47 protein-coding genes are annotated in these 57,671 nt (G+C 72.9%); 23 read left to right on the top strand and 24 right to left on the bottom strand.

Features of this window, described 5'->3' with window-relative positions:
• The first annotated feature begins 610 nt into the window (after positions 1-610).
• The 4 genes from ACWGJO_RS05305 to ACWGJO_RS05290 are packed head-to-tail and all read left to right on the top strand — an operon-like array spanning position 611 to position 6,632.
• Positions 611-1,594: an ABC transporter permease gene (locus tag ACWGJO_RS05305; RefSeq protein ID WP_452182238.1), complete on the top strand. Its 984-nt coding sequence runs from the start codon at positions 611-613 to the stop codon at positions 1,592-1,594.
• Between the two features lie 13 nt (positions 1,595-1,607).
• Positions 1,608-2,648: an ABC transporter permease gene (locus ACWGJO_RS05300; RefSeq protein ID WP_452182237.1), complete on the top strand. Its 1,041-nt coding sequence runs from the start codon at positions 1,608-1,610 to the stop codon at positions 2,646-2,648.
• A complete protein-coding gene (locus tag ACWGJO_RS05295) occupies positions 2,645-4,876 on the top strand; it encodes a dipeptide ABC transporter ATP-binding protein (protein ID WP_452182236.1) in 2,232 nt (743 codons plus the stop codon). Before ACWGJO_RS05300 ends, ACWGJO_RS05295 begins: the two co-directional genes overlap by 4 nt.
• Positions 4,877-4,934: 58 nt before the next feature.
• The gene (locus tag ACWGJO_RS05290; RefSeq protein WP_452182235.1) at positions 4,935-6,632 is read left to right on the top strand and encodes an ABC transporter family substrate-binding protein; all 1,698 of its coding nucleotides are present in this window, start codon (positions 4,935-4,937) and stop codon (positions 6,630-6,632) included.
• Between the two features lie 17 nt (positions 6,633-6,649).
• Here the strand turns inward: ACWGJO_RS05290 and ACWGJO_RS05285 are convergent, their stop codons facing one another.
• Complete coding sequence (locus ACWGJO_RS05285) at positions 6,650-7,774, bottom strand: hypothetical protein (protein WP_452182234.1); 1,125 nt, start codon at positions 7,772-7,774, stop codon at positions 6,650-6,652.
• 169 nt (positions 7,775-7,943) lie between these two features.
• On the opposite strand from ACWGJO_RS05285, the gene ACWGJO_RS05280 reads away from it, so the two are divergent.
• Positions 7,944-8,156 (top strand): hypothetical protein, encoded by a 213-nt coding sequence (locus ACWGJO_RS05280; RefSeq protein ID WP_452182233.1) that lies wholly within the window; start codon positions 7,944-7,946, stop codon positions 8,154-8,156.
• Between the two features lie 30 nt (positions 8,157-8,186).
• Here ACWGJO_RS05280 and ACWGJO_RS05275 read toward each other — a convergent pair whose 3' ends face one another.
• A complete protein-coding gene (locus ACWGJO_RS05275; RefSeq protein WP_452182232.1) occupies positions 8,187-8,702 on the bottom strand; it encodes a hypothetical protein in 516 nt (171 codons plus the stop codon).
• The gene (locus tag ACWGJO_RS05270) at positions 8,699-8,971 is read right to left on the bottom strand and encodes a hypothetical protein (protein ID WP_452182231.1); all 273 of its coding nucleotides are present in this window, start codon (positions 8,969-8,971) and stop codon (positions 8,699-8,701) included. Before ACWGJO_RS05270 ends, ACWGJO_RS05275 begins: the two co-directional genes overlap by 4 nt.
• A gap of 828 nt (positions 8,972-9,799) precedes the next feature.
• Here ACWGJO_RS05270 and ACWGJO_RS05265 point away from each other — a divergent pair.
• Both ACWGJO_RS05265 and ACWGJO_RS05260 read left to right on the top strand, forming a co-directional pair.
• Positions 9,800-10,989 (top strand): IS3 family transposase gene (locus ACWGJO_RS05265; RefSeq protein WP_452182229.1). Its coding sequence is split into 2 segments (ribosomal slippage): positions 9,800-10,064 and positions 10,064-10,989, totalling 1,191 coding nucleotides; the frame shifts between segments, so codons are not numbered across the junction.
• Between the two features lie 210 nt (positions 10,990-11,199).
• The gene (locus ACWGJO_RS05260; protein ID WP_452182228.1) at positions 11,200-12,357 is read left to right on the top strand and encodes a hypothetical protein; all 1,158 of its coding nucleotides are present in this window, start codon (positions 11,200-11,202) and stop codon (positions 12,355-12,357) included.
• A 344-nt stretch (positions 12,358-12,701) separates the two neighbouring features.
• Here ACWGJO_RS05260 and ACWGJO_RS05255 read toward each other — a convergent pair whose 3' ends face one another.
• A complete protein-coding gene (locus ACWGJO_RS05255; RefSeq protein WP_452182227.1) occupies positions 12,702-13,199 on the bottom strand; it encodes a winged helix-turn-helix transcriptional regulator in 498 nt (165 codons plus the stop codon).
• A gap of 107 nt (positions 13,200-13,306) precedes the next feature.
• Here ACWGJO_RS05255 and ACWGJO_RS05250 point away from each other — a divergent pair, with 107 nt between their 5' ends.
• From ACWGJO_RS05250 to ACWGJO_RS05240, 3 genes are all read left to right on the top strand, one after another.
• Positions 13,307-13,804, top strand: a complete 498-nt coding sequence (locus tag ACWGJO_RS05250) for a hypothetical protein (protein ID WP_452182226.1) — start codon at positions 13,307-13,309, stop codon at positions 13,802-13,804.
• 293 nt (positions 13,805-14,097) lie between these two features.
• Positions 14,098-14,346, top strand: a complete 249-nt coding sequence (locus ACWGJO_RS05245) for a hypothetical protein (RefSeq protein ID WP_452182225.1) — start codon at positions 14,098-14,100, stop codon at positions 14,344-14,346.
• Between the two features lie 170 nt (positions 14,347-14,516).
• A complete protein-coding gene (locus tag ACWGJO_RS05240) occupies positions 14,517-15,668 on the top strand; it encodes a hypothetical protein (RefSeq protein ID WP_452182224.1) in 1,152 nt (383 codons plus the stop codon).
• Here ACWGJO_RS05240 and ACWGJO_RS05235 read toward each other — a convergent pair.
• Together ACWGJO_RS05235 and ACWGJO_RS05230 are read right to left on the bottom strand one after the other, a co-directional pair.
• The gene (locus ACWGJO_RS05235) at positions 15,658-16,455 is read right to left on the bottom strand and encodes a GNAT family N-acetyltransferase (RefSeq protein WP_452182223.1); all 798 of its coding nucleotides are present in this window, start codon (positions 16,453-16,455) and stop codon (positions 15,658-15,660) included. The genes ACWGJO_RS05240 and ACWGJO_RS05235 overlap by 11 nt on opposite strands.
• 96 nt (positions 16,456-16,551) lie before the next feature.
• Entirely contained in the window at positions 16,552-17,397 is an 846-nt protein-coding gene (locus tag ACWGJO_RS05230) for a class I SAM-dependent methyltransferase (protein ID WP_452182222.1), read from the bottom strand.
• 241 nt (positions 17,398-17,638) lie between these two features.
• Here ACWGJO_RS05230 and ACWGJO_RS05225 point away from each other — a divergent pair, with 241 nt between their 5' ends.
• Complete coding sequence (locus ACWGJO_RS05225) at positions 17,639-19,102, top strand: N,N-dimethylformamidase beta subunit family domain-containing protein (RefSeq protein ID WP_452182221.1); 1,464 nt, start codon at positions 17,639-17,641, stop codon at positions 19,100-19,102.
• On the opposite strand, the gene ACWGJO_RS05220 is transcribed toward ACWGJO_RS05225, so the two are convergent.
• Together ACWGJO_RS05220 and ACWGJO_RS05215 are read right to left on the bottom strand one after the other, a co-directional pair.
• A complete protein-coding gene (locus tag ACWGJO_RS05220; protein ID WP_452182220.1) occupies positions 19,053-19,811 on the bottom strand; it encodes an HAD family hydrolase in 759 nt (252 codons plus the stop codon). The two genes, ACWGJO_RS05225 and ACWGJO_RS05220, sit on opposite strands and share 50 nt — an antisense overlap.
• A gap of 10 nt (positions 19,812-19,821) precedes the next feature.
• The gene (locus tag ACWGJO_RS05215) at positions 19,822-20,997 is read right to left on the bottom strand and encodes a serine/threonine protein kinase (protein WP_452182219.1); all 1,176 of its coding nucleotides are present in this window, start codon (positions 20,995-20,997) and stop codon (positions 19,822-19,824) included.
• A 222-nt stretch (positions 20,998-21,219) separates the two neighbouring features.
• Here ACWGJO_RS05215 and ACWGJO_RS05210 point away from each other — a divergent pair, with 222 nt between their 5' ends.
• From ACWGJO_RS05210 to ACWGJO_RS05195, 4 genes are all read left to right on the top strand, one after another.
• Positions 21,220-22,482 (top strand): extracellular solute-binding protein, encoded by a 1,263-nt coding sequence (locus ACWGJO_RS05210; protein ID WP_452182218.1) that lies wholly within the window; start codon positions 21,220-21,222, stop codon positions 22,480-22,482.
• The gene (locus ACWGJO_RS05205) at positions 22,472-23,383 is read left to right on the top strand and encodes a carbohydrate ABC transporter permease (RefSeq protein ID WP_359904643.1); all 912 of its coding nucleotides are present in this window, start codon (positions 22,472-22,474) and stop codon (positions 23,381-23,383) included. Before ACWGJO_RS05210 ends, ACWGJO_RS05205 begins: the two co-directional genes overlap by 11 nt.
• On the top strand, positions 23,380-24,204 hold the full coding sequence (locus ACWGJO_RS05200; protein WP_452182217.1) for a carbohydrate ABC transporter permease: 825 nt from the start codon (positions 23,380-23,382) through the stop codon (positions 24,202-24,204). The genes ACWGJO_RS05205 and ACWGJO_RS05200 overlap by 4 nt, the downstream gene beginning before the upstream one ends.
• A gap of 62 nt (positions 24,205-24,266) precedes the next feature.
• Positions 24,267-25,364: a radical SAM protein gene (locus ACWGJO_RS05195; protein ID WP_452182216.1), complete on the top strand. Its 1,098-nt coding sequence runs from the start codon at positions 24,267-24,269 to the stop codon at positions 25,362-25,364.
• 15 nt (positions 25,365-25,379) lie between these two features.
• Here the strand turns inward: ACWGJO_RS05195 and ACWGJO_RS05190 are convergent, their stop codons facing one another.
• From ACWGJO_RS05190 to ACWGJO_RS05180, 3 genes are read right to left on the bottom strand one after another with little or no spacing between them, the layout of a single operon-like run.
• Positions 25,380-26,384 carry a GHMP family kinase ATP-binding protein gene (locus ACWGJO_RS05190; protein WP_452182215.1) on the bottom strand — a complete coding sequence of 335 codons (1,005 nt, stop codon included), beginning with the start codon at positions 26,382-26,384 and terminating at the stop codon, positions 25,380-25,382.
• 14 nt (positions 26,385-26,398) lie between these two features.
• The gene (locus ACWGJO_RS05185; protein ID WP_452182214.1) at positions 26,399-26,893 is read right to left on the bottom strand and encodes an NUDIX domain-containing protein; all 495 of its coding nucleotides are present in this window, start codon (positions 26,891-26,893) and stop codon (positions 26,399-26,401) included.
• A gap of 59 nt (positions 26,894-26,952) precedes the next feature.
• A complete protein-coding gene (locus ACWGJO_RS05180; RefSeq protein ID WP_452182213.1) occupies positions 26,953-28,035 on the bottom strand; it encodes an NAD-dependent epimerase/dehydratase family protein in 1,083 nt (360 codons plus the stop codon).
• A gap of 246 nt (positions 28,036-28,281) precedes the next feature.
• On the opposite strand from ACWGJO_RS05180, the gene ACWGJO_RS05175 reads away from it, so the two are divergent.
• Positions 28,282-29,961: a hypothetical protein gene (locus ACWGJO_RS05175; RefSeq protein WP_452182212.1), complete on the top strand. Its 1,680-nt coding sequence runs from the start codon at positions 28,282-28,284 to the stop codon at positions 29,959-29,961.
• A gap of 46 nt (positions 29,962-30,007) precedes the next feature.
• On the opposite strand, the gene ACWGJO_RS05170 is transcribed toward ACWGJO_RS05175, so the two are convergent.
• Both ACWGJO_RS05170 and ACWGJO_RS05165 read right to left on the bottom strand, forming a co-directional pair.
• Entirely contained in the window at positions 30,008-32,044 is a 2,037-nt protein-coding gene (locus ACWGJO_RS05170; protein ID WP_452182210.1) for a sensor histidine kinase, read from the bottom strand.
• Positions 32,034-32,777 carry a response regulator transcription factor gene (locus ACWGJO_RS05165; protein WP_452182209.1) on the bottom strand — a complete coding sequence of 248 codons (744 nt, stop codon included), beginning with the start codon at positions 32,775-32,777 and terminating at the stop codon, positions 32,034-32,036. Before ACWGJO_RS05165 ends, ACWGJO_RS05170 begins: the two co-directional genes overlap by 11 nt.
• A 162-nt stretch (positions 32,778-32,939) precedes the next feature.
• On the opposite strand from ACWGJO_RS05165, the gene ACWGJO_RS05160 reads away from it, so the two are divergent.
• The 3 genes from ACWGJO_RS05160 (at position 32,940) to ACWGJO_RS05150 (ending at position 35,748) form a co-directional block, all read left to right on the top strand.
• A complete protein-coding gene (locus ACWGJO_RS05160) occupies positions 32,940-33,914 on the top strand; it encodes a M28 family peptidase (RefSeq protein WP_452182208.1) in 975 nt (324 codons plus the stop codon).
• A gap of 27 nt (positions 33,915-33,941) precedes the next feature.
• The gene (locus tag ACWGJO_RS05155; RefSeq protein ID WP_452182207.1) at positions 33,942-35,354 is read left to right on the top strand and encodes a M1 family metallopeptidase; all 1,413 of its coding nucleotides are present in this window, start codon (positions 33,942-33,944) and stop codon (positions 35,352-35,354) included.
• Between the two features lie 94 nt (positions 35,355-35,448).
• A complete protein-coding gene (locus tag ACWGJO_RS05150; protein WP_452182206.1) occupies positions 35,449-35,748 on the top strand; it encodes a hypothetical protein in 300 nt (99 codons plus the stop codon).
• A gap of 41 nt (positions 35,749-35,789) precedes the next feature.
• Here the strand turns inward: ACWGJO_RS05150 and ACWGJO_RS05145 are convergent, their stop codons facing one another.
• The 6 genes from ACWGJO_RS05145 to ACWGJO_RS05120 form a co-directional block, all read right to left on the bottom strand.
• Positions 35,790-36,407 (bottom strand): hypothetical protein, encoded by a 618-nt coding sequence (locus ACWGJO_RS05145; protein WP_452182205.1) that lies wholly within the window; start codon positions 36,405-36,407, stop codon positions 35,790-35,792.
• Positions 36,408-37,161: 754 nt separating this feature from the next.
• Entirely contained in the window at positions 37,162-37,545 is a 384-nt protein-coding gene (locus tag ACWGJO_RS05140) for a CU044_2847 family protein (protein ID WP_452182204.1), read from the bottom strand.
• Positions 37,546-37,885: 340 nt separating this feature from the next.
• Positions 37,886-39,253, bottom strand: a complete 1,368-nt coding sequence (locus tag ACWGJO_RS05135) for a hypothetical protein (RefSeq protein ID WP_452182203.1) — start codon at positions 39,251-39,253, stop codon at positions 37,886-37,888.
• Between the two features lie 666 nt (positions 39,254-39,919).
• Positions 39,920-40,741, bottom strand: coding sequence for an SDR family NAD(P)-dependent oxidoreductase (locus ACWGJO_RS05130; protein WP_452182202.1), 822 nt, complete (start codon positions 40,739-40,741; stop codon positions 39,920-39,922).
• A 526-nt stretch (positions 40,742-41,267) separates the two neighbouring features.
• Entirely contained in the window at positions 41,268-41,828 is a 561-nt protein-coding gene (locus ACWGJO_RS05125; protein ID WP_452182201.1) for a hypothetical protein, read from the bottom strand.
• 364 nt (positions 41,829-42,192) lie between these two features.
• Complete coding sequence (locus tag ACWGJO_RS05120; RefSeq protein WP_452182200.1) at positions 42,193-43,281, bottom strand: hypothetical protein; 1,089 nt, start codon at positions 43,279-43,281, stop codon at positions 42,193-42,195.
• Positions 43,282-43,686: 405 nt separating this feature from the next.
• Between ACWGJO_RS05120 and ACWGJO_RS05115 the strand changes: the two genes are divergently transcribed.
• Positions 43,687-45,096, top strand: coding sequence for an alpha/beta fold hydrolase (locus ACWGJO_RS05115; protein ID WP_452182199.1), 1,410 nt, complete (start codon positions 43,687-43,689; stop codon positions 45,094-45,096).
• A gap of 26 nt (positions 45,097-45,122) precedes the next feature.
• On the opposite strand, the gene ACWGJO_RS05110 is transcribed toward ACWGJO_RS05115, so the two are convergent.
• Together ACWGJO_RS05110 and ACWGJO_RS05105 are read right to left on the bottom strand one after the other, a co-directional pair.
• Positions 45,123-46,481 carry a PP2C family protein-serine/threonine phosphatase gene (locus ACWGJO_RS05110; RefSeq protein WP_452182198.1) on the bottom strand — a complete coding sequence of 453 codons (1,359 nt, stop codon included), beginning with the start codon at positions 46,479-46,481 and terminating at the stop codon, positions 45,123-45,125.
• Between the two features lie 427 nt (positions 46,482-46,908).
• Positions 46,909-48,561: a phospholipase D-like domain-containing protein gene (locus ACWGJO_RS05105; RefSeq protein WP_452182197.1), complete on the bottom strand. Its 1,653-nt coding sequence runs from the start codon at positions 48,559-48,561 to the stop codon at positions 46,909-46,911.
• Positions 48,562-48,999: 438 nt separating this feature from the next.
• Here ACWGJO_RS05105 and ACWGJO_RS05100 point away from each other — a divergent pair, with 438 nt between their 5' ends.
• Positions 49,000-49,494, top strand: coding sequence for a universal stress protein (locus ACWGJO_RS05100; protein WP_452182196.1), 495 nt, complete (start codon positions 49,000-49,002; stop codon positions 49,492-49,494).
• A gap of 157 nt (positions 49,495-49,651) precedes the next feature.
• Here the strand turns inward: ACWGJO_RS05100 and ACWGJO_RS05095 are convergent, their stop codons facing one another.
• The 3 genes from ACWGJO_RS05095 to ACWGJO_RS05085 form a co-directional block, all read right to left on the bottom strand.
• Positions 49,652-50,989 (bottom strand): MFS transporter, encoded by a 1,338-nt coding sequence (locus ACWGJO_RS05095; RefSeq protein ID WP_452182195.1) that lies wholly within the window; start codon positions 50,987-50,989, stop codon positions 49,652-49,654.
• Between the two features lie 135 nt (positions 50,990-51,124).
• Positions 51,125-51,481, bottom strand: a complete 357-nt coding sequence (locus ACWGJO_RS05090) for an ArsR/SmtB family transcription factor (RefSeq protein ID WP_380540857.1) — start codon at positions 51,479-51,481, stop codon at positions 51,125-51,127.
• Positions 51,482-51,621: 140 nt separating this feature from the next.
• The gene (locus tag ACWGJO_RS05085; protein ID WP_452182286.1) at positions 51,622-54,393 is read right to left on the bottom strand and encodes a SpaA isopeptide-forming pilin-related protein; all 2,772 of its coding nucleotides are present in this window, start codon (positions 54,391-54,393) and stop codon (positions 51,622-51,624) included.
• 345 nt (positions 54,394-54,738) lie between these two features.
• Here ACWGJO_RS05085 and hcp point away from each other — a divergent pair, with 345 nt between their 5' ends.
• Entirely contained in the window at positions 54,739-56,409 is a 1,671-nt protein-coding gene (gene hcp / locus ACWGJO_RS05080) for a hydroxylamine reductase (protein ID WP_452182194.1), read from the top strand.
• Entirely contained in the window at positions 56,406-57,455 is a 1,050-nt protein-coding gene (locus ACWGJO_RS05075; protein WP_452182193.1) for an FAD-binding oxidoreductase, read from the top strand. Before hcp ends, ACWGJO_RS05075 begins: the two co-directional genes overlap by 4 nt.
• Positions 57,456-57,671: the final 216 nt, after the last annotated feature.

The raw sequence follows: 57,671 nt of genomic DNA, 5'->3' as shown, positions 1-57,671 counted from the left end.
GACCTGCCCGACCACCTGGCCGTCGGCGAGCACCACGCCCGGCCAGAGTGTGCCGGCCCGGTGGCCGGCCAGCAGCTTCTCGATCCGCTCCGCCTGACCTCGCGGGGTGAGGGACTCGGCCGGCCGGGCCGGCTCCCATCGCCGGAAGGCCTCGGCGTCCCGCGTCCGGTGCGCGGCGATCGGGGCGGCGTCGCTGGGCTCGATCAGGCGGATCCTGGTGCTGCTGGGCATGGGTCGGTCCTCGTCGCGGTGCGTCGGGTGAGGCGGCCGGCCCAGGCAACGGCCGTGGTGCGGCCGTTGGCCTCGGGGCCCGGCCACGGCGTCCCGTCCTCGCTCAGAACCCGTTCAGCACCCCGGCAGCCGCTGCGGCCTCTCCCACCTGCGAATTCAACGAATTGTGACGCGAACACCTCCGTGTGCTGCGGGGGCGTTTCGTCTTCGTGTCCACATGCCCTGATCCCTGGTGCCACCTGTCGCTCGCACACAGACTGGCTTCTGCACGGTCGTGCAGCCACCCCTTGGATCGAGGAAGTTCCATCCGCATGCCCAGTTCCCCCAGACCCGGCGCTCCCCAGCCGCACCCGCCGCATCCGGTCGGGAGGTGCCGTCCGTGCTCCGCTACGTGACACGCAGGGCGGCGGGCTGGTTCCTGGTGATCGCCGTGGCCACCAACGCCACGTATTTCCTGGCCAGTTGGTTCCTCGACCCGCGCTCGAACTTCAAGGAGCTGCGCCCGGTCCGCACCGAGGAGCAGATCTCCCGGGCCCTGGCCCCCTACAACCTCGACCCGCACGAGCCGCTGCTGCACCGCTGGTGGGACTGGCTGACCGGGGTGGTCCTGCGCTTCGACTGGGGCCGCTCCCCCGTCGGGGTCCGGGTGAACGGGGAGATCGGCTACCGCTCCCTGGTCAGCGCCGAACTGGTGACCGGTGCGACGGTCCTGTCCGTCGTCGTCGGTGTCGCGCTCGCGGTCCACACCGCCTCGCGCCAGTACGGCTGGCGGGACCGGGCCGCCCAGGCCCTGTCCATGGCGCTCTTCAACGTCCCGGTGTCCATCGCCGCCCTCGCCCTGGTGCTGCTGGCCATCCGGCTGAACGAGCAGGCGGGTTGGCACTTCCTGTACGTCGCGGGGGAGAACTCGCCCGACGTGGAAGGGTTCTGGGCGACGATCGGCGACCGGCTGCTGCACCTGATCCTGCCGACGCTGACCCTCACCCTGACGGGGTACGTGGGCTACCACCTCACCCAGCGCTCCCTGCTGCTGGACGTCATCGGCTCCGACTTCGTGCGCACCGCCCGGGCCACCGGGCTCACCCGCGCCCAGGCGATACGCCGGCACGCCCTGCGCACCGCTCTGATCCCCACCGCCCAGTCCGTGGCCTTCGGCATCCCGGCCGTCTTCACCGGCGCGGTCCTCACGGAGACGATCTTCGGCTGGAACGGCATGGGCCAGTACTTCATCCAGACCATCAGCAAGAACGACGTGCACGGCACCGAAGCGACCGCCGCCTTCGCCGCCGCCCTGACCGCGGTCGGCGCGATCCTCGCGGACATCGCCACCGTTCTTCTCGACCCGAGAGTGCGGGTGAGCTGAGATGAGTACCCCTGTGACCCCTGTGGGTCCCGACGCGACCGCCGAAGGCGTCCCGGCCACCGCACCCGGGCCGGCCGCCGGTCCGCTGCTCACCGAGCACGACGAGCGGGACGTGCACGACCGCCGGGACGGACACGACGGGCGAGGCGTGCACGACCGGCACGACCGGCACGACCGGCACGACGGTCGCTACCTGGGCCGGCGCCGCCTCTACCTGCGGCGCTTCCTGCGCAACCGGACCGCCGTCGCCGGCGTGGTGATCTTCCTGCTGCTCGTGCTGTTCAGCGCGCTCGGCGACCTGTTCACCCCGTACGGCTACGCGGACACCGACTTCTCGGCCCTGACCCAGTCCCCCGGCGCCGAGCACTGGTTCGGCACCAACCAGGGCGGCAACGACGTCTACGCCGCCGCCGTGCACGGCCTCCAGCGCTCGCTGGTGATCGCGGTGACCGTCTCCCTGCTGACCGTCGCCATCGCCGCGGTCGTGGGCGCGGGCGCCGCCTACTTCGGGGGCCGGGTGGAGAAGGCCACCCTCGCCCTCATCCACTTCCTGCTGATCGTGCCCTCCTTCCTGATCCTCGCCCTGGTCTCGCACCGGCTCGCCGGCGACTGGCGGGTCCTCGTCCTCGTCCTGACGGTGTTCGGCTGGATGTCCACCGCCCGGGTGGTCTGGTCGGTGTCGACGTCCCTGCGCGAACGCGACTACGTGCGCGCCGCGGAGTACATGGGCGTACGCCCCCTGCGCATCGTGGTGCGCCACATCATCCCCAATCTGGGCTCCCTGCTCATCGTCAACCTCACCCTGGGCGTGGTCTCCACCGTGCTCAGCGAGACCGCCCTGTCCTTCCTCGGCTTCGGCGTCCAGACCCCCGACGTGTCGCTGGGCACGATGCTCGCCGACGGCGCGGGCACCATCACCAGCGCCCCCTGGCTCTTCGCCTTCCCCGCCGGGCTGACCGTACTGCTCACCGTCTCGATGACCTTCGTCGGCGACGGTCTGCGCGACGCCCTCGACCCCACGTCCACCACCGGCGCGGCCGGAGGCCGACGATGACCCTCGCACCCACCCACCGCACCGGGCCCACGGCCGGGCCCACCGGCCTCACCAACCCCATTGGCCTCACCGGCCCCGCCGGGCCCGCACCCGTCCTGTCCGTCCGCGACCTGCGCGTCTCCTTCCCCTCCGAGGCCGGACCGGTGGAGGCCGTGCGCGGCGTCGACTTCGACCTCCTGCCCGGGCGCACCCTGGGCATCGTCGGCGAATCCGGCTCCGGCAAGTCCGCCACCGCCCTCGCCGTCATGGGCCTGCTGCCACCCACCGCGCGGCTCGGCGGCCGGATCCTGCTGGGCGGCCGCGACCTGGCGGCCATGGACGACAAGGAGCTCTCCCGGGTACGCGGCAAGGACATCGGCATGGTCTTCCAGGACCCGATGTCCGCGCTCACGCCCATCTTCAGCGTCGGCCGGCTGCTCTCCGAGGCCTTGCGCGTGCACCGGGAGCTGTCCAGGAAGGACGCCTGGGAGCAGGCGGTGGAACTGCTCGACCTGGTCGGCATCCCCGACCCGCGCGAACGCGCCAAGGCGTTCCCGCACGAGTTCTCCGGCGGCATGCGCCAACGCGTCGTCATCGCCCTGGCCATCGCCAACAAGCCCTCGGTGCTCGTCGCCGACGAGCCCACCACGGCGCTCGACGTCACCGTCCAGGCCCAGATCCTCGACGTGCTGCGCCTGGCCCAGCGCGAGACCGGGGCCGGTCTCGTCCTGATCACCCACGACCTGGGCGTGGTGGCCGGCCACGCCGACGACGTCGCCGTCATGTACGCCGGACGGATCGTCGAGCACGCGAGCGTCGACGAGCTCTTCCGCCGTCCGACGATGCCCTACACCGCCCGACTGCTGGCCAGCGTCCCGACCGTGGACGACGGTGTCCAACGGCCCCTGGTCCCGGTCGGCGGAGAGCCGCCGTCCCTGGTCGGCCTGCCCGGCGGCTGCCCCTTCGCGCCGCGCTGCGCGGTGGCCCTGGACGTGTGCCGGACCACCGAACCGGACCTGACCGCAACGGTCCTGACCGCCACGGCCCTGGCCACGCCGGACCTGACCACGCCGGGCTCGACCGCACCGGGCTCGACCGCACCGGGCTCGACCGCACCGCGCTCGACCACGCCGGCCGGGCAGCCCGGGCGCGCCGCCTGCCACCGCGCGCAGGAGATCGCCGACGGAAGCCTCGACCCGGTCGGGGAGGCCGCCCCCGTGCCACCGGCCGCGTCCGCGGAGCGGACCGCCGGCGACGTGGTCCTGCGCGTCGAGGACCTGGTCAAAACCTTCCCCGTCACCAAGGGAGCCCTGCTCAAGCGCCGGGTGGGGACCCTGCACGCGGTCAACCACGTCAGCTTCGAACTGCGCGCGGGCGAAACCCTGGGCCTGGTCGGGGAGTCCGGCAGCGGCAAGACCACCACGCTGCGCGAGGTGCTGCGGCTGCGCGCCCCCGAGAGCGGGCGCATCGAGGTGGCCGGCACCGACGTCGCCACGCTGCGGTCGGCCGCCCAGGTGCGCGAGCTGCGGCGCGAGGTCCAGATCGTCCTCCAGGACCCGACGGACGCCCTGGACCCCCGGCTGACCGTCTTCGACCTGCTGGCCGAACCGCTCCAGGCCGCCGGCGCCGACCGGACGGCCATCCGCTCCCGGGTCCCCCGGCTCCTCGACCTGGTGGGCCTGGACCGCGCCATGGGCGACCGCTTCCCCGCCGCCCTGTCCGGCGGCCAGCGCCAGCGCGTCGGCATCGCCCGCGCCCTGGCCCGCGAGCCGAGACTGCTGGTCCTGGACGAGCCGCTGTCCGCCCTGGACGTCTCCGTGCAGGCCGAGATCATCAACCTGCTCGCCCGGCTGAAGCGCGAACTGGGCCTGGCCTACCTGGTGGTGGCGCACGACCTGGCCGTGGTGCGCTACTTCTCCGACCGCATCGCGGTGATGTACCTCGGACACATCGTCGAATCCGGCGCCACCGAGGAGATCTTCGCCCGGCCCCGGCACCCGTACACGAAGGCCCTGCTGTCGGCGATCCCGGTCCCCGACCCGGAACGCGAGCGCCACCGCGAGCGCATCGTCCTCGCGGGCGAGCAGCCCAGCGCCGCCCGGCTGCCGCAGGGCTGCGTGTTCGTCGACCGCTGCCCGCTCCACCGGGAGGCCGACGAGAGCGTACGGACGCGCTGCCGCACCGAGCGGCCGGCGACCGTCGGCACCCCGGACTGCTCCGACCACCAGTACGCCTGCCACGCGGTCTGACACCCGCGCCTTCCCTTTTCGCCGATTCCCTTCTCACCGATTCCCACAAGGACATCCCATGCGTCGCAAGCTCGCCCTGCCCCTCGCGCTCGCCGCGGCCGTCTCGGTCGCCGCCACCGCGTGCTCCTCCTCGTCCTCCTCCGGCGGCTCCCCCGGCAGTTCCCCCGGGCAGGGCGCCAAGAACACCGCCCAGGTCGCGTCCTCGGTCACCGACTACAACCCCCAGCCGTACGAGAACATCAAGGACGGCGGCACCTACACCACCGCGGGGACCTTCGACGAACAGGGCAACCCCTTCAACGTCAACGGCACCCTGAACGCGCTGCGGATCTGGTCCTGGTACAACGCCGACGCCATCACCTACTCGCCCACCGGCGAGGTCCAGTACAACCCGGACTACTACAGCGACGTGAAGGTCACCGTCGAGGGCGGCGACCAGAAGGTCGTCATCACCCTCAACCCCAAGGCCGTGTTCAACGACGGCACCCCGATCGACTGGCGGGCCATCGAGGCCACCTGGAAGGCCAACAACGGCTCGGACAAGGACTACGCGGCCTCCTCCACCGACGGCTACGACCGCATCACCTCCGTCACCCGGGGCGCGGACGACAAGCAGGCGGTCATCGCCTTCAAGGGCGTCAACGCCTCCTGGTCCGCGCTGTTCACCACCTTCCTGCACCCCCAGGCCGCCACCGTCGACAACTTCAACAAGGCGTACGTCAAGACGGCCCACCCCGAATGGGGCACCGGACCGTACACCGTGGGCACCTGGGACGACCACTCCGGCAACATCACCTTCGTGCGCAACCCCACCTGGTGGGGCCGGACGGGCAAGCTCGACAAGCGCGTCTACGTCAACCTGGAGAGCGCCGCCTCGATCAACGCCTTCAAGAACGGCGAGATCGACTACGCCCCCGTCGGGACCGCCGAGAACCTCAAGCAGGTGAAGACGGTCAAGGACGCCGGGATCCGCAGCGGCGGCAGTCCCTTCGAGTACGCGCTGTACCTCAACACCAAGTCCCCGCTCCTCGGCGACGTCCAGGTCCGCAAGGCGGTGCAGGAGAGCATCGACCGCACGCAGATAGCGAAGATCCGGTTCCAGGGCCTCGACTACACCGAGCCGCTGCCCGGCTCGGCGGTGCTCTACAGCTTCCAGCAGGGCTACCAGGACAACGTCACCGCCGTGCTGAAGTACGACCCGGAGGAGGCGCGGAAGACCCTGGACGCGGCCGGCTGGCAGCCCGGGGCCGACGGCATCCGCGCCAAGGACGGCAAGCAGCTCGAACTCGGCTACACCCTGCTCGGCGACGGCCCCATCGAGAAGGCCACCGCCGGAGCGTTCACCGCGATGCTCAAGGCCGTCGGCGTGAAGGTGGACGTCAACAAGGTCTCCGAGAACGACTTCTCCAAGGTGCTCAGCGACCGCCGCTTCGACCTGTTCATCTCCGGCAACCGCTCGACGGACCCCTTCGGCGCGCGGTACCTGTGCGACTTCTACTGCTCGGACCGTGACTCCAACATCACCGGCTCCGGCACCCCCGAGCTGGACAAGGAGATCCGCGCCACCGGAGAGATCGCCGACCTCGGCCAGCAGATCGCCGCCGTCAACAAGGTCGAGCAGAAGGCCCTCCAGCAGTACGCCCTCCTGCCGCTCTACAGCGGCCCCTCCACCTACGGCATCCGCAAGGGCCTCGCCAACGTCGGTGCCACCATCTTCCACAGCCCGCTGCCCGAGACCATCGGCTGGCAGAAGTAGCACCGCCGGAACAGACGTCAGAGGGCTGGTGGCCAGGGGCCGGCGATCAGTCGTGCGGCCTCGGCGACGATCCTCGCGGCGATGGCCTCCTTCGACTCGGCGACGGCGGGGCTCCAGTCCTCGTACTGGACGCCCTCGCTGACGATCGGCCACAGCGTGTCGGGGTGGCCGAGCGGTGACCACACCTCGTGGCCCAGGAGGTCGGCGCCGATGGCCGGGTGCATGCCGCCCTTCACGATCAGGGTGAGCCACCAGCGGGCGAGCTCCCAGCGGATCTCGCGTTCCTCCGTGGGGGCGTCCGCCAGCAGATCGAGCTCGTCCATCACCTGGTCGAAGAGCTGGGCCGCCTCCGGCTCCTCGGAACGCCCGAGCCCGGCGAGCAACCGCAGCGAGGGTGTGTCGATATCCAGAACGAGCGCCACCAGGCCGGCCCGGATCAGCTGATCCGCGCCGACGCGGCGTCCCAGGACGCGTTCGAGAGCAAGCATCCGCAGGTCGGTGAGCGCCTCCCGCGAGGTGCGGGCACAGGGGTCGTACGGCGTCGTGCCGAGGGCCGGACGCGGGGTGCCGTTGTTCTCCGCGAGGACGTGGGACCAGAAAGGGACAGTGGCTCGGGCGGAGTCCAACTGCCCGGGCAGGCCGGCGAACTCGTGGCGGAGGTAGTCGGTGAGGTCGGCCCCGTAGAGGATGATGTCGGTCTGGTGGACCGACAGGACCGGGTGTCCGACCTGTCCGGGAATCCCCGGCAGGTAGCGGTGGCCGAAGACCGGGACGAGCTGGGGGACATCGGCCAGGAAGGACCGCGCGGTCCTCACGGCGGCCTCGGCCTCCTGCGGCCGCTCGCCCCACGCCGGGTGCCAGAAGCCGTTGTGACGGACGTCGAAGAGCGTGCCCTCGACCGGCCGGTCGAGGCGCTCCCGCAGCACGGCCGGATCGCCGTCGCGCCAGTCGGGCCAACCAGTCCCCAGCGGAAGCCCCGCCCCCAGGAAGACCCGGTGGTCGGCAGCGAACCGAAAGCCGAACCGTGCCTCCACGGCGTCCAGCTCCCGCTCGCTCATGCCTGCGGAGATGTCGGCACCGTGCAGGCGGTGGAGGGTCTGCGCGGCTGCGGCCGAGAGAGGACGGGGCGGCTGAAGAGTCACCGACTCAGCCTAACCGACCCGGCCCCTGGCCTGGCCTGTCAGTGCTGTGACCGGGAAGGTGCTACGGCGGGCCAGGCCCAGCGATGCTGAGCCAGTGCCAGGACAACGGAAGAGAAGGCACCGGCAAGAGGACGAGAGCCGGCGGGATGCTGCTCGCCTCGCTCCTGACATGGGCCGCTGGGAGACGGTCTACGAGACTCAGGACGAGTCGGAATGGCGCGCTCACATCCACCACCTCCGGGCGACGGACAAGTGCATCGACTGGACGTCGGCCCGCCTGGACACCTTCTGCGGACGACTGATGCAGCCGACCACCTACCGGCTGAGCGTGTTCATCACGAATCCGGCGTCCGACCATGTCGAGACTGCCCCTGACAGTTGATCTTGTAGCGGACCTTTCGCCCGGTGAGAGCTACGGGCGGATGACGATAGTGCTGACGGTGCCATTGCCCCAGACGGTGGTGTTCATCATCATCCGGCCGTCGAGGGACGCCACCGTGAACTCCGGCACGAAGCGCGCGGTGAAGAGCGTCGCGAACCCGCTCCTCAGCAGGTCCACCTCACTCCCCACCAGATCCCAGCCATCGAGCAACCGGACCCGAAGCCACACTGTGCAGGGCTCGTCATCCGGATCCTCTCCCAGCCTCTCGCGATCGACGGCGAGCAGATACTCGCGGTTCGCGTCGAAGAGCCCGAACTCCGTCGCCATCCGGTACCAGCTCGCGTTGACCTTGTCGGCCATGTCCGAGGCTCCCACATCGGCGATCTCGTCCTGGTGGGAGCCGAAACGCCCGTGCTCGGGCCCGGCACTCGCGGGCGAGTAGTACGGCGGCAGCGATGGCAACCGGACTTCCCCCTGGATCCGTTCGATGAAACGGAAACCGGCGGGCGCGAGTAGGTTGCCTATTTCGGCATCAGTCAGAGTCACAGCGGCACAGTAATCGCAGGCCGCGCTGCCTTGGCCAGAATTTCCGGCCGATCCGAGATGCGGGTCGGCTCCGACGTTGAGGGGTTGTCCTCGGGCTTCGGCACCGTCAAGAGTTCCACTGGTTCCTCGCCCACCGACGCATCGCCCGCATCCAGGTGCCCGGCGACCAGCACGCCGACACCGTACGCCACACTCTCGACACCGTTCTCGCCATGGTGGCCGCCGCATGCCCCGGGCGGCAGAACCCCGTGCGGAATCACGCTGTCCATCGCACGGCCCTGAAGCACATCTCCTCCCACCGTCGCCCCGGACCGTCCGGCCAACGGTCACGCTCCGTCCTGGCGGCTCGGCGGGCACCTGGCGCCACCGGCCGCGAGGCCCCGGGCGGACGCTGCCGCCGGGACGTCCACCGGCTCAGCGGTTGCCTGTTCGACCCACAAGGGCAGTTCGTCCTGCTGTGCCGCCGGTCGAACGTCCACTGCCGGGGTCTCGTGCACCGCGGATTTCGATCGCATACGCACTGACACGCCACCCGTTCCCGCAGCCGCCGTCCGATCCCCCAAAAGTCCGGCCGAAACTGCGTTCTCCTCGGCCAGCCGATCCCAGATTCTCCGATCATTCGCTGAAGGAACCCCAAGAATGAGATCCTCCTGTTCCACTGGCCGCAGTGATCGCATCCGCCATCTCCCACACGACAGTCCGCTTTATGTCTCTCTGCACTGGCGAGGAGTGGAGCCCACTGGAGGAGCACCACCCCTCTCGCGGCGCGCGTGTCCCCGGTGTAGCACATCAGGGCTCTTGCAAGGTCTGATTTCTGCGGCGTTCGCGCTGGTCAGCTGGGGATGCCGAGGAGGTCGAGAGGCTTGGTGAAGGGCTCGTAGGACAGGTCGCGGACTGCTGCGGCGATGTTGGTGGCGCCGTCGGCGCGGAGGTGGTTGAGCGCGGTGTTGCGCCGTCCGGCCCTGACAGGGCCCGTTTGTCGTGCGACGGTGGATACAGGACCGCGACCCCGCGCATGTGCATTGAGCTGCTCTGGCTTTCATGGAGTCCCTGATGTCTGGGTTTGTTACGATCCAGGCGTAAGGAGAACCACGAGAGTGCCAGCACCCCGCAAGTACCCCGATGAACTTCGTGAGCGCGCCGTGCGCGAGGTCCGCTCGACGGGCCGGCCCGTCGCCCACGTGGCCCGTGACCTGGGCATCCACAAGGAAGCCCTGCGGTCCTGGGTGCGTCAGGCCGAGGCCGACGCCGGAGAACGCGACGATCGGCTCACGACCGCAGAGCAGGAAGAGCTGAAAGAACTCCGCAAGGAGAATGCCGAGTTGAGGCGGGCCAACGAGATCCTCAAGGCCGCCAGCGTGTTTTTTGCCCAGGAGATCGACCGTCCCCGGACGAGGCCGAGCAGGTGATCGACCACCTGCGCGACGGCTTCGGGGTCGATCCCGTATGCCGGGTACTGGAGCTGTCGCCCTCGACGTACTTCGCGCGCAAGCAGCGGCCGAAGTCGGCCCGCCGGCTCCGCGACGAGGAACTGATTCCGCTGGTCACAGCCGTGTGGGAGGACTCCGGCCGCACCTACGGGGCCCGCCGCGTCACCCGCGCACTCGCCCGCGCCGGCCACCAGGTCGCGCGGTGCACCGTCGAGCGCCTGATGCGCGAGCGCGGCATCGAAGGCGTCATCCGCGGACAGCGGCGCCGCACCACCGCGCCGGAGCCCGCAGCGCCACGTCCGCCGGACCTGGTCAACCGCCGGTTCACCGCCGAGCGGCCCAACCAGCTGTGGCTGGCCGACCTGACCTGCATCCGCACCTGGTCGGGCCGGGTCTACGTGGCGTTCGTCCTGGACGCGTACTCCCACCGGATCGTGGGCTGGCAGGCCGCCACCCACATGCGCACCGACCTGCCGCCGGACGCGCTGGAGACGGCACTGTGGCGACAGAAGATCAAGAAGGATGCCGGCCTCATTCACCACAGCGACCGCGGGTCGCAATACGTATCCATTCGCTACACGGAGCGATTGGTCGAGGTCGGCGCCTCGTCATCCGTCGGCTCGGTCGCGGACTCGTACGACAACGCGATGGCCGAGGCCCTGAACGGCACGTTCAAGGCCGAACTGATCGAGCATCAGGGGCCGTGGCGGGACTTCGACGAGGTCGAGCGGGCCGTCTTCCAGTGGATCGCGTGGTACAACAGCGAGCGCCTCCACTCGGCCCTCGACTGTATGCCGCCCGACGAGTACGAGCAGGCGTACTGGACGAGCCCGGAGCAACACCCGCAAGTCGCTTGATCACACGAACGCGGACTCCACGAAAGCCGGGGCAGCTCAAAGTCAAATGACTGTGCGGGCGTCAGGGCAAGGTTGGCTCCGCTCCTGCTCCCGGGCCTTCTCCGGCCCGGCGCGACCTGCCAGATCGGCTATCAGTTCCGGCCAGGGCATGGACCCCGGCGCCGACGGGGAACTGAGCTTCGGGACGAGGTCGGACGGGAAGGGCGGGGCGTGAAACGCATGAGGGTCGGCCGGAGCAAGGCACTGTTCCGGGAAGCGAACCACTGCTTCAAGCGGGCGGACCTCCGCCTGGAGGGCATCCGGGGGCTGCTGGCCCAACCGGAGCGCAAGCGGGCCCGGTTGCTCCCGCTCGCCCGGAAGCAGTGGCTGCTCGCGGTCGAGGACGATCCGGACATCGCGCTCGCCGCGCTCGCCGACGCGGTGACGGACGGCCTGGACCTCGCCACCGACGAGTTCGTGGACCAGGCGCTGGCCCGCTGGATCGACACGTACTGGCCTCGCCTGCCGAAGGAGACCTACGAACGGCTCCAGGAGACCCTGGCCACGACCGGCCGGCCACTGGTCGAACGGATGACCTCGGTTTACCGCACCAAACCACCAGGCCCGTTCGACGAGCTGAACGTCGAACCCGTGATTGGGATGCTGCTGGACTACCACCCCGTGCACCCGCCGATGGACCTGCTGCTGACCGTGGGACCGCTGCGCAGCGAGGCGGACTGGTGGTGCGACGCGGGGTACCAGGCCCTGGGCAGGAAGGATCTGGACCTCGCCGAGCGGCACTTCGCCCGGGCCAACGAACTCGGCAGCCCGCACGTGCGAGAGCGCGTCGCCTACCTCGCGCTCCTGCGCACCCACGGCACCGCCGACCGGGAGTCGGTGCGCTCGGCCCTTATCACGGCCCGCGAGTTGTACTCCTCACCCGACCCCGAACGGCGGCTCTACCTGGGCTGCCGGGCCGTCTTCGCAGGCGTCGAGACGGATCTCGGCGAACTGGCCGGGCTGCACGTCGACCGGAGGGACCTGCGCGACCTCTGGTTGGCCCAGCACCACCTGCGCACGGGCGCGCTCAGCAAGGCCCGTGGGCGGCTGCGCTCGTGCGTGAAGCGCGCCCGCCAGGCCTCCGCTAAGGAGGCGCACCGGCGGCGCCCCCGCGACCGCTCCCCCTACGAGGTGTGGGACGTCGCCGAAGCCCAACTCGCCCGCCTCGCAGGCCGCGAGCACGCCGCGTGGGCGTCCTCGCGAAAGCACGACGAACCGGACGCGAGCTTCCTGCCCGTCCTCGACCGCTGGGACCCGGGCTGGCTATTCAAGCCGCCCCCGGCGCGGCGGAAGGCGCCCGAGGACGCGGACACGGATCAGGTCCGGTAGGCGATCCTGCTCGGCCAGGCGCCAGCAGTTCTTCCGCTCGACGCCGGACAGCAGGGCGAGCACGAAGGCGCGGGCGGTCGCCCGCGGCTCCACTCGGCGGAACCGGCCTGCGATCCGGGCCATCGCCTGGTCGAACATCGCCCGCCAACGGGCTACGTCTATGCTGTGACCCGCGGCCACCGCATGATCGTCATGAGTCCACACAACCCTTGATGATCACGCGGTGGCCGTTCCCGTTCCCACCCGGCCCCGGCGCGAGATCACGAAGTCACACTGGAGTATTAGTGGTTATTGTGAACGAGTACGGCCCCGGGTGCGCCCGGCGGCACCGGCGGCGCGGCCGGTCAGGACGGCAGGAAGCGGGCGCCCGGGCCCGGGCTGCGGTGGACGGAGTCCGGGGTCAGACCGGTGTGGCCGGCGGCGCACGCCAGGACGAGGGTGACCGGTTCGTCGCAGGCGTGGCCGTCGGCGGTGCCGTGGCGGACGACGACCGACGGGCCCTCCTCGTCGGCGAGGTACTTGTCGCCCCACTCCAGCAGGGCGATCACGGTGGGCCGCAGGTCGGCGCCCTTCTCGGTGAGGCGGTACTCGAAGCGCTGCCGGTCGCCGGGTTCCCGGTACGCCACGCGGTGCAGCACGCCCGCGGCGACGAGGCCGTCGAGTCGGGTGGAGAGCAGGTTGCCGGCGATGCCGAGCCGGGCCCGGAACTCCCCGAAGCGGCTGACGCCGTCCAGGGCCTCCCGCACGATCAGCAGCGACCAGCGCTCGCCGACCACCGCGAGGGCGCGTCCGACCGAACAGTTCGCCGGGTCGATCCGTCGCTGGTTCCACTGCTCCGTCATGGCTCGATCCTAGACCGCCCGGAGCACCTGGGTTGACAATCTCTACTCAGCCCCGACTAGGCTCCGGGCCACCTGAGTTGAGAAATTAAATCCAGGAGGCGACGGCCATGCCGATGCTCGACGTCCACATCCCCGACGGCGCACTGCGGCCGGAGGCGGAAGCGGCCCTGCTCAACCGCATCACCGAGATCCTGATCCGCCACGAGGGCTTCGACCCCGCCGACCCGGCCGCCCGCTCGGTCTCCTGGCTCTTCCTGCACCGGCCGGCCGCCGTCTACGTCGGCGGCGAGATCGCGGACGCGCCGCGCTACAAGGTCGTCCCGTCCGTACCCGAGGGCCAGCTCGACGCCCGGAAGCGCGCCGGCGTCATCGCCGACGTCACCGAGGCGATCCTGGACGCCGAGGACGGCGCCTGGCCGCGCGACCCCGGCCGGATCTGGGTCTTCCCCACCGAGATCCCCGAGGGCCACTGGGGCGGCTTCGGCAGGATCAGGCCACTCGCGACGATCCTCGCCCGGCTCACCGGCCACGACCGCGACCGGGCCCGCGGCCTCGCCGCGCAGCGCATCACCGAGAGCCGCGCCGAGCACGCCCGGCTGCCGTAGGAGACCGGCCGCAGCCGACCGCGAGCCCCCGGGCCGTCGGCGGCGCACCGTTGCCCCCGGGCTCCGGAACGTCGCTCCCGCCGGGTTCACCGGTCTCGCGCGTGATGCGCCCGGCATGGTTCGTGTGATCACTATTGGTCTACTCCAATCTGTCCTGAATACGTCGTCACAGCAGGCCCCGGGCTGCCGTTCACTGTTCCTCCCGAGCAGCCGGGTTCGCTGCCGCACGACCGGTCGACATGGGAGGCGGGATGCGAAGGGCCGTACGCTGTCTGGTCGTTGGGGTTACCGCCGTGATCGGAGCCGGCGCGGTGGTGGCCGTGCACGTCGACGGGCGGACACCGCTCGTACCCGCCTTGTACCTGGACGGGCTCCTCGCGGTCGGCTGGCTGTCGCTCCTCGCCCTGGTCGTACCGCGGCGACGGCCCGCGGGCCCGTCGGTGGACGACGGCGACGGGCCGCCGCAGCAGGCCGACCTCCCCCACCGAACGGACGCCGAGCCTCGCGCGACCTCGCACTGGAGGGGTCGCCACGGGCCCTGACCCCGGCCCGACCCCGGCCCGACCCCGGCCCCGCTCCCGACCCCGGCCCCCGCTCCCGGCCCCGCGGAAACCGGCCGAGGTCGCGTCGCGGTCTTTCCGCCGTGGGCGGCTCCTGCCACCATGACGCGAGGACCCCGGAGCGAGGGAGAGCTGTGGTACCGACGGTGCGCGTGAGTTCGGCGGTCATGACCCACCCGGTACGCCTGGTTCAGGCCCGCGAGCTGGCCGAGCGGCTCGGGCTGGACGGCCTGGCGCTCGATCCGGAGCCGGACGGCCCGCCGTCGGCGCTCCGGACGGCCCTGGTCGCCTGGGCGGCGGCGGACTCCGGGGGGAGCCATCACCTCGTCGTCCAGGACGACGTCTCCGCCCCGGAGAACATGGTGGCGCTCGTCGGCCGCGCGGCCACCCGGTTCCCCGACGAGGCCCTGGTGTTCTACACCAACTGGCACGCGCGCAACGGCGGCGCCGCCCGGCTCGCCGCGCTCGCCGGAGCCTCCTGGGTGCGGGCGGTGCCGGACGAGTTCACGCCGTCCCTCGCCGTCTGTCTGCCGCTCGACACGGTGGAGGACTTCCGCCGGTTCGCCACCGGCAGCGCCGAGCGCCACGACGACGAGCTCTTCTCGGTCTTCTTCCGCGAGCGCGGCCGGATGAGTCTGATCGCCGTGCCCAACGTGGTCGAGCACATCGGCACCAGCAGCATCAACGGCCATGCCACCCAGGGGATCCGGCTCGCCGTCTGCCCCGTGGACGCCGCCGACGCCGCACCGCTGCTGGAGCGGGGCCGCGTCCTGGAGGAGCCGGGGTGGATCCCGTACATGCGGTACGGCGAGGGCTACGTCCGGCTGGTCGGCCAGGAGCACGGCCCGGACGGCGGACGGGGTCACCACCGCTGGCTCGACGCCCTGCCGGCGACCGGCATCCCGGAGCGGGCCGTGCGCGATGCGGTGGCGGCGGACATGCCGGAGGACCTGGCGTCGGAGGTGGCGCGGCGGTTCGGCCGGAGCTTCGCCGAGGAGCTGTGGATCCACTGCCTCCTGCTCGGCCGGCAGGCGGCCGAGGCCGCCCGCCGGCTGTCCGGCGACCCCGACGACCCCGGCGACCCCGGCGACCCCGGACATCCCAACGCCCCCAACGCCCCCGGCCACGCCCGCGACGTCCCGCCGGCCGCCCTCGCCCGGCTGCGGGAGGCGGCCGTGGCCACCGCCGGCCCCGCCGGTCTGCCGCCCGAGCGCCGCCCCGAGGCCGGTCCGGACGAGGTACGGCTCATGTCCGCCTTCGCGTGGACCGCCGTCAGGGCCGGGGAGCGGCTGCCTACGGCTTGACCACCGGCATGACGCCCGACGAGTCCTCCGACAAGTCCTCCGCCGCGACCGGGTGGGTGATCCACACCCCGGGCTCCCAGTACGAGCCGAGGTCCCGCGCACGCTCGATCCGCAGCGTGGAGAGGCCTCCCGGGAAGACGTAGTCGCCGTCCTCCGGGAAGGCGAGGCCGGTCCAGCGCTCCCATTCGGCCACCGTCCCGGTGATCCGCGACGACTGTTCCGAGGCTCCGGCGATCGTGCCGCCGGCGCCCACCTGGGTGCGGATCCACGGGTCGAGCGGGGCCCCGTCCGCGCGCCGCCAGCCCGCGTACCGTTCGATCGGCACCAGCGGGTACCGGTCCTTCCAGGTGGGCCGCACCGGTACCAGCACCGTCTCCAGGGCGGCCCGCCGCGCCACTTGGCGCATCGCGTCGAGCAGCACGGTGGAGAACCCCTTGCGCTGGTAGTCCTCAGCGACCTCGATGCCCAGCGCGCACAGGGCGCCGGCGGTCCGGCCCGCCGCGCGGTCCGCGAACGCCCGGGCGATGGAGTCGTCCAGGCCGGGGCCGAGGTCGGCGGCCGTGCCGTCCCAGGTGCGCGGCAGCGAGCGTCCGGCGCCGGCCACCACCTCGCGCACGTCGTCGTACAGGACGAACTGGTAGTCGGGGAACTCCTCGAACAGCCGGTTCCAGTAGGCGTCGTTGACGTCTCCGTGCAGGTTGTACTCGGGCACGATGCCGGCGAACCGTTCCGGCATGCGGTCCCACAGTTCGGGGCGCTCCGCGTGGGTCACCACGACCAGGGCCATCGGACCGTTCTCCTCTCCTCGTGAACCTACGGGCCTGCGGGGTCTGCGGGGTCTGCGGGATCTGCGGGCCCCGCCGGACCCGCCGACCCGCCGGACCTACGCGGGGACTTCGGCGTCCCAGACGATGACGATCGGCAGCCCGTCCCAGGCCGCCCGTGCCGCGTCCGCGATGAACTCCTCGTAACCGCCGGGCGCGAGGCGCCCGTTGAAGAGCGGTTCGTGGCAGGCCCGCACCCGCAGCCCCGCTCCGGTGAACGCCTCCAGGTACCGCCCGGGGAGGTGGACGTGGTTGCGGACGAAGGCGAGCCGGTCGGAGCCGTGCACGAAGAGGCACTGCCCCTGCAGGGCGATGACGAAGGGGTGCAGGTCCGAGACGAGGATCCGCCCGCCCGGCCGGACCACCCGGGCCAGCTCGGACACTCCCGCCGCCAGGTCCGGCAGGTGGGTCATGGCCAGCGAGCAGACCGCGAGATCGACCGAGTCGTCGTCGAGCGGCAGCTTTTCCAGGTGCCCGAGCCGGTACTCGGCCTCGGGGGCGCGCTCGCGGGCTCTGGCCAGCATCTCGGGCGACTGGTCCACGCCGATGGTGCGGTGCCCGCGGGAGACGAGGGCGCCGGTCTGGCGACCGGTGCCGCAGGCCGCGTCGAGGGCGGTGCCCGTGGGGAGGGTGTCGAGGATCCCGTGCAGCACGGGCTCCTCGACCTCGATGTACGAGCTGGGCAGCGAGTCGTACACCGCCGACCAGGAGGCGTAGCCCTCGGCGGCGTCGAGTTCGCTGACGTCGGCGCCGCCGTCCGGCAGCCGCCCGTCACCGGACACGAAGCGCCGGATGTCCTCGACGCGTTCCCGCAGGAACGTCTCGTCCCCGTCCACGGCGTGGCGCAGGAGCGCCAGCCCCTCGATTCCCAGGACGAGTTCCCGTACCCGGAATTCACTGCTCATGAGAGCCCCTTGTCGATGACCGGAGGTGACGGATTTCGCGGTAGCCGGTCGGGTGCGGCTGGATTCCGCCCTACCCCGTTCGGCCGGAAGAACGCGGCCGGCCCGGTCCGCTGTCCGAAAGGCGGCTCCGAATTGACCGGTTCACGGACCCGTTGCCCGGAATTCCCGCACCCCCTACCATGGCTTGCCGAATCGGCCGGAATACCCATTCGCGGGCCGGTCGTTCTGCTGGGGAGGCGGAATGATAGAGGGATATGTCGGGCGGGAAAGCGTCACCTCGGGGGGAGACTCGGAGGGAGGGCTGACGGTTCACGTCTCCACCGACGCCGCCCGGTTCCGGCTGAGGTTCTACCGGCTGGGCGCGGACCTGGACCTGGTGGCGGAGACCGGCTGGTTCCCCGGTTCGCTCCACCTGCCGCCCCCGCACCCCGACGGCGTGCCCGGCCGGGCCTCGCCCGCCCACGGCTGGGGCTGGCCGCCGCTCGCCCTGCCGGTGCCCGCCCACTGGACTCCGGGGATGTACCTGGTCCAGTTCGTCGAGGAGGGCGGCGAGGGCCTGCCGCCGCTGGACGCGGGCAGCGTCGAGGGCCCCGCCCGCGAGTTCTTCGTGGTGCGGCCCCGGCGGGCCGGCAGCCGGTCCCGCATCCTCTACAAGAAGTCGACCTACACCCGGCACGCCTACAACCGCTCCGACCGGCCGGGCGAGGAACGCGCCGTCAGCCTCTACGACCACCCCGTGTACCTGGCGGACGCCGCTCCCCGCGGGCACAAGGTGAGCCTGCACCGGCCCGGCGGAGTCATCGACCTCGCCTACTGGGACGCCCCGTTCATCGCCTGGCTGGAGCGCAACGACTATCCGGTCGAATTCTGCACGGATCTCGACCTCCACGAGGACCCGGAACTTCTCTCCTCGTACGATCTGCTGCTGAGCGTCGGCCATGACGAATACTGGAGCGAGGCGATGCGCGCCCACGCCGAGCGATTCGTCCACGGCGGCGGGAACATCGCCTTCCTCAGCGCCAACACGTGCTGGTGGCGCATTCATCCGGCCGACGGGAACACCGCCTTCGTCTCCGACACCGACCACCACGTGGGGGACGAGTATCCGCACCTGCCGGCGACCGACCAGTGGTGGCCGGCGCCGCCCGACGGCGCGGGCCGCCCCGAGAACTCCCTCACCGGGGTGAGTTTCCGCAACGGCGGGATGTGGCCGAGCACCGAATGGCCCGGGGACCGCCCGCGCGAGGGGTACACCGTCCAGCACGCCGACCACTGGCTGTTCGCCGGCACCGGGCTGCGCGACGGGTCCGACGGCGGCGAGCCCGACCGGCTCGGCGCGGGCACCGCGCTGATCGGGTACGAGTGCGACGGCGCCGCCTACGCCCGGGACGCCCGGGGCGTGGCCCGGGCGACCGGCGAGGACGGCACTCCCTCCTCCTTCCTCATCCTCGGGATCCACGTCCTCGATCCGGTCCACGAGGACTTCCACGATTTCAGGTGGTGCCACTGGAACGGCCCGGTCCGGGAGCCGGGCCTCACCAGCCCCCGGGCCGCGACCATGGGCGTGCACACCGCCGGCGGCACCGTGTTCACCGCGGGCACCACCGACTGGCCGGTGGTCTGCGGGAGGGAGCAGGACGCCGGTGTCGTGCGGGTCACCCGCAACCTCCTGGACCGGCTGCGGCACCGCGCGGCGCGCCCCTGAGCAGGTCCCGCAGTCCGCGGATCCGGGCCGCCCCGGCCGGCAGGGGCGGTGCGGCTCCGCGTACCGCCGGGTCCGGCCGGCACAGGTGGACGGGCCGCATCCCGGCGGCGAGCGGTCCGAGGACGTCGGGCGCCCACATGTCCCCGACGAACAGCACCTCCCCGGCCCGCAGCCCGCACCGCTCCAGCAGCGCCCGGTAGATCAGCGGGTGCGGCTTGCGCGCGCCCGCCCGGGCGGAGCCGACGACCACGTCGACCACCGCGCCGAGGCCGACCTCCTCGACGCAGTCCTCCAGGTTCCAGAACCAGTTGGAGCAGATGCCCACCAGCAGTCCCCGGTCGCGGAGCTCCCCGAGGACGGGGCGGGCGTCCTCGAAGAGCTCCAGCCGGACGGCCTTCATGGCCCGGTCGATCTCCTCGACCAGGTCGTCGAGTTCGCGCTCCGGCACCCCGCAGGCCCGCGCCCTGCGCAGCAGCCGGTCCAACTCCCAGCGGTGGTAGGCGGTTTCACCGACCGAGTGGGCCACGTGCTCCTCGCCCTCGCCGGGGCCCACCGCCCACTGGTCGCCCCAGCGGGCGCCCTGGGCGGCGAGGCCCCGGCGTTCGAAGATTCCGCGGTGGTCGGGCGGCAGCGGCTCGACCATCCGCACCAGCGTCCCGTAGAAGTCGAAGACGACGGCACGGACCTGCGGCGGCGACACGTTCGGCACCCGCCTCGCCTCAGTACCGGCCGTACCGGCGCGGGAAGTAGTCCTGGAGTTCGCCGTCCCGCTCGATGTCGACGGTCGCGCAGTGCAGCCCGCCGCCGAACGGCCCGACCGCCCGGAACGGCACCGGGACGATCTCGAAGCCGTACGAGGAGAGCTGCTCCGCCAGCCGGACCTCGTTCTCCTCGATGCACAGGGTGTTCTCGTCGAGGTTCAGCATGTTCCCGGCGAGCCACGGGCTGCAGAACGACAGCTTCGGCGGGTGGTCCCAGCTCGCGGGCTGCACCGCCTCGACGATCTCCCAGTCGTTGAGCCGGAAGAACTCCATCAACTCGGCATCCGCTAGCCGCTCGCCGCAGTGCAGCACCAGGCCGGGGCGCAGCGGCACCCAGGTGGCGTCGATGTGCAGCGGGTGGGTGTTGGTGGAGGTCACGGCGTGCACCCGGTGGTCGGGGAAGTGGCGCTTGAGCCACTGGTAGCCGCTGCGGTTGGTGACGAAGGACAGTTGGACGAACAGGTCCTTGCCGAAGCGGGCGACGTCGGCGGCGTCGAACAGCGGCTCGGCCTCGGTCAGCACGAGGTCGTACTCGCGGACCCGGGCCAGCTGCTCCTCGGTGGACAGGTCGTTGTAGGTGTCCCAGAACTCGGTGTGGTACGAGGCGTCGGTGAGCCGCGGTTTGGGGGCGGCCTCCCAGCGCATGCGCTCGTCGGCCTCGAACAGGCCCTGCAGCACGGGCCGGTAGCACAGGTACTCGTGCCAGCGGCTGCGGTAGGACATGGTCGCTTCCAGGACCTCGTTGCCGACGGTCAGCAGCAGGTCCCGGGGCGGCATGCAGCCGAACATGGAGTCCTGGGTCCACTCGGGCGTGCCGACCTGCTGGGTGAAGTCGACGGGGGTGGGGCGGTCGACGCGGATGCCGCGGCGGCGCAGCAGGTCGGCGAAGTCGTCGAGCTGCTGCTCGGCCTCGGCGACCATGTCGGCGGGCATCGGGCCGTAGGTTCCCAGGGGGAAGCCGTCGTCGGGGTAGTCCCGGCGGACCGCGTGCTCGGGGGCCTGGACCACGGTGCCCTCGGCGCGCCCGACGATCACATGACGCAGGGGGTCCCAGCCGTTCCAGGCGTTGACCCGCACCGGCCGTTCGGCGGCATCGGGGTTGGCATCGGTCGCGGTCGTCGTCTGCTCGGTCACGTACAAGCCCTTCGATGGGGGTCGCGTGGGTGACGCAGAGGCCCAACCTGCGGGGACCACCCGGGAGCAGTCAAGGCGTTGCGCCCTCTGCGGGACACCGAACGTCATCTTCCGGCCGAATGTCCGCGCCTCCGCGCCGCGGGGTGATCAGACGGGTAGTCAGAAGACCGCCCCCATAGCGAACTTGGAGACCCCATGGCCATTCGCATGCCCTCTCGCCCCTTGGTTCTCACCTTGCTCCTGTCCCTGGCCGTGGCCGGGTGCGGTTCCGGATCGGGCGGCGGCTCCGGATCCGGCGGCAAACTGACGGTGTGGCTGGCCGTGGACGCCCAGGAGAGTTGGCCACAATTGGTCCAGTCCACCAACGACCGTTTCGCCAAGGACCACCCCGGGGTCCAGGTCGACGTCCAGTACCAGCAGTGGACGACGAAGAACCAGAAACTGGACGCCGTCCTCGCCGGGAAGAACGTGCCCGACGTGGTGGAGATGGGCAACAGCGAGACCACCAACTACATCGTCAACGGTGCCTTCGCCCCCGTCGAACCGGCCCGCTTCGACCAGTCGGACGCCTGGCTGCCGGCGCTCGCCGACGCCTGCCGCAACAACGGGAAGACGTACTGCGTGCCCTACTACGTCGGGGCCCGGGTCGGTGTCTACCGCACCGACTACTTCGCCCGGGCCGGTGTGCCGGGCGCCCCGAGGACGTACCCCGAACTCCTCTCCGCGTTCGACAAGCTGAAGAGCACCGTCGGCGCCCAGGACCCGAACTTCTCCGCCTTCTACATGCCCGGCCGCTACTGGTACGCGGCGATGGCCTTCGTGAAGGACGCGGGCGGCGAGATCGCGGTGAAGGACGGCGACCGCTGGAAGGCCTCGCTGTCCTCGCCGAAGTCCGTCGCCGGGCTCACCGAGTGGAAGCGGCTGATCGACGCCTACTACGTGGGCGACCGCGCCAAGGACAACGGCGACCAGCCGGCCGTCGTCGGCCAGGGCCACGTGGGCGTCTTCTACGGCAACACCTGGGAGGCCGACGCCGCCGCCGACGAACGCTCCGGCGGGGATCCGAAGCTGAAGGACAAGTTCGCCACCTTCCCCTTCCCCGGCCCGTCCGGGAATCTCCTGCCGCCGTTCCTCGGCGGCTCCACCCTGGCCGTGCCGGCCAAGTCGACACGCAAGGACCTGGCCGCCGACTGGATCAAGCTGTTCACCGACCGGGAGTCGCAGAAGACGCTGATCGCCGCGAACACCCTGCCCAACAACACCGTCCAGCTGGCCGAGGTCGCCGGCGGCGGCATCAACGGCCCGGCCGCCCAGGCCGCGGCCACCGGCGGCTGGATGACCCCGTTCGCGCCGGGCTGGACGTCGGTGGAGAAGTCCAACGTCCTGCCCGAGATGCTCGAACGGATCGCCAACGGCAAGGCATCGGTGCAGGACGCCGCACGGGAGGCGGACCAGCGGATCGACGAAGTGGTCAATGAGCGCTGACCGGGGCCGGCGGCGGCGTCCGCTGCTGCCGTACCTCCTGATCGGCCCGACCGTCCTCGCGCTCGTCCTGGTGCTCGGCTACCCGCTCGTGGACATGGTCGTCCTCTCCTTCCAGGACATGACCCGCGAGCAGCTGTTCAGCGGCACGTCGCCGCCGTGGGCCGGGCTGGACCAGTTCCGCCGGATCCTCGGTGACGGGTTCTTCTGGACGGTGGTGGCCCGTACGGTGCTCTTCACCGCGGTGTGCGTCGTCCTCACCGTGCTCTGCGGGCTGTTCACCGCCCAGCTGATGCACCGGGTCTCCCCGTGGGTGCGCGCCGTCATCGCCGGGGTGCTGGTGACCGTGTGGGCGATGCCCGTCATGGTCGCCGCGTCGATCTTCCGCTGGCTCTTCGACGCCGACTACGGCGTGGTGAACTGGCTGCTCTCGAACCTGCCCGGGGTCGACCTGGCCCGCCACAACTGGTTCACCGACCCCTGGCAGGGGTTCTCCGTCATCGTCGCCGTCGTGGTGTGGGGCTCGCTGCCGTTCGCCGCGATCACCCTGCGGGCCGCGCTGGCCCAGGTCCCGCCCGAGTTGGAGGAGTCCGCGGTGCTCGACGGGGCCCGGCCGTTCCAGGTCTTCCGGCACGTGACCCTGCCGGTGATCAGACCGGTCCTCGTCATGGTCACCACGCTGTCGGCCATCTGGGACTTCGGCGTCTTCAACCAGATCTGGCTGATGCGCGGCGGCCAGCCCGAGCGGGAGTACTACCTGTTGGGCGTCTACTCCTTCATCGAGTCCTTCGCCGTCAACCGGTACAGCACCGGGGCCGCGATCGCGCTGGTGACCGTCGTGCTGCTGCTCGCCGGTTCGGTCGTGTACCTGCGTCAGATGTTCCGGACGGGAGAGGTCGAATGAGGCGGCGGCGGTCCCTGGGCCGCGACCTCCTCGGACTGCTCGTCGCCGCGGTGATCGGCTTCCCCGTCTACTGGATGGTGCTCACGGCGTTCCGGCCGGCCACCGAGATCCTGCGCCTGCCGCCGGAGTTCTGGCCGGGCCGGTTCACGCTCGACAACTTCGCCCGGGCGCTGGGCACCGAGACCTTCTGGGCCAACGTCCGCTCCAGCGTGGTCATCGGCCTCGGCACCGTCCTGGTGTCGCTGGCCGTCGGCGCCCTGGCCGCCTTTGCCCTCGCCCGGTTCCGCTTCGCCGGCCGCAGGGCCTTCGTCGTGGTGATCCTGATCGTCCAGATGGTCCCACTGACCGCCCTGATCATCCCCGTGTACCTGCTGCTGAACGACATCGGGATGACCGACAGCCTCGCCGGCGTGATCCTCACCTACCTGGTGTTCACGCTGCCCTTCACGGTGTGGATGCTGCGCGGCTTCATCGCCGGCGTCCCGGTGGAACTGGAGGAGGCGGCCATGGTCGACGGCTGCGGCCGCCTCGGCGCCTTCCGCCGGGTGGTGCTGCCACTGCTCGCCCCCGGCATCGTCGCCACCTCCGTCTTCGCCCTCGTCCAGGCGTGGAACGAGTACGTCCTCGTCTACGTCCTGCTGTCGAGCCCGAAGAAGCAGACCGTCAGCATCTGGCTGGTCTCCTTCCAGACCAGCTTCGGGACCGACTACGGCGGTCTCATGGCGGGCGCCACGCTGACCGCCCTGCCCGTCGTGGTCTTCTTCCTCGTCGTCCAGCGCAGGATCGCCTCCGGCCTCGCGGCCGGCGCGGTCAAGGGCTGACCGCGAGCACAGCAGGCCCCGCTCTCCCGGCGGCACCCCGTTCACGTCCACAGGAGGATTCCGTGACGCACGACCGCCTCGATCTCGTGTCCAAGCTGTACCAGCCGTCCGGCTGGCCCCGTGTCCTGGAGGCCGCCTCGGGAGCCGCCTCCGGGGCGCCACTCGTCGTGGACCTCGATCCGACGACCTTCTGCGACCTGGCCTGCCCCGAGTGCATCAGCGGCAAGCTCCTCAACCAGGGCCGCTTCACCCCCGAACGGCTGGCGGCGCTCGCCGAGGAGCTGGTCGCCCTGTCCGTCCGGGGCGTGGTGCTGATCGGGGGCGGCGAGCCGCTCGCCCACCGGGGCACCCGCAAGGTCCTGCGCATCCTCGGTGAGGCGGGCCTGGCCGTCGGGGTCGTCACCAACGGCACCATGATCGACAAGAACCTCACCGAACTCGCCCGCTACGCCACCTGGGTCCGCGTCTCGATGGACGCCGGCACCGCCGGGACGTACGGCCTCTTCCGCCCCGACCGCAAGGGCCGCAGCGTCTTCGACAAGGTCGTCGCGAACATGCGGCTGCTCGCCGAGGCGAAGAGCGGCGCCCTCGGCTACTCCTTCCTCGTCATGACCCGCCGGGAGCCGGACGGCCGGACCGTCAGCAACCACACCGAGGTGCTGCGCGCCGCCGAACTCGCCCACGACATCGGCTGCGACTACTTCGAGACCAAGGCGATGTTCGACGAGGAGCACCACGTCATCCAGGTGTCCCAGGACATCCTCGACGCGGTCGACCGCCAGCTCGCCGAGGCGGCCCGGCTGGAGAGCGACACCTTCCAGCTCGTCAACTCCTCCACGCTCACCTCCCTGCGCCGCCACACCGGACCCGTCCAGCCCAAGGAGTACCACCGCTGCCGGGTCGCCGAACTGCGCACCCTGATCACCCCGTCCGGCGTGTACGTCTGCGCCTACCACCGCGGCAACCCGATGGCCAGGATCGGCGACGCCGTCACCGACAGCCTGGCCGACATCTGGCAGGGCTCCGACCGCGGCATCATCGACCCGAGCCGGGACTGCCGCTTCCACTGCGCGCGGCACCGCTCCAACCTGGAACTGGAGCAGATCGCGCAGGGAACGGGCGCAGTCCCCCTCCAGGAGGACTACGACCCGTTCCTGTGACCGTCGTCGTGACCGTCACACCGCGCTGACGCCGACCCGATCCCCCGCCCGGGCACCGCGGCTCCCCGCCGCCGCCCGGGCGGGGATCACCCGCGCCCCGGGGTACCGGCCGCGCAGCGCGCCGGCCAGGCCCGCCACCACCGCGGGCGCGTCGCCCGCGCGGCACACCCCGACCAGCGAGCCGCCGCCCCCGGCCCCGCTGAGCTTCAGCGGCAGGCCGACGGCGCGCAGCGCCACCGCCCGCAGCTCCTCCAGGAGCGGGGTCGACATGCCCTGGTAGTCGCGCATCGCCGCGTGCGCCCGGGCCATCGCCTCCCCCAGCGCCTCGTGGTCGCGCCCGCGCAGCGCCGCCCACGCGGCGGCCGAGGCCCGGTCGGCCTCGGACCGGTACGCCGCGAGGGCGGGATCACCGGCCGCGAGCTGCGCCCGCACCGTACGGATGTGGTCGCCGGTGTTCTTCCGGGTGCCCGAATCCACCACGACCACCCGCCAGTCGTCCGGGAACTCCAGCCGCTCCCTGACGACCGGCAGCCCCTGCTCCCGGCCGTCGATCAGCAGCGCGCCGCCCTCGGCGACGGCGAGGTGGTCCATGCCGCCGCCGTTGAACCGGGCGAACTCGAACTCGTACGCCCACTGGACGATCGAGCGCTCCGGCACCCGCTCGCCGGCCGGCGCCGCGGCCTCGGCGAAGGCCCGGAACAGCGCCACGATCAGCGCCGTGGAGGAGGACAGCCCGCTCGCGGGGGGTGCCTCGCTGCGGACGCGCACCGGCGGCGGGGCGGGGGCCAGCCCGGGGAGCCGGGCGCGCAGGAAGGTCCACACCTCGGCGGGCCAGTCGCCGGCCGTCTCCGCCACGGCCGCCGTCCCGGGCAGCACCTCGACCGTGGTCGGCAGGTCGAGGGCGAGGCTGACCGAGCGGCCCGCCCCCAGCCAGTCCAGGTCCTCCCCCGACAGGCACGCCCGGCACGGCACCGCGGCGCGGATCGGATCCTCCTCGCCCGTCCGGCACTCTTCGCTCATCCGGTGCTCCTCGCTCATCCGGCCTGGAACCTCCCCTCGGCGACGAACGCCCGGTACATCGACAGCACCACCGCCGTGGGCGGGTGCAGCGGCCCCGGCGGATCGTCGAGGCGGCGGAACTCCGCCCGGCGCACCTCGTCCGCCCCCGGGGCGAGCTCCCCCGACCAGCGCCGGGCCACGAAGCACAGCGCGAAGCAGTGGGTGACGTCCCCGTTCGGGTAGGTCAGGGTGTGCACGGCCGGATCGGACAGCGACCCGAACGCGACCAGGTCCTCCTTCTCCACCCGCAGCCCGGTCTCCTCCGCCACCTCCCGGACGGCCGCGTCGGCGAAGCCCCCGTCCTCCTCGCAGGCGCCCGCCGGCAGCTCCCACACGCCGTTGTCGACCCGCTGCTGGAACAGCCCCCGGCCGGCCGCGTCGAGCAGCAGGACCTGGGACCCCGGCATCAACAGCTTTCTGCCGCCCACCTTCTGACGCAACGACCAGGTGTACGACCCGACGTAACCCATGCCCGCACCGCCTCCTTCGCGGCCCGCCCCACGGCGGACGTCCACGGCGCCACAGACTGTCACGCGTTCTCCTCCACCAGCCAGCGCGGCACCGCCTCGGGTGTCGACTCCAGCCACCGCACGTACCGGTCCACGCCCTGCGCCACGTCGATCCGGGCCCGCCAGCGCAGCAGCTCCCGGCACCGCTCCGTGGAGGCGTACCCCCCGAGCGGATCGCCCTCGGGGCGCGGGGTGACGATCCGGCGCGCCCCCGGGAAGTAGGGGGTGAGCAGGTCCGCGACCTCCCGGACGGACGTCGGGCGGCCCGTCCCCACGTTCACCGTCCGGCCCGCCATCCCCTCCTCCACGAGCGCCAGCGCCGTCGCCTCGGCCACGTCCTCGACGTGGACCAGGTCGCGCACCTGGACGCCGCCCCCGTTCAGGCGCATGGGACGGCCGAGCCGGGCCTGCAGGGACAGCCACGGGACCATCCAGGAGTGGCTGCCCGGCTTGGGGATCTGCGGCTCCCCGTACACCGAGAAGTACCGGACGATCGCGTGCTCGCACCCCGACGACGCCCCGAGCAGCAGCCGGGTCTGGTGCTCCGCCCACAGCTTGCCGTTCGCGTACACCGACAGCGGGAACAGCGGCTGGTCCTCGTGGAACACGTGCGGGCCGGGCGAGTCGGCGGGGCCGTCGCCGTACACGGACGCGGACGAGACCAGCACCAGGCGGCGGATCCGCGCCCGGGACGCCTCCTCCAGGACGACCTGGGTGCCCTGCACATTGGCCCGGAAGGCGATGCCGGGATTCCGGGTGCAGGCGGCCACGTCCGCGTAGGCGGCGGCGTGGACCACGAAGTCGGCCTCCCGGAGCAGCCCGGCGACCGCATCGCGGTCGCACACGTCGCCGACGACGAGCCGGGCCCCGCTCCCCTCCGCCCCGAAGACCGCGTGCCCGGACTCGGGGTAGGCGTCCATCCGGTCCAGGACGGCCACCTCGGCACCGGCCCGGCACAGCAGGGCGCTGAGCCGGCTGCCCACCAGGCCCCCACCCCCCGTCACGACGACGCGGGCGTCGCGCAGTTTCTCCAGCCGGGCCCCGACGCTCTCGCCCCCGTCGGCTCCGGCTTCGTTCGATGGCGCGTGCGATCCAGCGGACATGTGTGTCCCTTTCCGTGGAGACGGCGAACTCGGATGCGCGCTCACACACAGCCACAGGCTTCACACGGAAGGTGGCGTGCCAGCCCAGCATCCGTGGATCTCCAACCGCTCCGCCAGTGCGAATTCGGCACTCTTGCCAGCCCTCGGCGCGATCCGTACTGTCCGGAACCGGTGGCACCCGCAGTAGCCGATCGCTCCACTGGGTCCACCAAGTCCCTTACGCCCCACCAGAGACAGGGAAATGAGATGACACGCCATCAGCTCAGCGGGGTGGTCATGACCCACCCCAAGCGCCGGCGGGCCGCCGAGCGGATGGCCCTGGCGGCACCCCCGGGCGCGCTGCGCGTCGTCATGGACCCGGACCCCACCGGCACCCCCTCGGTGCTGCGCACGGCGCTCGCCGCCTGGGAGGCCGTCGAGGACGGCGCAACCCACCAACTGGTCGTCCAGGACGACATGCTGTTGTCCGAAACGTTCTTCGAACGGGTCCGCCTCGCCGTCGACGCGATGCCGGACGCGGCACTGGCCCTGTTCGCCCTGTGGGACTCCCGCAACGGGGCCGCCGCCCGCTTCGGCGCCATGGCCGGCGCCCGCTGGGTCGGCGCGGTCAACGAGTACTTCCCGTGCGTCGCGATCGTGCTCCCCCGGGCCGTCGCCGAGGGCTTCGTCCGCTACGGCCGCGAGCGCCTCGGCGGCTGGCCCGACGACATCCTGATGCACCGCTACCTCCGGGACGCCGGCGTCCCCCGCTACGTCTCCGTCCCCAACCTCGCCGAGCACCAGGACCGCGGCTCGATCTCGGGCAACGCCTTCCGGGGGCCGCGCCGTTCGGCCTGCTTCCTGCCCGGCGACCGGCCCGGCGACGAGGGGGACCGGCTGACCGGCCTGACGGTCCTGCCGTTCCTCAAGTACGGCGTCGCCCGCTGCGCGGTACGGGTCACCGGGCCGGGCCCCGAACGCTGGCTGCACCTGGACTGCGAACAGTACCTGCACGGCCTCGGCCTGCCCCGCACGCTGTTCGCGCCGCCCGGGCCGGAGCCGGACGCGCCGGACGTCCGCGGGACCTGGCTCACGGCCCTCGCCATGGGCCACGAGGCCGCCCGCCTCGGCCTGGACGCCGACGGCTCCGCGCCCGCGGTACGGGCCGAGGTGTACGCCGAGGCGATCGCGACGATCGGGCCCGGCGGCATCAGCAACACCAGCACCGAGGAACACCTCGCCGAACGCCGCGAGGCCCTGGCCGCCGTGGCACGACGCGCACTGGCCGCCGGACACGAGGCCGCCCACCGCCCGGCCCCCCGCCGGCCCCGGCGGCCCGCCGGCCTCACCCTGCGCGGCGGCGCCACACCGCTCGGCGAGCACCTCGCACGCAGACTGGCCGACCTCACCGGCGACGCGGCGCCCGACGCCGTCCTCGACCTGACCGGCCTGCGCGCGGGAGCCCCGGCCCGGGAACTGAGGATCCACCTGCCCGACGACCCCCGGCCGTACACCCTGGCCGTGGACGAGGTGTACGGCCCCGGCTGCTCCCGGGACACCCTCATCGGCCGCATGGTGTGGGACGCCCTGCGCAGCCGGCCGGTGGTCGTCCAGGAGGGCCACGACACCGAGGTGCACCCCGTCTACACGGACGACCTGGCCGACGCCGTGCTGGCCGTGCTGCGCACCCGGCCCACCGCCCGCGCCCTGACCGTCGCGGGCGAAAAGCCCGCCACGCTCGGCGAGTTGGCGCACGCCGTGCACGCCGCCGTCCGCCCGGTGCCGGTCCGGACCGATCCGCCGGCGCCCGGACTCCCCGCCGCCCGGCCGGCGTTCCCGGACGGCCCCCGCCCACCCGGCTGGACACCGGCGACCGGACACCCGAAGGGACTGCACGCCTTCGCCCAGTGGCTCGCGTACGAGGGCACGCTGCTCACCGTCGTCTGACCTCTCGGGCGCTCGGCGCTGGGGCGGCGGGCGGCGGCCGGGGCGCCTACGAGCGGCTCGGCACCCCCGGGCGCGGCGAGGCCGTCGCCCCCGGTTCCTTCCGGCCCCGGCCCACCGGCCCCGACGCCGCTGTCGGGGCCAGCGGCAGGCGCACGGTGAACACCGAGCCCCTGCCCGGGGTACTGGCCACCCGGACGCTGCCGTCGTGGACCTCGGCGAGCTTGCGGACGATGGCGAGGCCGAGACCGCTGCCGCCGGTCCGACGGCTGCGGGACTTCTCCGCCCGCCAGAAGCGCTCGAACACCAGCGGCAGGTCCGCCTCGGCGATGCCGCTGCCGGTGTCGGCGACCTCGATGAGGACGGCGCCGGCGTCGGTGCGGGCCCGCAGGGTGACCGTGCCGCCCGCCGGGGTGTGCCGGACCGCGTTGGCGACCAGGTTGCCGACGGCCTGGCGCAGACGCACCGGGTCGGCGAACAGCTCGGCTCCGGCCGCCGAGCCGTCCGGCGCGCTCCCGGACGACATGTGCCCGTCGGGCGCGCTCCCGGACGACGCGTCCCGGGAGGGCTCGACGGCCAGCGCCAGGGCCACTCCGGACGCCCGGGCCCGGGCTCCGTGCGCGGTGGCGACCTGGGCCAACAGGTCCTCGACGTCCACGGGTTCGCGGTACAGGGCCAGTTCGCCCGCGTCGGCGGCGGCCAGGTCCTTCAGGTCGTCGATGAGGTGCTGGAGCAACAGGGCCTCTTCGAGCAGCGAGCCCGTCAGCGCCCGGTCGGCGGTGGCGACGCCGTCCTCGACGGCCTCCAGCCAGCCGCGGATGTTGCTCAGCGGGGTGCGCAGCTCGTGCGCGATGTCGCCCACCATCGCCTTGCGCAGGTCCTCCAGTTGCCCGCGCCGTTCCGCCATCGCGTTGAAGGCGGCGGCGAGTCCGGCGATCTCGTCGCGGCCGGTCACGTCGACCCGGGCCGAGAGGTCCCCGTCGGCCATCCGCCGGGCGGCGTGGGTGAGGGCGTGCAGCGGCCGGGAGAGCCGCAGGCCGACCGTCACCGTGACCGCCACGGTCACCGACAGCACCAGGGCCGCGACCTCGGCGACCCGTCCGGGGTGGGCGGGGATCGACGCGGAGACCGCCGTGGGGGCCTCGCTCCCGGCTCCGGCGCCGGTGCCCTTCGGGGCGGTCACCGGGGTGTCGACGAACAGCAGCACGGGCGGCGCCACGTACTGGACGAGCTGCTGCCGGCGGGCGTTGGTCAGGCAGGCGGACATCGCCCGGTCCTGCGGTGCCGGCCCTGCCGGGATCCCGTCCGGCCCCAGCGACAGGGTGACGGGACCGGCCTGCCGGCGGGCCAGGCAGGCGTTGACCAGCGCGGTGAGGTCGGTGAGCGCGGCGCGCTCGGTGTCGGTCGGGGCCGCCATCACCACGGGGGACGCGCAGCGCACACCGTCGGCGCGGTCGTCGGTGGTCCGCAGCCGCGGCCGCCCGGCGAGGTCGTCGGTGACGGTCGCCTCGATGCCGAGCGCCGACCGCAGGCAGTCCGCCTGCCGCAGCAGGGCGGCCCGCAGGGTCGCCTGCTCGGCGGCGGTCGGCCGGAACGGTCCCACCGCACGGGCGTCGATCCGGTCGCTCGGCGCGCCGGGCAGCATGGCGATGTCGACGGCGAGCGGGTCCACGGTGGTGGTGGGCGTACGGGGCAGGGCCGTCCGCTCACCGGCCGTCGACGCGGGACCGGTCTCGGGCCCGTTCACGGGAACGGGGGCGGCACCGGCACCCGCCCCGGTCGCCGAGTCCACGACCGGTTCGAAGCGCGGCGTCGCCAGGACGATGCGGCGCCCGGTGGCATCCGCGAGCCGCCGAACGGTCTCCTGCGCCCCGCTCCAGTCGGCGTGGGTCGCGGCGTAGCCGAGCAGTTCGTCGTAGATCCGGGTGTGGTCCACGAGGACCCGGGTCTGCTCCCGCTCGATCGCGCCGGTGGTCGTGCGGGCGGCCAGCCAGGCGGTCGCGGCGATGGAGCACAGGGAGACCAGGGCGGAGAGCGCGAGCAGCCGGACCGTCAGGCTGCGGCGCAGCGGGGTGTCAGGACGCACCGGGCGGCTCCTCCGCGAGCTTGTAGCCGATGCCGTACACCGTCAGGAGGGCGACGGGGCGGCGCGCGTCCGGTTCGATCTTGCGGCGCAGGTTCATCACGTGGGTGTCGACGGTACGGGTGGTGATGTAGCGGTCGATGCCGTGCAGGTGTTCCAGCAGCTGGGCGCGGGTGAAGACCCGGCCCGGCTGGCCGGCCAGCACTTCCAGCAGCCGGAACTCGGCGGGTGTGCAGCCGATCCGACGGCCGTGGGCGGTGACCTCGTGGCGCAGCGGGTCGACGGTGAGCGGTCCGACCCGCAGGACGGCCCGCGGCCCGGACGCGTCCTGGGCGTCCCGGCCGCCGTGGGCGTCCGGGGTCGGGGCCGGCCGGGAGCCGCGGCGCAGCAGGGCGCGGACCCGGGCGACCAGTTCGCGGGGGCTGTAGGGCTTGGTGAGGTAGTCGTCGGCGCCGAGGTCGAGTCCGAGCAGGAGGTCCTCCTCGGCTGTGCGGGCGGTCAGCATCAGCACCGGCAGGGGGGACTCGGCGCGCAGGGTGCGGCACACGTCCAGGCCGTCCAGGACGGGCATCATCACGTCGAGGACGAGGAGTTGCACCGATCCGAGGCGGGCCCGCTCCAGCGCGGCCCGGCCGTCGTGGACGACGTCGACGCGGTGGCCTTCGCGTTCCAGGTACAAGCGGATGAGGTCGGCCTGTTTGGGATCATCCTCGGCAACCACCACATGTGCGCACATACGGATGATCGTAGAGCGCCGTCCGATCGCCGTTCCCCGACCGTGTCCGCCCACGTCACCACCGCTTTCCGACTGCTTCCTGACAACTTCCTGACACCGGGCGGAGAGTGTGGCGGGGTCCGCCGGGGCCGAGTGCCCCGGTCCCCTCCCGAGAGGCCCCTCGTGAAGCCGTCCCCGAAGCCGTCCCTGAAGCCCTCCCCGAAGCCGTCCTCCCGTCCGTTGTCCCTCGCCGCCGGTGTCCTCGGCGTGGCCCTGGTCCTGTCCGCGGCCCCCTCCGCCGCCACGGCGGCCAGCGCGGTCCCCTCCGGGCCCGCCACCGCGCCCGCCACCGCGCCGACCGTCGCGGAGGAGGACGTGATGCCGCACCTGCGGGCCCTGCAGCAGATCGCCGATCGCAATGGCGGCAACCGCGCGCACGGCACCCGCGGGTACGCGGAGTCGCTGGCGTACGTGCGCCACGCGCTGGACCGGGCCGGCTTCCGCACCGAAGTGCGCCGCTTCTCGCACGACGGCGCGACCGGCTACAACCTGATCGCCGACTGGCCCGGCGGCGACCCGAACCACGTGCTGCTCTCCGGCGCCCACCTGGACAGCGTCAAGCAGGGCCCGGGGATCAACGACAACGGGTCCGGGTCGGCCACGGTGCTGACCACCGCCCTCCAGGTGGCCAAGGCCCGGTTGAAGCCCGCCCGGCACCTGCGGTTCGCCTGGTGGGGGGCCGAGGAGGTCGGGCTGGTCGGTTCCGCCGACTACGTCCGCGGCCTGTCCGACGCCGACCGCAAGGCGGTCGACCTGTACCTCAACTTCGACCAGACCGGCAGCCGGAACACCCAGCAGTGGTTCGTGGTGAAGGACGGTCAGCAGGCCGACAGCGCGGCCGGGCAGGTCTTCGAGTCGTGGTTCGCCGCCCGGGGGCTCGCCACCTTCGACATCGGCGTGGGCGGGTCGGACAACGAGTCGTTCGGCAAGGCCGGCATCCCGTCCTCCGGCTTCAGCACCGGCATCTCCGACTGCATCCACGATGCCTGCGACAACCTCGCCAACATCGACCCGGCGACGCAGACCACCAGCACCAACGCCCTGATCGGCGTGGTGTGGCAGCTCGCCGCCACCACCCCCGCCACCGCCCGGCCCTGACCACCCGACACCCCGCAGGAGACACGGATGCCCGGAACACCGACCACCCGCCGCCGGACCGCCGCAGTGCTGGCGACCGCGACCGCCCTCGGCGTCGCCCTGACGGCCCTGCCCGCCTCGGCGGCCGGCCTCGGGGACCCGTACTTCCCCGACGACGGCGACTCCGGCTACGACGTGGGGCACTACGACGTCCGGATCGCCTACGACCCGGCGCGCACGGACCACCTGGACGGCGACACGACCGTCACCGCCCGGGCCGTCCGGGCGCTGGACCGCTTCAGCCTGGACCTGAAGGGCTTCACGGTCGCCTCGGTCACCGTGAACGGCACGCCGGCGCGGTCCTTCTCGCGTTCCGGCGAGCACAAGCTGGTCGTCGTCCCGGCCCAACGGGTCGCCCGGGGCGCCACGTTCGCCGTCCGGGTGACGTACGCCGGCACGCCCGACGCCGAGGGCTGGCACACCCTGAGGAACGGCGGCGCGAACGTGTCGGGCGAACCGCACTCCGCGACCTCGTGGTACCCGTCGAACGACCACCCGTCCGACAAGGCCACCTTCGCCCTCACGGCGACCGTCCCCGACGGCTGGACCGCCATCGGCAACGGCCTGCCGGGGCCGACCACCACCGCCAACGGCACGACGACGTTCCGCTGGCGCGAGGACCGGCCGATGGCGACGTACCTCGCCACGGTCGCCGTCGACCGGTTCACCGTCCACCGGGCGCAGCTGCCCGACGGCAAGCCCGTCATCACGGCGTACAGCCCGGACGTCCCGGTCGACGCAGCCACGGAGGCCGCGCAACCGGACGTCCTGGCCTTCCTGGCCTCGAAGTTCGGCCCGTACCCGTTCTCCTCGGCGGGTGCGATCGTGGTCGGCGAGTCCGAGAATCCCGGACGCGGTGCGGCGGCTCTGGAGACCCAGAGCCGGCCGACGTACATCGGGGCCCTCTACGACGAGGGGGTGGTCCACGAGAGCGCCCACCAGTGGTTCGGCAACAGCGTCTCGTTCACCGACTGGCGCGACGGCTGCATCGCCGAGTGCTTCGCCCAGTACGCCAATCAGCTGTGGGAGGAGCACAACGGCGCCGACCTGGACACCGGCTTCTACCCCCACGTGGTCGCCGCGAACAAGGACAACCCCTCGTTCTGGTCCACGAAGCTGTACGACCCCGGGAAGGGCAAGGAGCTCGCCCCCGCCCTGTACTTCAAGGGCTCCCTGATGCTGCACGCCCTGCGGCGCACCGTCGGCGACGACGCGTTCTTCGCCACCCTGCGCCGCTGGACCGCCGACCACGCCTACGGCAACGCCTCGTTCCCGCAGTTCGAGGCACTGGCCGCGCGGGTGTCGGGCAAGGACCTCAAGGGCTTCTTCGACGCCTGGGCCCACGGGACCACGCTCCCCGCCGAGGAGTACCTCTACCCGGGCCCCCTGGGCAACCGGTAGCCCGCCGAGGGGCCCGTCCGGCGGCGGGAGCGGTCACGGACCTGCCGCCGGACGGGGGCCTGACAGCCGCGGGTCCCACCTGTAGCGTCGCCCCATGACCGACGAGATCACGGCCAGGGCAGGCAGAGAGTTCTACACGTTCGACGGCCGGATCCTGGAGGTCTTCGGGAGCTCTCCGAAGCGCTTCCACATCCGGAACACGGACCTGCGGGTCACGGGCCCCGACCGGAAGGGGAGGCGGACCGTCGAGGTCGTCGCCGGTCCGCCCGAGGCGCCGGCGACGCAGCACACCTGGCACCTCTCCGCCGAGGAATGGCAGCGGGCCCAGGGCCTGGAGGCGCTGCTGGAAACGGTGCGGGCGGCCATCGCGTCCGCCCGGGAGCACGGAGCCTGAGGGGTTGTCCGCAGCTGCGGCCGAGGACGGCCGCAGCCCTGTCAGCGGCTCGGGCACGGGTTCCGGTAGGCGATGTCGGGCGCGTACAGGCGCCATTGGGCGGGGCTGACGGAGCCTCTGCTGTAGGAGCACAGGCGGTCGGCGAGCCTGGCGGGATCCGTGTCGAGCAGCGAGACGGTCCTGTTGGAGGCGACGAGGAGGGTGGGCCCGGTCGCCACGAGCGCGACCGCGCGGATCGTGTCGCCGCTCGGATTGGCGACGGAGGCCACGAGAACGGGGGTGGTGGGGTTGCGGACGTCCCAGAGTTCCAGGGTGCTGCCGTTCCAGATGGCCATGAGCGCGCCGTTCTGGGCGAATTCGACGCCCTTGACACCCTGCACCGTCTGAATGGTCGCCTCGGGACGGGGATGCCCCGGATCGCCGATGTCCCAGAGGGAGACGGCGCTTCCGTTGTTGGCGCCGGCGGCGAGCAGCCGGCCGTCACCGCTCAGGCCCAGGACGTCGTTGAAGGCACCGGGCACGGTGACCCTCGACGTCGGCTCGCCGCCGGCGGTGAAGTGGAACAGTTCCAGGGCCGAGCACTTGCAGGTGGTGTCCGGTGTGCTCGTGACGGCCATGACCGTACCGGCCGGGGTGTCGCGGGAGAGCGCGGAACCCATGTTCGGCGAGTCGGCGGAGCCGCCGGAATCGGAGGAGCCCTCCGGGGGAGGTCAGGCTGCGGAACGGCGACCGCGGCATCGCGACGGCCCGCAGCCCGGGCCAGGCCGCCGTCAGTCCGTCGGTGGGGGTCAGGCAGCTCACCGGGGGATCGGTCGCCTCGGCGATCGTCACCATGCCGACCACCCCGCCGAGGCGGTCGTCCCACACCGGGCTCCCGCTGAACCCCCCGGAGACCCGGTAGCCCCTGGAGGCGAGGTCGACCTGGAGCAGGCCCCCGCCCTGTCGGCCCCGCAACACGCCCGCGTGCCAGACCCCGTCCGAACGGCCCACCGGGAAGCCGAACACCCGCACGGGGTGGTCCCAGACGTTGCTCGGCCCTGGTCTCGACGGGCCGGACCGGGCGGGCACCGGCCAGCGGGGCGGCCAGCCGCAGCACCGCGACGTCCCCACCGCGCTCCGAGGTCCGCGGCACCCAGTGCTCGACGACCGCCATCGCCCCCGCCACGGCCGGCCGGCCCGCCCCGGACGGCACCGGCAGCAGGGGCAGGTCCACGAACACCCAGGACCCGACGCCCGGCTCGACGCCCTGCCCGGCGAGCGCCGCCGAGACCACGTGCGCACAGGTGACGGCCAGGTCGGGTGCGACCAGGAAGCCCGCGCCGACCGGCCTGCTCAGCGCGTCGTGGATCCGCAGCACCGCGGCGTCCAGCGCGTTCGACCCGACGCCCTCCACTGCCCCGGGGACCGGCGCCGTCACGGCGCGGGCTCCTCCGCCGCCGGTTCGACCGCCTGGTCCGTCCCGTCGGCCGGTGTCCGTTTCCAGGTTAGCGAGACCTTGAAGTTCGCCTGCGCCGAGGTACTGGAGATCACCACGTCCGCCTCCGCGGACAGCGACAGCCCGAACTCGATGCCGATCTCGTCCGGTGCGTGGGCCATGCCGCGGAAGCCGTCGACGAAGTCCTGCGCCACCGGCCTCACCCCGGCCAGCATCTCGCCCAGCGACCGTGTGGCGCGGGCCACCACCTGGCCGGGCCGGGCCACCTGCACCAGGCCCTCCGAGGCCTGCTCGATCTCGATCCTCACGATGTCCGGGATACCGCCCCCCGGGCCGACCGGCAGTTCAACGAGGTACGCCATCTCTCCCCCTCGGAGCCCCACCGGCCCCATGCGTGCGTGGTGTCCCTGTCCCCGTCCCTGTCCCCGTACCGCTCCCGCCGACGCGGCCGGCGCGAACCCGTGGGAACCCGCCTGCCGGGCAGGGGGAATCACCGTACAAGCCCGCACCGCGGAGTGCCTCGGGAACGGACAGAACTGGCGACAACTCGTATATGAGTACTTAGACTTGTGGATCTCGGCGACGGGCGGGCCCGGGCGGCCGTCAGCCCGGAACGTCGCCCCCGGAGGCCGCCCGGGCGAGGGAGTCCGCCGGTGTCGCGCAGGCCGGCCGGGTCACGGAGCGCAGCTCGGCACGCCTCGCTCAGACGAACTCGCGCAGGCGCGGCCGCACCCCCAGCACGGTCAGGGCGAGTGCCGCCGCCAGCACCGCCGCGCCCGTACCCGCGGTGGCGGCGTCGAGGTCGCCGTCGGTGGCGGCGACGGCCGCGTCGAAGGCGCGCTGGTTGATGGCCTGGTTGTCGTCCAGGGCCGCAGCGAGCGTTCCGAAGTCGGCGTTGGACTGGCCGGGGGTGAGGCCGGTGTTGTAGGTGACGGCCTCCTTGAGCCTCCCCTGGGCGTTCAGCTCGCGGATCCTCCGGTCGTCGCGCTGGTACTGCTGGAACGCGGCCAGGACCCGTTCCGCCGCGTCCTGCTCCCCGGGGAAGGTGATGTTGCGCAGTTCGTCGCCGAGGTACCCGCCGAACCCCACCTGCCCGTGGTCGGCCCGGTGCCGGTCCGCCAGTACGGCGAGCCGGTCGTTGTACGCGGCGAGGCCGGCACCGTCGACCCGGGCGAAGGACTGGGTCTTGTCGAGGAAGCTCTGCTCGTAGGCGGCCGCCCGGGCGGGGTCGGTCAGGTAGCGGCTCTCGTCGGCATTCAGGTCGTACGCCACCGCGCGCGCCCGGCTGAGGGCGATCACCGAGTCGAAGGAGTTGCTCTTGGCGATCACCAGCCGGTGGTCGGCCCGGGAGGTCAGTGTCAGCGCGGCGGCCAGCCCCACCAGGGCGAGCAGGCTCGTGACGGCCAGCGGCACGTTCACCAGCCGCCGGAAGCGCACGGCGAGCACCCGCTGCAGCAGCCCGAGCGCGGCCAGTACGACCAGACCGGTGAGCAGGATCCACCACCGGCCACCGGACAGGGCGTCACGCCGGTCGGTGTAGTTGCGTTCCACGACGGCCGCGTTGGCCTTGGTGACGTCGTCGACGGCCGGCAGCAGGCGCTGGCGCAGCAGGTCGGTGGCCTGCCGGTAGACCGCGAGGGCATCGGCCGACGGGCGGCCGGCCGGGGCCCGGGCCTGGTCCTCCAGCAGCTGGGCCTGGGCCGTCAGGGCCTCGTAGCTCCCGAGTTCACCGATGACGGTCTGCACGGCCCGCTGCCCGGCCCGGTCGCCCGCCGCCGCCTCCGCGACCTGTTGCAGGTCGGTGTCGGCCTGGGTGCGCCGCTGTTCGAAGGTGTCCAGGGTCGCCCTGCGCGGCGCCGCGTAGTCCGGATCGGCGCCGAACAGCAGCAGGTTGGCGGCCTGGGCGTCCATGTCGTTGAGCGCGAAGTACAGGTCCGCCGAGCGCACCACCTGCGGAGCCGCCCGGTGACCGATGACGTCCGTGCCGTCCCGGGCCCCGCCCAGGACGGCGCCGCCGACCGCTCCGGCGGCGAGCAGCGCCGCGAGGCAGACGCCTGTGAGCCCGCGCACCAGGCGCGGGGTGGTCCACCGGGCCCGGCGGCGCCCGGGGCGCCAGTGACGGGGGGCGCGCGGCCCGGGGGGTGGTTCGGCTGTCTCCTGTCGCGCCGTCTCCGGCGCGACCGTTTTCCCCACGACCGCCGTACCGCCCGACGTTCCCGTTGGCATCGCCGCGCGCCCCCTCCCCCTGTTTTTCACCGGCCGCCGAACCTTCCCCGGAGGAACCCGCCGGGGGTCGGGGTTCGGCCAACGGTCCGCCGCCGGGACGCGTGCCCGGCTGGAGAACCGTTTCCTCGCAGCTCACGCTAAGCGCGGCCGAACACCCGTCCGCCCGCTCTGACGCCTCCTTGACGCCGCCGGCCGCGATCTTGACGAAGCATTGGCGGTGCCTCGGCCGGTGATCGTCCGCTGCTGTTCGCCGGGCCTGTCGCAGGCCCGTACGCCGAGCGTCTTCCGGGAGCGCCGAGCCCCGGGGCCCTTCGTCCGTAGAGCCGGACGGCGGGCCCCGAGGGCCTCAAGGGGCGCACCCGGTGCCGGTGGCGCGCGGCACCGGGCGGGCCCATCGGGTCAACGCCCGGGCTTCCGGCCGTGGTTGACCCTCTTCCTCCGCCGGGCCCTCTTCTCGCGGGCGCACCCGGACATCGCGCTCCTTCTCCCGGTCCGCGGGTTGCGGGCGGTTCAGGCGGCCCGGCCGACCAGCTGGTCGGCGAGCTTGGCCAGTCGCTTCAGCGAGCGTTCCTCCTGGGCGACCTGCGCCACGGGCGCGATGGCATCGCCGTCGAAGTAGGCGCCGTTGGCCACGACCGTCTCCGGCAGGCAGAGCCGCACCACGGCCGCCGCCCCCTCCGCCGCCGGCGCGCCGGTGCGCCCGTACAGCGGCAGCAGCGCGGTGGCGCACTGGCCCGGGTCGAGGCTGACGGCGGTGATGCCGGAGCCGGCCGGGGCCATCCCGGCGGTCGCCATGGTGAGCGCCAACTGCGACTGCGCGTACGCGGCGACCCGCGAGTACCTCTTCGTCCGGTGCGGGTCCGACCAGTTCATCGAGGCGGTGCGGTGCAGCGAGGAGGAGACGTTGACGATCCGGGCGTCGCCGGCCGCCGAGAGCGGGGCGCGCAGCAGCCTCGCCAGCAGGTGCGCGGCCAGGAAGTTGACCTGGAGCGAGACCTCGTTGCCGTCGCCGGTCAGGGTGCAGCGCTCGGGCGCCATCGCCGCGGCGTTGTTCACCAGCAGGTCCAGCGCGGGGTAGCGCTCGACGACCGTGCCGGCCAGCACCGCGACCTCCGCGAGGTGGGTGAAGTCGGCTGCCAGCTCGACGAGTTGGTCCCGCCGGGCACCCGCGGCGACCAGCCGATCCACGGCGTCCGCCGCCTCGGCCGCGGTCCGGGCGTGCACGAGCACGGTCGCACCGTGCCCGGCGAGCAGCCGGGCGGTCTCCCAACCGATCCCGGAGGAGGCACCGGTGACGAGGGCGGTGCGGGCGGACAGCACAGTGTCGGACATGACCCATCCAAGGGTGGAAGGCACCGGCGGGGTGCGGGAGTTGCGCGGCACGAGGCCGCTCGCTCCCGGGGCCGCCGGTGCGGGAAAGGTGTGGTGCGATGAGAGGACGCCGCCCGTCCCCCGCCCCTCGGAGCCGGTCGGGGCCGAGGGACGGGCGGCGGTGACCGGCACGGAACCGGTGGACGACACCGGAACCTGTGCCCCGCGGCCGGCGGAGAGCGGGAAGCGGCTCGGCCCTACCGGACGGCGGTGGCGACCGCGACAGCGACGATACGCGGCCGACTATGCGGCGGGCGGTCGTGGTGGCGTGTCGAGCGGTGCATGTGCTCCATCAAAGCCCGCCCGCAGGCCCGGGGCAAGCGCGTTCACCCTCCCTGACGAACCCCTGACGAACCCCTGACGCCCACCGACCCCCTGCTGACGCACCGTTGACGTGCTGTTGACGTGCCGCTGACGCGCCCGCCGGACCGGCGGCGGGCGCGCGCCGGTCCCTCACGCCGACGACCCCGGGGCGGCTTCCGGCGCGTCAGCCGGTTGCCGGCCCCGGCCGGTGGGAGAGGCGGATCACCGTCGTCGAGTCGACGGTGCGGGCGCCGGCCATGGTGCCGCACCCGGCACTGATGCTGGTGCCCGCGCCGCTCAGCGTGTCACCGGCGAAGCGCGCGCTGTCGGAGGTGACCCTGCCGGCGGCGACCAGCGAGGCGGTCCCGTAGGCCTTGACGACGTCGACGCGGTCGAACCCGAACGTGGAGACGGCACCGTCCGCCCAGGTGACGCGGGTGGCCGAGGTGTCGCCGTGCTCGTCGCCGGTGCATTCGGTGCGCGGCAGGGTGAGGGTGTGCTCGACGATCCCGGCCGCAACGGGCCGGCCTGCCGGGTCGACGCACTTCACGGTGCCGGTCATGTGCAGGGTGTCGGCCTGGGGCGCGTTGCCGCCGCCCGGGCCGACGGGGGTGTCGAAGGTGCCGTGGAGGGTGCGCACGCAGGTGGCGTCGGCCTCGGGATCGGCGGAGGCCGCGCCGGCCGGAATGGCCGCTTCGAGGAGTGCCACGGCGGTCAGTGCGGCGCCGACGAGTACGGGTTTCATGAGCTGGATTTTCTCCTGTTGAATTCGGGTTCGATCAACGAATTTCCTGGGCCGCGGCTTCGGCGCCGCGCACGGGAGCCAGGGCCGTAGCCACCCGGTCCACCCGCGAGAGATATTCCGACCGGGAAACGATCTGATCGTTATCCGAATCAAACATTGAGAAGATACGACGTTCTACTTCATCACACACAGCAGTCCCCTCCGGTATTCGTCCGCGGTTTTCCGGAACCGCACAATACCGACGGAGACGCCGGTTCCCAGGAGGCGCGCGATCCGGGGAGGCGCCCGATCCACCCGCCGCGGGCGGGCCGCGGTGCACCGGCCGCGACCACCGCCGGTGCACCGCTCCTCCTGGTTACCGCGCTCAGTGAAGGACGTCGAGGGCGTTGTCCGCGTCGTTGACGAAGTAGACGGCGTCGTTGTCGAGGTCCAGCGCGAGACCGAAGAGCGCGCCGGCGCCGGGCGGGGTGCCCTCGTTGTTGATCTGCTTGATCGCCACCTGCCGCCCCTCGGGGGTCGTCTCGACGATGTTGCCGTCCCCGCCGTTGACCGTGAGGATGTCACCCCGAGGTGCGATCGCCAGCCCCAGCGGGGCGTTGAGGCCGCCGCCCTCGGTGACGACCCGGCCGATTCCCGCGCTGTCCGTGCGGGCGACCGCGTGCGGAATCGCGGTGATCCGGCTCAGCACCGCGTCGGCGACGAACAGCGTGCCGTCATGGCCGAGGCCGACCCCGGTCGGGCCGACCACCAGGGCCGCCGGGTCCGTCCGCTCGGGGAACCCGGAGCCGATCTCGGTGGTGGCCACCCGCTGCGGCGGCTGGTCGTCCTCGGTGCACAGGGTGATCCGCAGGACGGTGCCCCGGTCGACCTCCGCGCCGCCGGCGGCGACCGTCCCGTTGAGCACGTTGGTGACGAACAGCTCGCTGCGCTTGCCGGTGCTGACGGCGGTCATGTCCCACGGACCGTTGATGCCGTCGCCCGCGATGGTCTCCCGGACGGTGCCGTGCCGGTCGAGCACCAGCAGGCAGCCGGCCTGGGCGGTGTCGGACGTGCCGTCCGCGGTGGGCAGGCTGCCGACCACGACCCAGCCGCCGGGCAGGACGGTCAGCGCCGTGGTCAGGCCGACCCCGCCGGGGCAGGGGCCGGGCAGGTTGTTCGGGTCGATCGTGGCGAACGTCGTCCTGCGGCCGCCCGGGGTGATCTGGACCAGGGTGGTGCCGGTGCCCTGGAGGTTGGCCGAGTTGTTGAAGTTGCTGATCAGGACGTTGCCCCGGTGCAGGTCACCGACGCTCTCCTGGATGGTGAACGTGCCGTACGGGTTGACGTCGCCGTTCTCGGGGACGGTGGACGCGACGGCGGACACGGTGTGCAGCCGGTCCAGGAACGGCGGTGGGTCCGCCGCGCCGGCCGGGGACGCGGCAGCGGCCAGACCGAGGGTCAGCGCGGTGGTCACGAGCGCGTTCGAACATGCCCGAAGCTTCATGTGCACATGCCTTCTGGAGGGCGGACCGGACCTCCGGTTCCCGGACGGCCCGACCCGCGGAAGTACTCGGATCGCCCCCGGAACGCCACGCTAGGCGCAAGCCGCCGCACCCCGCCTCACGACGTCCGCCAAACGCTGATCACACCGAGTTACGACAGTGCGCCGATACTCGGCGAGGTGCTGGACCTCGTCGGTATCGCCCTGCCCAAGGCGGAGCGGCACCCGTACACGGGCACCGCGGGGCCGTCCGGCCCTGACGGTTCGTTCCCACTCGGATCCCGCCCGAACGCTCGCCATCGACGCGCCCGGGGCGCAGGCTGCTTCCGTGACCGTGCCCGTGTCCGGACGGACGCGGTGCGAGCGGAAGGACGACACATGACGAGCACACGCGGCCGCATCGCCGCCCTGGTGGGCGCCGTCGCGGTGGTCGCCGGCACCACCCTGGCGCCCCCCGCCCTCGCCTCCACCAAACCCGGATCGTCAGCCGGCGGCGAAGCCCTGGCCGGCGGCGGGATCACCGGGCAGGCACCCTGCCCGGACGCACCCGAGTTCACCTGCGGGACCCTCACCGTCCCGCTCGACCACAGCGGCGCCACCCCCGGCAGCCTCGACCTCGCGGTCGCCTTCACCGGCAACACCGAGGCCCCCAAGGGCGACCTGCTGTTCCTCACCGGCGGCCCCGGCCAGCCCGGCGCCCCGGCGATCAAGCAGATCGCGGGCAAGCTGGAGCCCGTCCTCAAGGACTACCGCCTGGTCATGTACGACCAGCGCGGCACCGGCCGGAACGCGCTCCAATGCCCCGGCCTCCAGGAGGACATGGGCTCCTCCGACCTCGCCCTGCCGCGCAAGCAGTCCGTCGCCGACTGCGCCACCGCCCTCGGCACCGACGCCCGCCACTACAGCACCGCCGACACCGTCGCCGACATCGACCTGCTGCGCCGCGCCCTCGGCGACCGGCGCCTGACCCTGGACGGTGTCTCCTACGGCACCATCGTCGCGAAGCGGTACGCGCTCGCCCACCCGGCGCACGTGGCCCGGCTGGTGCTCAACTCGGTGGCGCCGCCACAGGGTTTCGACCCCCTCGACCTGGCCGCGCTGCCCGCGAGCGCCCGGATCCTGCGGGCCGCCTGCCGGGCCACCGGCTGCACCACCGACCCGGCCGCCGACCTCGCCGCCACCGTTCGGCGGTACGGCAACGGAGCGCAGATCCTGAGTGCGCTCACCGGCTACGAGTTCATCGACCCGGACTACGGCGGGGTCCCGGAAATCCTGCACGAGGCCGCCGCCGGGCAGCCCGCGAAGCTCCAGGACTTCTTCGAACTCGTCCACCGGGAGGTCGACGCCGCCCCGGCCGGGGATCTCAGCCAGGGGCTGCACTCCGCCACCCTGTGCGCCGACTCGCGCTTCCCGTGGGGCACCACCGACACCCCGGTCGAGGGCCGGGCGGCCGCGCTGGAGCGCACCCGGCAGCGGCTGACCACCGAGCAGACCTGGCCGTTCGACCCTGCGACCGCGACCGGGCTCGGCAGCCTCCTGGTCTGCCTGGACTGGCCGCGCGAGCCCGTCCCGCCGATCCCGCCGGCACACCGCAAGCTGCCCGACGTGCCGGTGCTGCTGCTCGGCGGCGACCGGGACCTGGCCACGCCTTATGAACTGCTCTTCCAGCAGGCCGAGTTCGCGCACCGTCCGCAGATCGTGATCGTCCCGGGCGCGGCGCACTCGGTGCAGAACCGGGCGGCGAACCCGGCCGGACGGCAGGCGGTGTACGACTTCCTGCTCAAGTAGTGGCAGGCGTTGGCCCCGGGGCGACGCTACGTACGCTGGTCCGTCCGCTCCTCGGCAGGGGTGCGGATGGCGAGGACGGCCATGTCGTCGTGGCCGTCGCTGGGGTGGTGGTCGGCGAGGAAGCGGACGAGGTCGTCCAGGGGTTCGCCCGCGTGGGCGGCGGCGAGCTCGGCGAGAGCGTCCAGGCCGCGGTCGATGGGATGGTCGGGGTGTTCGACGAGGCCGTCGGTGAACAGGACGACGGTGCTTCCCGCGGGCAGCGGCTCGGAGTGGTCGGGGCGGTGGAGCTCGGGGTCGATGCCCAGTGGGATGCCGGGTTCGCCCTCCAGGTACCGGGCTCGGCCGTCGGGGGTGAGGACGAGGGGCGGCAGGTGGCCGGCGGTGCTCCAGTGGACGGTCCAGCCGTCGGCGGCGGGTTCGATCCGGGCCAGGCAGGCGGTGGTGACGGGCAGGTCGGTGATGGCGCGCACGGTGAGGTCGAGCCGGGTCAGCACCGAGCTGGGAGGGCTTCCCCGGTCGTACAGCAGGGCGCGCAGCATGTTGCGGGCCTGGGCCATGGCGGCGGCGGCGTACAGGTCGTGCCCGACGACGTCACCGATGACGGCGGCGCAGGCCTGGTCGGGCAGGACGGCGGCGTCGTACCAGTCCCCGCCGATTCCGGCCGGTTCGGCGGCGGTGCGGTAGACCGCGGCCCCGGAGAACGGGCGCAGGTCCGGCAGCGTGGGCAGCAGCAGCCGCTGGAACTGCTCCGCGCTGTCGCGCAGGTGGCCGAACAGGCGGGCGTTGTCGATGGCGATGCCGGCCGCGCCGGCGAGGGCGCGCACGATCTCCTCGTCGTCCTGGTCGAACGGCCGGCCGTCCACGCGCTCTGAGAGGTAGAGGTCGCCGTAGATCTCGCCGCGGACGGTGACCGCCACGCCCAGCAGGGTGCGAATCGGCGGGTGGCCCGGGGGGAAGCCGACGGAGGCCGGGTGGGAGGGGATGTCGTCCACGCGCAGCGGCTCGGGGTGGCGGATCAGGTGGCCCAGCACTCCGCGCCCGTGCGGGAACCCGGTTCCGGCGAGGGCCGCGCGTTCCTCCTCCGTCAGGCCGGCGGTGACGAACTGCTCCAGGTGGTCGCCGGAGGGGGCGAGGACGCCGAGCGCGCCGTAGCGGGCACCGGCCAGGTCCATGGCCGTGGTGACGATGCGGTGCAGCACCGCGGGCAGGTCCAGGTCGCCGCCGATGGCCAGGACCGCCGACAGCAGCCCCTGCAGCCGGTCCGTCGACCTCGCCAGGGCGCGCAGCTGCGCCGCGGCGCCCTCCACCTGTTCGTCCGGGTCCGGCCCGGGCCCCGGCAGGTCCCCCTCGGCCGGTGGACCGGCGGGCTCCCCCTCGGGGCTCATGGCATCGCCTCGTTCATGACCGCCAACGCTACCCACGCCACCGCGGCCCGGCCGGGAGCACGCGCCCGGCGCGAGGGGCCGATGGCGCGCGCAGGTGGCCGATGACGCGCGGGGGTCGATGGCGCGCGCCGGAGCCGGCGCGCCGGACGGACCCGGGGCCCGTTCTCCAGCCGGACCGGGTCGACGACGGTTCGTGCCCACGCCTTCACCAGCCGTGACGGTCCATCAATATGCTTTCGCACCATGACACATGGGCGATCCCGCTACGGCTCTCCCGCCCCTCGAACGAGAAGTCGAATCACCGCTCGTTTCCCGCGACGGGCGACCGCGAACGGAGGGCTCCCCGCCCCGGGATTCCGGAAACAGGGAGCCCGCCGTCCGGACGGCAGGCGCCGGGCCTCAGGTGTCAGGCGTCAGGTGTCAGGCGTCAGGCGCGGCAGGTCCCGGTGGACCAGTCGACGGTCGCGGCGGCCTGCGAGTACTGCCACTCGGGGCCGAGCAGGTCGCGGTCGAGCTGCGCAGCCGCGCCGCGGCTCTCGACGATGTAGCCGAAGTCCTGCAGCCAGGCCGGGTACAGGTTCTTCGAGCCGATGTAGAAGGCCGAGTCGTCGACCGAGACCAGCTTGTGGTGCAGCGCGTACGGGTGCCCGTCGGCCCAGGTGGCGGTGGGGGCGGCGCGGAAGGAGGCGAGCTGGAGGTTGCCGCAGAGGGCCGCGGCGGCCTTGCCCTGGTCGCCGGTGAGCGCGGTGAGCCGGGCCTTCAGGACGTCGCTGATCTCGGCGAGGGACTTCATCTGCGAGTAGCCCCCGCTGCCCACGGTGCCCCGGTTGGCCGGGTCGCTGACCACGATCCGCACCTTGACCCCGGCGGCCAGCTTGGCGGCCAGCGTGTCGTAGAGCCGGGAGTCGTAGCGCGAGAGCGGCGGGCAGGTGCCGTTCAGGTCCTGCTGGGAGATCTCGACGTGCCGCTGGGCGCTGCCGACCAGGGCGCGCAGGGCGTTCTCCTCGGGGTTGACGGTCTCGTAGTCGCGGTCGGCGTTGGTGTTGTCGTGCAGGGTCAGCGGGCCGCACTTGGCGTCCGCCGCCCCGGGGACGGGACCGGGCCGGTAGCGGGAGGAGGGGTCCGCGTCCTTGATGCCGACGCCGAGGCCGCCGACGGCTATCACCGGGACGTTCCCGGCGGCGGGGGCGGGCGGGTTGAGCTCGCGTTCGATCGACGGGCGGCAGGCGCCGCCGTCCGAGGAGGCGAACCACGCGTTGTCGAGCAGGCCGGTCCGGCCGCAGGTCCACTCCCACAGGGTGTCCAGGTAGCGGCCGGCGGAGGTCGCGGCGGGGCCGGTGAGCGCGAGGTCGACGTCCGAGACGGGGTGCGCGGTGTCGAGGTAGTCCTTGCTCCAGCCGTTGATGCCGCCGGTGAGGACGGTGCGCCCGTCGACCACCAGGAGCTTGGAGTGGTTCCAGGAGAAGGCGGTGCGCGAGGCGGTCATCGAGGCGATGTTGAGGCTGACCGAGGAGGCGGCCGGTCCGAGCTTGGCGACCAGCTCGTCCCGGTAGCGCGACGGCAGCACGTTGGCGTTGTACAGCGGCGCCGCGCCGACCAGGATGCGCACGACCGGGCGGTGCCCGGCGGCGACCGATGCCTTGAGCCCGGCGACCAGGGCCTCCTCGAATCCGCCGTCGGGGAACGGCGCGAGGCTGGAGACGTCGACCGTCCGGGTGGCGGCGGAGACGTCGGCGGTCATCTTCGCGAGCAGCGCGCGGGTGCCGGGCCGGTCGGCGCAGGTGGCGTCGCCCCAGCAGGCGGGCGTCTGGAACAGCCAGTCGGCGGGGCCGCCGGCACGGTCGGCACCGGCCAGGGCGTTGCCGTCGGTGCGCTGCCAGACGGTGCCCTCCAGGCCGGGCGACACCTGGCGCAGCACCTGCTCGACGGCGTCGAGGTGGGCGGTGTCCGTGCCCTGCGCGGGCGCGGGGTCGGCGTGGGACGGCACGGCCGGCAGGACGGTGAGCAGGGTGCTGGCCGCGACGGCGGCGAGGGCACCGCGCAGCGCGCGGCGGGGTCGGCGGGAGCCGGGTCGGTACACGTGAGGATCCTTCAGAACATGGCGAACGTCGTGCTGTTCGCCTACGGGACACCCAGAGACTACCGGCTGGTAACAGGCCGTCAAACTTGGGCATGACAAGAGCACGGGCGGGCCCGGCCGACCCCGGCGGGTTCCGGCCCACGCCCCTGAGCTGCACCGACGCCGCCGGCCGGGCGACCGCGCCACCGTCCGGCAGCTCGCCCGCCCGGGGAGATCACGCCGCCGGCCGACCGGCCCCGCTCGGTCGACGAAGGAGTACGGACATGCCGCGGGGCCGTTGCCGGAGGATCATGAAAGCAGTGGACACGCCGGTCTCCGCGCCTCCCCGGATCCGCCGATTCACCGAGTCGCCGAGCCGCCGAGTCGCCGATCCACCGGATTCACCGGATCCGCCGAGCCTGTCGGTCCGCTGCCAGGCCTCACCTCCTGGAGGTCCCAGTGAACAGCTCACCCGCGTCACGTCCCGCCGGGCCGATCGTCGTCGGTACGGACGGCTCGGAGCCCGCCCGCAGGGCCGTGCTCTTCGCCCTTCGCGAGGCACAGCTGCGGAGAGTCGGCGTACGGGCCGTCTGCGCCTTCGGCGGCCGGCACGCCGATCCGCCGGACCGGGCCATGACGGGCTGGTTCCGCCCGAGCGGCGATCCGGAGCCGCATCTGCACGACGCCGTCGCCCGCGAGGTGACGGACCTGGTCGAGGAGCTGCGGCAGCAGGTCGGCGAACCGTATGTCGAGGTCGAGGTGCGCTGCGAGCACGGCCGCCCCGCTCAGGTCCTGCTGGAGGAGAGCCGGGACGCCGGCCTGCTGGTGGTGGGCACCCGCGGTACCGGCCGCTGGGGCCGGCTCGCCCTCGGCTCGACCAGCACCGAGATCGTCCACCACGCCCACCTTCCCGTCGTCGTCGTACCGCCCGAGCCCGGCGCCGCACCCGGGTGAGCCCCTGCGCCCGCCGCACCGGCCCTCGCCCCGGCCACCCACTGCGACCGCCACGCCACGAGATCGATCCTGCCCGCGGCCGCCGCACCGGACGGCGGGGCACTGCCCGCCTTCCGGGACACGCGGGTCGGGGCCCGCACACCAGGTGTCCGTCCGGTCAGCCGGGGACGGTGGCACCGCCGCGTTTCCCGCTCGCCGCCACCGCGGCCGGGCCCGTCGTCCCGGGCACCGTGCGCCAGGCGCGGGCGGCGAGTACACCGGAGGCGAGGGCCACGGCGCCGAGGGCGACGGAGGCCGCGGTGAGGCCCAGGGTGGCGCCGAGCCAGCCGGCCAGGGGGTAGGTGAGCAGCCAGCAGCCGTGGGAGAGGGAGAACTGGGCGGCGAAGACGGCGGGGAGCTCCTCGGCGGCCACCGAGTCGCGCAGGACCCGGCCGGTGGGGGTGAGGATCAGCGAGCCGACCGCGCCGAACGCCGCCCAGACGGCGAGCAGGACGGGCCAGCGCCAGGCGCCGGGCCCGGCGGCGGTGAGCGCGGCGAGCAGGGCGAAGAGGCCGACGATGCCGAAGGCCGCCGGGAGCATGACGGTCCGGTCCGGCAGCCGGTCCAGCACCCGGGGCAGCAGCAGCGCCACGACCATCGACCCGGCCCCGTAGGCGCCGAGCGCGATCGGGACGTCGGTGGCGGGGCGGCCGAGCGGGCCGCGGACGTAGACCACGGTGTTGACGATCACCATCGCACTGGCGGCGGCCGCCGCGAGGTCCAGGGCGAGCATCGCGCGCAGCCGGGGCACGGCGAGGAACAGCCGGGTGCCGCGGACGGACCGGGCGAGGACGCCCCCACCGGGCCGCGCCCGGTCCCGCTTCGCCCCGTCCTTCTTCGACCGGACCGGCTCCGGGCCGCCCCGCCCGACCGGCTCCGGCCGGACCCGCTTCGGCAGGGCGGCGGAGAGCACCAGGACGGCGGAGGCGAGGAACCCGGCGGCGGTGCCCCAGAACAGCCAGTTGTAGCTGATCAGCGTGAGCAGGGCGGCCGCGAGCACCGGGCTGACCAGGCTCTCGGTGTCGTAGGCGAGCCGGGACAGCGACAGGGCGCGGGTGTACGCGCGCTCCTCGGGCAGCACCTCGGGGATCACCGACTGGAAGGCCGGGGTGAAGGCCGCCGAGGCGGACTGCAGCACGAGGATCAGGACGTAGACCTGCCACACCTCGGTGACGAAGGGCAGGGTGAGGGCGACGCCGGCCCGGGTGAGGTCGGAGGCGGCCATCAGGCGTCGGCGCGGGATGCGGTGGGCCAGCGCGGTGACCACGGGGGCGATGCCGACGTACGCGAGCATCTTGATCGCCAGTGCGGTGCCGAGCACCGATCCGGCGTCCGCTCCGGCGAGGTCGTACGCGAGGAGGCCGAGCGCGACGGTGGCGAGGCCAGTGCCCACCAGGGCGACGGTCTGGGCGGCGAACAGGTGCAGATAGGTGCGGTTGCGCAGCACGGACAGCATGGAGGACCCCGCTCGGACTGGGCGCGGCAGGACGACACGACCAGGATAGGTCAACATGTGCACGCATGTGCACATGTTGACGAAAGGGCGGCCCGCACCCCGATGGGCACGGGCCGCGGAGCCGGAAGGTACGGGTCAGTCGTGCGGGGGAAGCTCGCCGATCTGGTGGTCTGCGACGCTCAGCGCCTCGTCGACCAGCCGGCGCAGGTGGCCGTGGCGCAGCGCGTAGACGACGCGCCTGCCGTCCTTGCGGGTCGTGACCAGGCCGGCCAGCCGGAGCTTGCCGAGGTGCTGGCTGACCGACGTCCGGGGGGCCCCGGTCGCCTCGGTCAGCGTGGTCACGTCGGCCTCACCGGCGCTCAGCCGCTGGAGCAGGGCGAGCCGGGTGCGGTCCGCGAGCAGCGCCAGGATGCCGGCCGCGGCCTCCAGCCGCTCGTCGTCCCGATGCTCCTGCGCATGGTGTGCACCTGATATCCGAAGGCTCCCGCTCATGGCGCCATCGTAGGGCCCCGGGACCGGCCTGCCGAAGCGCCGCGACACCGGCCCGGGCACCGCCCGGCCGGAGGGGCCGCCGTGGGCTCCTCCGGCCGGGTCGTCAACTCACGCGGTCACGAACTCACGTGGTCACGAGCTCACGCGTTCGTGCCCCACAGGAAGCCCGGCACGGGCGTGTAGCGCACGTACGGACTCCACTCGTCGCCCGGCGGGCAGGGGGTGGGCGGGCACGGCGGCGGCGGGCACTTGCTGTCCTTCACCGTGATCGCCACGCACGGGCAGTCCTCGCTCAGCCCGACCTCGGTCACCGCGTGCCGCGGCAGGCTGTAGCCCTCGGGCGCGGAGACCTCCTGCCAGTAGTAGGTGCCCAGCGGGAGACCGCTCGCGGAGCAGACGCCCGACGCGGGGGTGACGCACGGGGAGCCGACGGCCGTGTCCGGGTTCGGCCCGGAGGTCTGCAGACCGGGCACGCCGTTGCTCTCGCGCCACAGCTGGAAGACCGCGCCCGCCAGCGGCCGGCCCGTACCGGCGTCGACCTTGGTGACGGAGGTCGACCCGCTCGGAGCGGGCGTCTTCCCGTCCCGGACGGTCACCTGGATGTTCTGCCCACCGGTGTCGAGGACCACCGTCGTCACCGCGGGCCGCGGCAGGTCGTAGCCGGGCGGAGCCGCCGTCTCCTGCCAGTAGTACGTCCCCAGCGGCAGGCCGTCCGCCGAGCAGACGCCCGACGCCGGAGTGACGCACGCGGAACCCACGGCGGTGTCGGGGTTGGCCCCGGAGGTCTGCAGACCGGCCACGCCGTTGCTCTCGCGCCACAGCTGGAAGGAGGCACCCGCCAGCGGCCGCCCGGTGACGGAGTCGACCTTGGTGACGCCGGTGGTACCGGTGGGAGCGGTGGTCTGGGTGTCGGCGACGCCGACCGGGGTGTGCTGCCCGTTCGTGTCGAGCACCACGGTGGTCACGTTGAGCTCGGGCAGCTCGTACCCGTCGGGCGGCGAGACCTCCTGCCAGTAGTAGGTGCCCAGCGGCAGGCCGTCCGCCGAGCAGACGCCCGACGCGGGGGTGACGCACGGGGAACCGACGGCCGTGTCGGGGTTGGCCCCGGAGGTCTGCAGACCGGACACACCGTTGGTCTCGCGCCACAGCTGGAAGACCGCGCCCGCCAGCGGCTGCCCCGTCCCGGAGTCGGTCTTCGTCACGGTGGTGGACCCGGTGGGGGCGGTGGTCCCGGTGTCGGCGACGTTGACCGGGGTGCTCTGCCCGTTGGTGCTCAGTACCACGGTGGTCACGTTGAGCTCGGGCAGCTCGTACCCGGGGGGCGCGGCGGTCTCCTGCCAGTAGTACGTGCCCAGCGGCAGGCCGCTCGCCGAGCAGACGCCCGACGCGGGGGTGACGCACGCGGAACCGACGGCCGTGTCGGGGTTGGCCCCGGAGGTCTGCAGACCTGGCACGCCGTTGGTCTCGTGCCACAGCTGGAAGGTCGCGCCCGCCAGCGGCTGCGAGGTCGCCGAGTCGATCTTCGTCACGCTGGTGGAGCCGGTCTCGACGACCGGGCTCCGGGTGTCCCGGACGGTGACCGGGACGTTCTGGCCGTTGGTGTCGAGGACCACGGTCGTCACCGCGGGCTGCGGCAGGTCGTAGCCGGGCGGAGCCGCCGTCTCCTGCCAGTAGTAGGTACCCAGCGGCAGGCCGGCGGTGGTGCAGAGGCCGTTGCTCCCGGTGGTGCAGGGGGCACCCACCTTGGTGTCCGGGGTGGTCCCCGAGGTCTGCAGGCCCGCGACGCCGTTGGTCTCACGCCACAGCTGGAAGGTCGCGCCCGCCAGCGGCTGCGAGGTCGCCGAGTCGACCTTCGTCACACTGGTCGACCCGGTGGGAGCCGGGGGGTTGCCGCAGTCCGGGAGGTCGCCGTTGAAGGGGTAGGCGTGGAACTCGGTCCCGGTCATGCCCGAACCGGAGTTGTGCAGCAGGGTGCCGGTGGTGAAGAACCGTCCGTTCAGGCCGGGCAGGTTCATCGTGGCGGTGCTGGCCGGGTTGCCGACCAGCACGCTGCCCTGGAACTGCCCCGATCCCGTGAGGGTGACGGTCGTCGCGGTGGGGAAGTTCCACAGCAGTCGCTCGCGCAGCTGGTTCCAGGGGTCGGTGTCCTGGAGGCTGCCGCTGTAGGTGTTGATGGTGCGGGCGCCGCCCACGAGGTTGACGAGCACGGTCGCGTTCGCGGGGATTCCGGCGAACGCGACGCCCTGGGTGGAGCCGCCGCGCCCGACGATGTCGAAGTCGACGTTGAAGACCTGGAGCGCGGAGGTGCCGTCGCCGGTGAACAGGGTCTGGAACCCCTGGTTGACGGCGGTTCCGGTGGCGGGGCGGGGCGTGCCGACCCCGGCGTAGCAGGCGCTGGCCGTCTGCAGCTCGCCGCGCAGCGGCGTGTAGGCGGCCACGGCCCGCGGGTCCTGGACCTTGGTGCCGGTGATGGTGCCCGTGGCCGTGCCCGCGTAGCGGACGACGCCCCCCTCGGCCAGGAGCGACTGCCCCGGGGCCACGGTGACGTTGCCTCCGGCGGTGAGGAAGTCGGCCCCGTCCGGCGGGGGGACGCGCGAGCCGACGCCGACGATGCCGATGTTGTAGACGGAGCTGACTCCGGCGGCCTTGTTCATGCTGAAGGAGCCGAGGGTCACCACGTGCCCCTCGGCCTCGGCGGCCGAGCCGCTGACGTTGAAGTCGCCGCCGACGAAGATGTTCACGCCGGCGTCGCGCCCCGCGAAGGGCCCGTTGTTGACCGGCGGGAACGTCGCCGGGCAGTCCGCGCCCAGGCAGGGCCCGAGGCCTCCCGGGAGGCCGGCCGCGTAGGCGGCCGTCGGTGCGACGAGCGACATGCCGAAGGGGACGAGCGTCAGGGCCAGGGCGGATCCCATCACCCTGCCTAGTCTTCGTCCCCAGCCGACGGCGGTCGTCGGATGCTGACTGGGCTTCACATCAGTCCTTTCATCACATGAACACAAAGACAACCCTCGGAGTGTTCTCCTCGAAGCCCCGAGCGGCGGCGACCCACCGGTGTTTTCGTCTGAACGCTGCGCCAGGTGCACCCGATCGGACGCGACCCACGCGCGGACCCGGCGCCGGCGCACCAGCAGGGTCTCCCGGCCCCGGATTGGGGTCCTCCGGCCCTGATGCACCGTCAGCGCCGACCCCATCCTGGACGCGTCGAGGCCCACCCGCCGCCTCGCCCGAACGACACCACGAGTCCCCGGAGGACCCGCATGTTCTGCTTCCAGTGCGAACAGACCGACCGCACAGGCGCCACCCCCGGCTGCGCCGGTCCGATCGGCAACTGCGGCAAGGATTCCCCCACTTCGGACCTCCAGGACCTGCTCATCCACGCGGTCAAGGGCATCTCCCAGTACGCCGCCAGGGCCCGCGCCCTCGGCGCCCCGGACGACGAGGCGGCCGCCTTCGTCCTGTACGCGGTCTTCACCACGCTCACCAACGTCAACTTCAACCCCACCCGCTTCGCCGCCCTGATCCAGCTGGCCGTCGGCGTCCGCACCCGGGCCAAGGAGCACTACGAGCGGGCCGCGCGCGCCGCCGGCCAGGAGCCGCAGACGCTCACCGGGCCCGCCGCCTGGACCCCCGGGGCGGACCCGGCGACGCTGGTGGGCCAGGCCCCGGACGTCCGGGTCAACCTCGGGCTCCCCCTGGTCGGGCCGGAGGTCGTCGGGCTCCGCTCGCTCCACCTCTACGCGCTCAAGGGCATCTGCGCCTACGCCCACCACGCCGACGTGCTCGGCCGCCGCAGCGCCGAGGTCCTCGGCGGCGTCGAGGACGCCCTCGCCTACCTGGCCGGCGAGCCGACCGACCCCGCCGAGCTACTGGAACGCGCCGTAGGCCTCGGCCGGCTGAACCTCGCCGCGATCGAACTGCTCGACGCCGCCAACACCGGCACCTACGGCCCCCAGCAGCCCACCACGGTGCGCACCACCCCGGTCGCCGGAAAGGCGATCCTGGTCAGCGGCCACGACCTGCGCGACCTGGAAGCCGTCCTGGTGCAGACCAGGGACCAGGGCATCAACGTCTACACCCACGGCGAGATGCTCCCCGCCCACGCCTACCCGCTGCTCAAGGCCCACCCGCACCTGGCCGGCAACTACGGCGGCGCCTGGCAGGACCAGCAGCAGGAGTTCGCCGCCTTCCCCGGCCCGATCCTGATGACCTCCAACTGCATCATCGAACCGCACGTCAGCTACCGCCGCCGGATCTACACCGCCGGACCGGTCGGCTGGCCCGGCGTCCGGCACCTCGCCGACCACGACTTCCGTCCGCTGATCCAGGCCGCCCACGCCCTGCCCGGATTCCCGGAGACCGCGGCCGAGGAGGAGGCCGTCACCGTCGGCTTCGGCCGGGACGCCGTGCTCGCGGTCGCCGACCAGGTGGTCCACGCCGTGCGGCAGGGCACCATCCGTCACTTCTTCCTGATCGGAGGCTGCGACGGCCCCACCGCCGGACGCGACTACTACACCGACTTCGCCCTCGGCGCGCCCCGGGACAGCGTGGTGCTGACCCTCGGCTGCGCCAAGTACCGCTTCAACCGGCACGACTTCGGCGAGATCGCGGGCCTCCCCCGGCTGCTGGACCTCGGCCAGTGCAACGACACCTACTCCGCCATCCGGATCGCCACCGCGCTGGCCGACGCCTTCGAGTGCGAGGTCAACGACCTGCCGCTCACCCTGGCGCTGTCCTGGACCGAGCAGAAGGCCGTCGCCGTGCTGCTCACCCTGCTCGCCCTGGGCATCCGCAACATCCACCTCGGCCCCTCGCTGCCCGGCTTCCTGACCCCCGCCCTGGTCGACGAGCTGGTGAAGCGGTTCGACCTGCGGGTGATCGGCGACCCGGCGGCCGACCTGGCCGCGGCCCTCGAACGGACGGCGTCATGAGCACCACCGACCCGGTGGAGGCTACCGGCTCGCACCCCGTCACCCTCACCACCAGCGACGGCGGCCGGCTGGAGTTCGACTGCGCCCCCGGCCGCAGCGTCCTGGAGGCCGCGGCGGAGGCCGGCGCCGCCCTCCCGGCCTCCTGCCGCCGGGGCACCTGCGGCTCCTGCCACGCCTCGGTCACCGACGGCCCGTACGAACTCGGCCCGCACAGCGAGCAGGCCCTCCCCCCGGGCGAACGCGAGCACGGCGATGTGCTGCTCTGCCGCACCTTCCCGTGCGGACCGCTGACCGCCGCCCTGCCGTACGAACAGTCCCGCATCCTGTACGGCGGCATCCCGGTCCGCGAAGCCACCCTCACCGCGGTGGAGCCGGTGACGCCGGACACCGTACGACTGGAGCTGCGCCTCGACGACCCGGACTGCCAGTTCGACCCGGGCCGGTTCATGGAGCTCCAGGCTCCCGGCAGCGAGGTCGGGCGCGCGTACTCCCTCGCCAACACCGGCAACTGGGAGGGGCGCCTGGAGTTCTTCGTCCGGCTGCGACACGGCGGGCACTTCTCCACGTACCTCGCCGACCGGGCCCGCCCCGGCGACCGGCTCACCGTGCACGGCCCGCAGGGTGCCTTCGGTCTCCACGAAACCGGCCTGCGTCCACGCTGGTTCGTGGCCGGCGGCACCGGCCTCGCCCCGCTGCTGGCGATGGTCCGCCGGATGGCCGAGTGGCAGGACCCGCAGCCCGCCCGACTCCTCCTCGGCGTCAACGAACCGCAGGACGTCTTCGGACTGGACGAACTGGCCGCCGTGGCCGCCGAGTTGCCCGGCTTCCGGTACGACATCTGCGTCCGGAAGCCGGGCCCCGAATGGTCCGGACCGATCGGCACCCCGGCCGACCTGCTGGCCGCCGCCCTTCCCGAACTCGGCACCACCACACCCGACCTGTACGTCTGCGGCCCGCCACCCCTGGTCGACGCCGTCCTGCACACCGCCGCACTCGCCGGCGTCCCGTCCGACCAGATCCACCGGGAGCGCTTCCTGGCCACCTGAACCTCACCCGCGCGGGCCGCCACCGACCCGATCGGCGGCGGCCCGCAGCCGTTCCGGACTCCCGCCGGGGCCAGGGCTGGAACACGGTCGGCCGCGAAGTGGCCGACCTGCCGCCCGTGCTGATGCCGGGGACGCCACAGCGGGCGTGTCCGGCAACAGCATCGTGAGCGACCGGCGGCCCGTGTGAACCCATGTTGATGGCGGCAACCCCCCGCG

This window comes from Kitasatospora sp. NPDC054795 (assembly GCF_053611565.1).
Note: the sequence above shows the minus strand (reverse complement) of the source record. Positions and strands in the feature narration are given on the sequence as shown.

What these genes read in the sequence shown, in the direction of transcription:
- ACWGJO_RS05155 (WP_452182207.1), top strand. Translation starts at nt 33,942, where the DNA reads ATGCCCGGAACACCGACCACCCGCCGCCGGACCGCCGCAGTGCTGGCG.
- ACWGJO_RS05280 (WP_452182233.1), top strand. Translation starts at nt 7,944, where the DNA reads ATGGGCCGCTGGGAGACGGTCTACGAGACTCAGGACGAGTCGGAATGG.
- ACWGJO_RS05150 (WP_452182206.1), top strand. Translation starts at nt 35,449, where the DNA reads ATGACCGACGAGATCACGGCCAGGGCAGGCAGAGAGTTCTACACGTTC.
- ACWGJO_RS05125 (WP_452182201.1), bottom strand. Translation starts at nt 41,828, where the DNA reads ATGAAACCCGTACTCGTCGGCGCCGCACTGACCGCCGTGGCACTCCTC.
- ACWGJO_RS05110 (WP_452182198.1), bottom strand. Translation starts at nt 46,481, where the DNA reads ATGAGCCCCGAGGGGGAGCCCGCCGGTCCACCGGCCGAGGGGGACCTG.
- ACWGJO_RS05095 (WP_452182195.1), bottom strand. Translation starts at nt 50,989, where the DNA reads ATGCTGTCCGTGCTGCGCAACCGCACCTATCTGCACCTGTTCGCCGCC.
- ACWGJO_RS05130 (WP_452182202.1), bottom strand. Translation starts at nt 40,741, where the DNA reads ATGTCCGACACTGTGCTGTCCGCCCGCACCGCCCTCGTCACCGGTGCC.
- hcp (WP_452182194.1), top strand. Translation starts at nt 54,739, where the DNA reads ATGTTCTGCTTCCAGTGCGAACAGACCGACCGCACAGGCGCCACCCCC.
- ACWGJO_RS05165 (WP_452182209.1), bottom strand. Translation starts at nt 32,777, where the DNA reads ATGTGCGCACATGTGGTGGTTGCCGAGGATGATCCCAAACAGGCCGAC.
- ACWGJO_RS05200 (WP_452182217.1), top strand. Translation starts at nt 23,380, where the DNA reads ATGAGGCGGCGGCGGTCCCTGGGCCGCGACCTCCTCGGACTGCTCGTC.
- ACWGJO_RS05230 (WP_452182222.1), bottom strand. Translation starts at nt 17,397, where the DNA reads ATGAGCAGTGAATTCCGGGTACGGGAACTCGTCCTGGGAATCGAGGGG.
- ACWGJO_RS05205 (WP_359904643.1), top strand. Translation starts at nt 22,472, where the DNA reads ATGAGCGCTGACCGGGGCCGGCGGCGGCGTCCGCTGCTGCCGTACCTC.
- ACWGJO_RS05180 (WP_452182213.1), bottom strand. Translation starts at nt 28,035, where the DNA reads ATGTCCGCTGGATCGCACGCGCCATCGAACGAAGCCGGAGCCGACGGG.
- ACWGJO_RS05145 (WP_452182205.1), bottom strand. Translation starts at nt 36,407, where the DNA reads ATGGGTTCCGCGCTCTCCCGCGACACCCCGGCCGGTACGGTCATGGCC.
- ACWGJO_RS05190 (WP_452182215.1), bottom strand. Translation starts at nt 26,384, where the DNA reads ATGAGCGAAGAGTGCCGGACGGGCGAGGAGGATCCGATCCGCGCCGCG.
- ACWGJO_RS05270 (WP_452182231.1), bottom strand. Translation starts at nt 8,971, where the DNA reads ATGGACAGCGTGATTCCGCACGGGGTTCTGCCGCCCGGGGCATGCGGC.
- ACWGJO_RS05085 (WP_452182286.1), bottom strand. Translation starts at nt 54,393, where the DNA reads ATGGGATCCGCCCTGGCCCTGACGCTCGTCCCCTTCGGCATGTCGCTC.
- ACWGJO_RS05290 (WP_452182235.1), top strand. Translation starts at nt 4,935, where the DNA reads ATGCGTCGCAAGCTCGCCCTGCCCCTCGCGCTCGCCGCGGCCGTCTCG.
- ACWGJO_RS05235 (WP_452182223.1), bottom strand. Translation starts at nt 16,455, where the DNA reads ATGGCCCTGGTCGTGGTGACCCACGCGGAGCGCCCCGAACTGTGGGAC.
- ACWGJO_RS05175 (WP_452182212.1), top strand. Translation starts at nt 28,282, where the DNA reads ATGACACGCCATCAGCTCAGCGGGGTGGTCATGACCCACCCCAAGCGC.
- ACWGJO_RS05295 (WP_452182236.1), top strand. Translation starts at nt 2,645, where the DNA reads ATGACCCTCGCACCCACCCACCGCACCGGGCCCACGGCCGGGCCCACC.
- ACWGJO_RS05075 (WP_452182193.1), top strand. Translation starts at nt 56,406, where the DNA reads ATGAGCACCACCGACCCGGTGGAGGCTACCGGCTCGCACCCCGTCACC.
- ACWGJO_RS05115 (WP_452182199.1), top strand. Translation starts at nt 43,687, where the DNA reads ATGACGAGCACACGCGGCCGCATCGCCGCCCTGGTGGGCGCCGTCGCG.
- ACWGJO_RS05185 (WP_452182214.1), bottom strand. Translation starts at nt 26,893, where the DNA reads ATGGGTTACGTCGGGTCGTACACCTGGTCGTTGCGTCAGAAGGTGGGC.
- ACWGJO_RS05250 (WP_452182226.1), top strand. Translation starts at nt 13,307, where the DNA reads ATGCCGATGCTCGACGTCCACATCCCCGACGGCGCACTGCGGCCGGAG.
- ACWGJO_RS05225 (WP_452182221.1), top strand. Translation starts at nt 17,639, where the DNA reads ATGATAGAGGGATATGTCGGGCGGGAAAGCGTCACCTCGGGGGGAGAC.
- ACWGJO_RS05140 (WP_452182204.1), bottom strand. Translation starts at nt 37,545, where the DNA reads ATGGCGTACCTCGTTGAACTGCCGGTCGGCCCGGGGGGCGGTATCCCG.
- ACWGJO_RS05090 (WP_380540857.1), bottom strand. Translation starts at nt 51,481, where the DNA reads ATGAGCGGGAGCCTTCGGATATCAGGTGCACACCATGCGCAGGAGCAT.
- ACWGJO_RS05255 (WP_452182227.1), bottom strand. Translation starts at nt 13,199, where the DNA reads ATGACGGAGCAGTGGAACCAGCGACGGATCGACCCGGCGAACTGTTCG.